General features: G+C 62.2%; 31 protein-coding genes, 1 tRNA gene and 4 pseudogenes. 23 read left to right on the top strand and 13 right to left on the bottom strand.

The features are described from left to right. The first annotated feature begins 542 nt into the window (after positions 1–542). Positions 543–2699 carry an ATP-binding protein gene (locus AX756_RS21760; RefSeq protein ID WP_197431109.1) on the top strand — a complete coding sequence of 719 codons (2157 nt, stop codon included), beginning with the start codon at positions 543–545 and terminating at the stop codon, positions 2697–2699. Between the two features lie 131 nt (positions 2700–2830). On the opposite strand, the gene AX756_RS21755 is transcribed toward AX756_RS21760, so the two are convergent. Continuing rightward, the gene (locus AX756_RS21755) at positions 2831–3031 is read right to left on the bottom strand and encodes a hypothetical protein (RefSeq protein WP_156461609.1); all 201 of its coding nucleotides are present in this window, start codon (positions 3029–3031) and stop codon (positions 2831–2833) included. Positions 3032–3317: 286 nt separating this feature from the next. Between AX756_RS21755 and AX756_RS21750 the strand changes: the two genes are divergently transcribed. Both AX756_RS21750 and murJ read left to right on the top strand, forming a co-directional pair. Beyond that, positions 3318–5096 carry an SLC13 family permease gene (locus AX756_RS21750; protein ID WP_068317075.1) on the top strand — a complete coding sequence of 593 codons (1779 nt, stop codon included), beginning with the start codon at positions 3318–3320 and terminating at the stop codon, positions 5094–5096. Beyond that, a complete protein-coding gene (murJ, locus tag AX756_RS21745) occupies positions 5093–6403 on the top strand; it encodes a murein biosynthesis integral membrane protein MurJ (protein WP_163886728.1) in 1311 nt (436 codons plus the stop codon). Before AX756_RS21750 ends, murJ begins: the two co-directional genes overlap by 4 nt. A gap of 119 nt (positions 6404–6522) precedes the next feature. Here murJ and AX756_RS21740 read toward each other — a convergent pair whose 3' ends face one another. Next, a complete protein-coding gene (locus AX756_RS21740; RefSeq protein WP_068317068.1) occupies positions 6523–7554 on the bottom strand; it encodes an L-idonate 5-dehydrogenase in 1032 nt (343 codons plus the stop codon). A 7-nt stretch (positions 7555–7561) separates the two neighbouring features. Further along, positions 7562–8509, bottom strand: a complete 948-nt coding sequence (locus AX756_RS21735; RefSeq protein ID WP_068317066.1) for a 2-hydroxyacid dehydrogenase — start codon at positions 8507–8509, stop codon at positions 7562–7564. 89 nt (positions 8510–8598) lie between these two features. Between AX756_RS21735 and AX756_RS21730 the strand changes: the two genes are divergently transcribed. The 7 genes and pseudogenes from AX756_RS21730 (at position 8599) to AX756_RS21705 (ending at position 13210) form a co-directional block, all read left to right on the top strand. Continuing rightward, positions 8599–9372 (top strand): SDR family oxidoreductase, encoded by a 774-nt coding sequence (locus tag AX756_RS21730; RefSeq protein ID WP_068317063.1) that lies wholly within the window; start codon positions 8599–8601, stop codon positions 9370–9372. Between the two features lie 27 nt (positions 9373–9399). Continuing rightward, positions 9400–9888 (top strand): annotated as a pseudogene (locus tag AX756_RS26685) (NAD(P)-binding domain-containing protein); the annotation flags it as partial. Between the two features lie 6 nt (positions 9889–9894). Beyond that, positions 9895–10299 carry an NAD-binding protein gene (locus tag AX756_RS26680; RefSeq protein ID WP_269432974.1) on the top strand — a complete coding sequence of 135 codons (405 nt, stop codon included), beginning with the start codon at positions 9895–9897 and terminating at the stop codon, positions 10297–10299. Beyond that, entirely contained in the window at positions 10296–10628 is a 333-nt protein-coding gene (locus AX756_RS21720; protein ID WP_068317058.1) for a hypothetical protein, read from the top strand. The genes AX756_RS26680 and AX756_RS21720 overlap by 4 nt, the downstream gene beginning before the upstream one ends. An 89-nt stretch (positions 10629–10717) precedes the next feature. Further along, positions 10718–11731 carry a LacI family DNA-binding transcriptional regulator gene (locus AX756_RS21715; protein WP_231701134.1) on the top strand — a complete coding sequence of 338 codons (1014 nt, stop codon included), beginning with the start codon at positions 10718–10720 and terminating at the stop codon, positions 11729–11731. Positions 11732–11831: 100 nt separating this feature from the next. After that, the gene (locus tag AX756_RS21710) at positions 11832–12293 is read left to right on the top strand and encodes a NanQ anomerase/TabA/YiaL family protein (RefSeq protein ID WP_068317055.1); all 462 of its coding nucleotides are present in this window, start codon (positions 11832–11834) and stop codon (positions 12291–12293) included. Between the two features lie 278 nt (positions 12294–12571). Further along, a complete protein-coding gene (locus tag AX756_RS21705) occupies positions 12572–13210 on the top strand; it encodes an SGNH/GDSL hydrolase family protein (protein ID WP_068317051.1) in 639 nt (212 codons plus the stop codon). 40 nt (positions 13211–13250) lie between these two features. On the opposite strand, the gene AX756_RS21700 is transcribed toward AX756_RS21705, so the two are convergent. Continuing rightward, a complete protein-coding gene (locus tag AX756_RS21700) occupies positions 13251–13916 on the bottom strand; it encodes a response regulator transcription factor (RefSeq protein WP_068317048.1) in 666 nt (221 codons plus the stop codon). Further along, on the bottom strand, positions 13909–16257 hold the full coding sequence (locus tag AX756_RS21695; protein ID WP_068317045.1) for a cache domain-containing protein: 2349 nt from the start codon (positions 16255–16257) through the stop codon (positions 13909–13911). The genes AX756_RS21700 and AX756_RS21695 overlap by 8 nt, the downstream gene beginning before the upstream one ends. A 627-nt stretch (positions 16258–16884) precedes the next feature. Between AX756_RS21695 and AX756_RS21690 the strand changes: the two genes are divergently transcribed. The 8 genes from AX756_RS21690 to AX756_RS21655 all read left to right on the top strand — a co-directional run bounded on the left by AX756_RS21690 (position 16885) and on the right by AX756_RS21655 (position 27171). Further along, positions 16885–17661 carry a pyrroline-5-carboxylate reductase gene (locus AX756_RS21690; protein WP_068317042.1) on the top strand — a complete coding sequence of 259 codons (777 nt, stop codon included), beginning with the start codon at positions 16885–16887 and terminating at the stop codon, positions 17659–17661. Positions 17662–17800: 139 nt separating this feature from the next. Further along, positions 17801–18634, top strand: coding sequence for a peptidylprolyl isomerase (locus AX756_RS25815; RefSeq protein ID WP_068317038.1), 834 nt, complete (start codon positions 17801–17803; stop codon positions 18632–18634). Beyond that, entirely contained in the window at positions 18631–19644 is a 1014-nt protein-coding gene (locus AX756_RS21680) for a HupE/UreJ family protein (RefSeq protein ID WP_068317036.1), read from the top strand. Before AX756_RS25815 ends, AX756_RS21680 begins: the two co-directional genes overlap by 4 nt. A gap of 166 nt (positions 19645–19810) precedes the next feature. Next, complete coding sequence (locus tag AX756_RS21675; protein ID WP_068317033.1) at positions 19811–21736, top strand: DUF3604 domain-containing protein; 1926 nt, start codon at positions 19811–19813, stop codon at positions 21734–21736. Between the two features lie 106 nt (positions 21737–21842). Continuing rightward, on the top strand, positions 21843–22964 hold the full coding sequence (locus AX756_RS21670; RefSeq protein ID WP_321186390.1) for an alcohol dehydrogenase family protein: 1122 nt from the start codon (positions 21843–21845) through the stop codon (positions 22962–22964). A 138-nt stretch (positions 22965–23102) separates the two neighbouring features. Further along, positions 23103–24449: a peptidoglycan-binding protein gene (locus AX756_RS21665; RefSeq protein ID WP_068317028.1), complete on the top strand. Its 1347-nt coding sequence runs from the start codon at positions 23103–23105 to the stop codon at positions 24447–24449. Positions 24450–24495: 46 nt separating this feature from the next. Then, positions 24496–25446 carry an asparaginase gene (locus AX756_RS21660; protein ID WP_068317025.1) on the top strand — a complete coding sequence of 317 codons (951 nt, stop codon included), beginning with the start codon at positions 24496–24498 and terminating at the stop codon, positions 25444–25446. Positions 25447–25743: 297 nt separating this feature from the next. Further along, on the top strand, positions 25744–27171 hold the full coding sequence (locus AX756_RS21655; protein ID WP_068317022.1) for an alanine/glycine:cation symporter family protein: 1428 nt from the start codon (positions 25744–25746) through the stop codon (positions 27169–27171). 78 nt (positions 27172–27249) lie between these two features. Here the strand turns inward: AX756_RS21655 and aguA are convergent, their stop codons facing one another. Then, entirely contained in the window at positions 27250–28341 is a 1092-nt protein-coding gene (aguA, locus tag AX756_RS21650) for an agmatine deiminase (RefSeq protein WP_068317020.1), read from the bottom strand. 369 nt (positions 28342–28710) lie between these two features. Here aguA and AX756_RS21645 point away from each other — a divergent pair. Both AX756_RS21645 and AX756_RS21640 read left to right on the top strand, forming a co-directional pair. Next, positions 28711–28800 (top strand) — tRNA-Ser (locus AX756_RS21645). Positions 28801–29453: 653 nt separating this feature from the next. After that, positions 29454–29777, top strand: a pseudogene (locus AX756_RS21640) (MerR family transcriptional regulator); the annotation flags it as partial. A gap of 260 nt (positions 29778–30037) precedes the next feature. Here the strand turns inward: AX756_RS21640 and AX756_RS26150 are convergent. Then, positions 30038–30127: pseudogene (locus tag AX756_RS26150) on the bottom strand (IS6 family transposase); the annotation flags it as partial. A 164-nt stretch (positions 30128–30291) separates the two neighbouring features. Between AX756_RS26150 and AX756_RS21635 the strand changes: the two are divergent. After that, positions 30292–32040 carry a caspase family protein gene (locus AX756_RS21635; RefSeq protein WP_068317013.1) on the top strand — a complete coding sequence of 583 codons (1749 nt, stop codon included), beginning with the start codon at positions 30292–30294 and terminating at the stop codon, positions 32038–32040. A gap of 10 nt (positions 32041–32050) precedes the next feature. Here AX756_RS21635 and AX756_RS21630 read toward each other — a convergent pair whose 3' ends face one another. The 6 genes from AX756_RS21630 to AX756_RS21605 form a co-directional block, all read right to left on the bottom strand. Then, on the bottom strand, positions 32051–33673 hold the full coding sequence (locus AX756_RS21630) for a peptidoglycan-binding domain-containing protein (protein WP_068317010.1): 1623 nt from the start codon (positions 33671–33673) through the stop codon (positions 32051–32053). Positions 33674–33729: 56 nt separating this feature from the next. Further along, positions 33730–35601, bottom strand: a complete 1872-nt coding sequence (locus AX756_RS21625) for a peptidoglycan-binding protein (RefSeq protein ID WP_163886726.1) — start codon at positions 35599–35601, stop codon at positions 33730–33732. A gap of 725 nt (positions 35602–36326) precedes the next feature. Beyond that, the gene (locus AX756_RS21620) at positions 36327–37997 is read right to left on the bottom strand and encodes a hypothetical protein (protein ID WP_068317005.1); all 1671 of its coding nucleotides are present in this window, start codon (positions 37995–37997) and stop codon (positions 36327–36329) included. Next, on the bottom strand, positions 37987–40146 hold the full coding sequence (locus AX756_RS21615) for a peptidoglycan-binding domain-containing protein (protein WP_068317002.1): 2160 nt from the start codon (positions 40144–40146) through the stop codon (positions 37987–37989). The genes AX756_RS21620 and AX756_RS21615 overlap by 11 nt, the downstream gene beginning before the upstream one ends. Then, the gene (locus tag AX756_RS21610) at positions 40133–41854 is read right to left on the bottom strand and encodes a M23 family metallopeptidase (protein WP_068317000.1); all 1722 of its coding nucleotides are present in this window, start codon (positions 41852–41854) and stop codon (positions 40133–40135) included. Before AX756_RS21610 ends, AX756_RS21615 begins: the two co-directional genes overlap by 14 nt. 224 nt (positions 41855–42078) lie before the next feature. Beyond that, positions 42079–45039, bottom strand: coding sequence for a peptidoglycan-binding domain-containing protein (locus AX756_RS21605; protein WP_068316997.1), 2961 nt, complete (start codon positions 45037–45039; stop codon positions 42079–42081). Positions 45040–45272: 233 nt separating this feature from the next. Between AX756_RS21605 and AX756_RS21600 the strand changes: the two genes are divergently transcribed. After that, positions 45273–45533 (top strand): transposase, encoded by a 261-nt coding sequence (locus AX756_RS21600; RefSeq protein ID WP_068316995.1) that lies wholly within the window; start codon positions 45273–45275, stop codon positions 45531–45533. Positions 45534–45588: 55 nt separating this feature from the next. Next, a pseudogene (locus tag AX756_RS26475) lies at positions 45589–45808 on the top strand (hypothetical protein); the annotation flags it as partial.

Genomic DNA, 45808 nt, shown 5'->3' with positions numbered 1-45808 from the left:
ACACCACATCAATCCGCCTCTGGCTCCGCCATTTGTCAACATGACCTAGCCTCTCGAAGCTACACCCCTGGACGTCGCCACTTGAGCAGGAGCCCCCGTTTTTTGCCAATTCAAAACCGCCAGAGAATTTCCACACAGATCGTGACGCAACCAATGGCTCCTGAGAAAACCGGGTCGACGAAAGTGTCAACTTGGGGCACGCTGATCGAAGCTACGCCAGTAGTGGAAAGCGCCGATATTTGAATTTCAGTCATGGCATGGAAAACTCGAAAGCGTTGCCTGGCAACATGTGGATCGAGAGATGGTTCCGGTTCCACACCCAGGTGCGCGATCAGCCAATTGCGGGTCGGTCGCCCATTCTGCGCTTCAGGAGACCGCCGCCGCATTGTTGAAACAGCCCCTTTGATTGCCCCCGAGTTAGAGGACTTTGAAAAAGACGTAGCATGAGCGTATCCGGACCGGGCCGAGTTGCGGCCATTTTCTCCTTGTTCACGTTGGTTTCCCTTGCGGTAGCGGTTCTACTGGCGTTCAGCTGTGAACGCATGACGGCCAGGAACGCGCCCCTCGTCGAGGCGGCAAAAGACGCAAAACTGCACGGGGCGTTGGCGCATCTGCGGATCCAGAAAGTTATCTCGGGCGACGAGACTGACGATGTGGAAACCGTTTGGTCCCATCTGCGAGAGGCGGATCGGAACATCTCGGCAATCCTCGAAAGGGTCGAAAATGACGAGGGATTCTATAGCCTACTAGACGAGCCAATAGAGCCTTCGCATGTCGTCGAGATGCGCCAGTCCCTTCACGATTTCGAGGCCATTGCCAGGGCGACGCTCGAAGACCACAGCCAACCGCTGCCTCGCTCCGAAAGCACTCAGCGTTTCGCCGCCGCGTTCGACGAGTTTCTCGCGAACGCGGAACGGGTTGAAACCGCACTTCAAAACCGCATGTCGACCGATCTGCAGCGCTATCGCTTCATGAGCGTCGTTCTTATCTGTTTCGTGCTGCTTTGGGGCCTGCTCGCCGGCATGGCAATCCTCCGCCTCGAACGGCAGAGGATCGCACATCTTTCGACGATTGCCTCCACCAACGAGACAATTTCCCAAAAGAACGTCGAGCTTGAGCGGGTGCTGATGAACCAGCCTGGGGCGTCCTACACCTACACGATGCCTTCCGGTCATGTTGTGCCGGGGCCGGAAGACAGGATCGTCTTCGTCAACAAGGAGGTGTGCGAGAAAATCTGGGGCATTCCCGCCGCTGACGTGGAAGCCGACAGCATGGCGATTGCGCGACTTGTGGACGACCCCACCGCGCTGGACGACATCGCGGCGATCATACGCGATGCGACGCAGCGCATATTGCCGTGGCACGCGGTCTGGCCAATCCGGACGCCGGACGGGCAACGAAAATGGCTTGACGGTCGCGGACATCCGGTTCGTCAGGAAGACGGGTCGACCGTCTGGTACAGCCTTGTCGTGGATGCGACAGAGCAGGTCGAGCGCGAACAGGAGCTCGAACGGGAACGCGAACTGAGCCGTCACGCACAAAAGCAGCAGAGCATCGGCCGGCTTACCGGCGGCGTTGCCCATGATTTCAACAACCTGCTCGCCGTCATCATGGGCAATCTCGAACTGCTGCGCGATGAGGAAACCGATCCTCAGAAGCTCCAGATGATCGATGCCGGCATCGGCGCAACGCGGCGCGGGGCCGACCTGACGCGAAACATGCTCGCTTTTGCCCGCAAGGCCCGACTGGAGCCACAACCGATAGCGTTGAACTCCCTCGTAGAAGATATCTGCAGCTGGGCCGGACGCACCCTGCCGAGTTCCATCGAGATCAAGGTATCGCTGGCTGAAGACCTCTGGATCCTGGAGGCCGATCCGTCCTCAAGCGAGGCGGCGCTGCTGAACCTGATCCTGAATGCGCGCGATGCCACGTCTGGTGCTGGCACGCTGACCATAGAGACTGCGAATGTCACGATCGAGGAGGCTTCTGCGGACCCCGGAAAAACCAAGCTCCCCGCGGGGCGCTATGTAATGCTTGCCGTGTCGGATACAGGTCATGGCATCCCCGCGGACAAGCACGACGAGGTCTTCGAGCCCTTCTATACGACAAAACAACCCGGGGCGGGCTCGGGTCTTGGCCTGTCGATGATTCAAGGCTTCATGCTGCAATCGGGCGGGCGGGTACAGGTCTATTCAGAACCAGGCGTCGGAACGACATTCAAGCTGTACTTCCCGGCAATGCATGTTCCGCTGGATGACATCCGGGAAGAGGAAATCATCAGCGAAAGCGCCTGTATCGGAAGCGCCCATATCTTGCTCGCAGAGGACGATGACGAGGTTCGCAAGGTTCTGTTCGCCATGATCGAGAAGAGCGGCTATCGCGTCACCGCCGCCAGTTCTGGCGATGAGGCACTGGACCTGTTTCGAGAAAATCCGGAATTCGACCTGGTGCTAACCGACATCGTAATGCCGGGATTGCTGCAAGGGACAGGTTTGAGCAGGGCTTTGCGGGAAATGAACCCCGATTTGCCCGTCGTGTTCATGTCGGGCTATGCCAACGAGGCGACCGTGCATGAAAATGGTCTTCGCGCAGAGGACATTCGGCTCATGAAGCCGGTACAGCGGACTTCCCTGCTGAATGCGTTGTCAAAGGCATTGAACAAGCACGGCACTCCGAACACTCCGAGACCGGCGGGATAACGGCAACCAGAGAGACCGAGCTGCACCCCAATCGTTGGCCACGATCTTTCGCGCTTCAAGGTACCCTCTGCTCCTGCTGATCCGTTGCCCGGAAAAGTGATGTGTACATCACCCTTTTGGGGGTGATGGTTTCACTTCTCAGCCAGCAAAGCTTGGCCCGGGGCGTTCCTCCGAGGGCCAAATCTGGGTGCTGCCGAATACAGGAAGCCGTTCCGCATCGGCTGGCAGGTGATCTCGGCGGCCCGGACCTGGTTGTTCCTGTCCACGCGCAGGCCGCGCAGCATGTAAGGGCAAGCCTTGATCTCGGGCGCATGCGGCTTCCGTTTCGACATCTCCGATCTCCTATCGTCGAAGAACGGCAGACCGAAGATCATATCCTGCATCAGTATCCGTATGTCGGGGATTAGCTCAGTTCAGCGATGACAGCATGGCATCACCGCGCCCGCGACGAATTCAGCAACAAGTTTTTTTCCGACCTGCGTTATGGCCCATTACCTTTGGCCTGGTGATGAATTAAAATTGCCGTGATAGCCCCGCGCATCGAGTATATTGGGTCGGTAGCGGCGTCGGGCGCCTTGTCGGCGGCGCATTACAGCTGGACAGCTCTTGGCGGTTTGAATGTTATTTGATCCTGGTGCGCTGGCACCTTTCCTGGCGCTCGGGCTTGTGCTCGTGGTGTTCGGGCTGTTCCTCCTGGAACGTTTCCCTGCTGACGTGATCGCTCTGTGCGCGGTTGCCGTTGCACTGCTGCTGGGGCTTGTCGCCGCCGAAGACCTGCTCAAGGCGCTTGGCAACCCGGCCCCGGCAACCATCGGCGCGATGTTCGTGATCAGCGCCGCCTTGGTACGCACGGGCGTGCTGGACAGTGTCGCCGACCGGCTGAGCGCAGGGCTGAAGACCCGGCCGCGGCTGACCATCGCGCTGTTCTTCGCTTTGGCGGCGGTGGCCTCGGCCTTTGTCAACAACACGCCCATCGTGATCATCCTGATCCCGGTGGTCTTCGGGCTGGCACGCCAGATGGGCACCAGCGCCTCACGATACCTTATGCCGCTCAGCTTCGTCGTCATCCTGGGCGGCACCTGTTCGATGATCGGGACCTCGACCAACCTGTTGGTGGACGGTATGGCCCGTGATCTCGGCCTTGAACCGTTCGGCCTATTCGAGATCGCACCGCTAGGCATCCCGCTGGCATTGGCGGGCGGGCTGTTCCTGGCGCTGTTCGGGCCGCGCCTGCTGCCCGATCGCGCGGCGCTGGCCGACAGCCCGGCGCTGGGGGCACAACGGTCCTGGACGGTCGAGCTGTTCGTGCCGCCGGGCTCGCCGCTGGTGGGCCTGCGCGCGCGGGAAGTGGCCGAGTTCCGCCGCAGCGCCACCCGCGTGATCGACCTGATCCGTGCCGATGTCTCCTTGCGCCGAACGCTCGACGCCGAACCGCTGGCCGCCGGGGACCGGGTGGTCCTGCGCACCAGCGACACCGAGGTGATGGGCTTTCGCGGCAGCGGCGGCGCCGGGCTGCACATTGCCGGGACCGAGCTGGCCAATAGCCGCCGCAACACCGTGGTCGAGGCACTGGTGCGCCAGGACTCGGGTCCTGTGGCCGAACTCGGCTGGCGTCGCCGCTTCGGCGTCTACCTGATTGCCATCCATCGCCGCGGCCACTCCGTCGACATCGAGGAAAGCCATACCGTGCTGCGGTCCGGCGATACCGTGCTGCTGGACGGCTCCGCCGAGGACGTTCAGCGTTTGATCGAGGCCGAACAACTGATCCTGCTGGCGCCCTCGACGGCGCAGGCCTATCGCCGCCAAAAGGCGCCCATCGCATTGGCGGTGCTGGCGCTGGTGGTGCTGGGTGCGGCAATCGACCTGGCGCCGATCCTGCCGCTGTCGATCATCGGTGCGGCGGCGCTGCTGGCCACACGCTGCGTCGAGCCGGACGAGGCGCTGGGCGGCATTGATGGCCGCCTGCTTCTGTTGATCGTATTGATGCTGGTGCTGGGCAGCGCGCTGGAAAAGACCGGCGCCATGGCGATGATCGTTCAGGCTCTGGGAGGGCCGCTGTCGGCCATGAGCCCGATCCTGGCGCTGGCCGTGATCTACGCCTGCACCTCGGTTCTGACCGAGTTGGTGACCAACAATGCCGTTGCAGTGATCATGACCCCCATCGCGGCGGGGGTGGCGCAGCACCTCGGCCTTGATCCGCGGGCCTTCATTGTGGCGGTGATGTTCGGGGCGTCTACCAGCTTTGCCACGCCGATCGGCTACCAGACCAACACCCTGGTCTATAACGCGGGCGGCTATCGGTTCCGGGATTTCCTGCGCATTGGTGTGCCGATGAACATCCTGATGGGGGTGCTGACCGTGGCCCTCGCTCCGCTGATCTGGCCCTTGACACCGTGAGCCCGCCCCGTTGGGTGCGGTCGCTGGGCCTGGTCTCGGGCCTGACCGTGGTTAGCCGGATTCTGGGCTTCGTGCGGGACGTTGTCATGGCGCAGACGCTGGGCACGGGGCCGGTGGCTGTCGGCTTCATGCTGGCGTTCCGGCTGTCGAACCAGCTTCGCGCCTTTCTCGCCGAGGGCGCCTTCACCATCGCGTTCCAGCCAATCGATGCCGCGATGGACGACGGGTCCGAGAAGGCGCGGCGGTTTCGCGCAGAGACACTCGGCTGGCTGTGGCTGGGCAACGCCGTGTTGCTGGTGGCCGCACTGGCCGCGCCGGGGCCGATCCTTTCCGTGCTCGCGCCAGGGTACGGGCCACAGGATCCGGTGCATTCCATTGCGCAGGACCTGCTGCGGATCACCTTCCCCTATCTCGCCTGCCTGTCGACCATGGCCTTTCTCGGCGCGAGACTGGCAACGAAGGGGCGCTTTGCCGCAATGGCGCTGGCACCGAGCCTGATGAACCTGTGCCTGATCGCGGGGCTGTTGCTGGCAGGAGGGAACGAGCACGCGGGTCACGTCGCGGCTGTGGCGGTGCTGGTGTCGGGTGTCGCACAGGTCGGGCTTGTCTGGTGGGCTTGCCGCCGGGCCGGGATCGCTTTCGTCCGGCCGCGCCTGGGCGCAAGCCCGGCAACGCGCCGTTTCTTTGCCGCGCTCTGGCCCGCCATTCTCAGCGCAGGCGCATTGCAACTGGCCGTGTTCATCGACACGATCTTTGCGTCTTTCCTGCCCTCGGGCACATTGGGGCACCTGTATTATGCCGACAGGCTCTACCAACTGCCCATGGGCATCCTGTCAGTCGCCCTGGGGACCGTTCTGCTGCCCGAAATCTCGGGGCGGATCGCGCGTGGCGACAGCCGCGGCCCGCGCCGCATCCTGTTCAAGTCGCTGCTGATCTGCGCCGCCATCGGCCTGCCCGCCGCGCTGGCCATGGCTCTTTTGGGCGACGAGGCCATTGCCCTGCTGTTCCAGCGCGGCAACTTCACCGCGGCCGACACAGAGGCGGCCGCGACGATCCTTGCAGGCTATGCCTGGGGCGTGGTCCCGGCACTTCTGGTACGACCGCTGGCGGTGGGGTTCCAGGCCCGCGGCGACACGGCGACCCCAATGCGCCTGCTTCTGGTTTCGCTGGTCGCCAACCTCGGCTGCAAGGCGGCCACCCTGACCACTCTGGGAGCCTTCGGCCTTGCGTTGGGAACGTCCGTCGGGCTGGCGGTCTATTGCCTGCTCCTGGCCATCTTCGCTGTGCGGAGGGGGCATTTCGATTAGAGCCCGCGGCGAGGCAGCTCGTCACGGCGACGCAGCTCCGGTTTGGTGTATCGCCGGTTCCTTTCCACACTCACCGCCTGAACTCCGGCGCCGCCAACAGGGCAACGCCGGAAGGGAGGTCAGCTAAAGGCAATCTGTGCCTTCATGGCGCAGGTCCTGTCCGAAGCGACCTTGAAGGCATCTTCGGCGTCGTCGAGAGGCACGACATGGGTGATCAGCGGCTTCACGTCGATCAGCCCCTTCTGCATCAGCTCCACCGCCGAAAAGAACTCCTCGTGGAAGCGGAACGAGCCACGCAAGTCCAGCTCCTTGGCGGTAATCGCCATCATTGGCAGTGTCATGTCTCCGCCAAGGCCAAGCTGCGCGATGATGCCGCCCGGACGCATGGCGGCAATCCCGGCATTGAGTGCCGGAGCGGCGCCGGAACACTCGTAAAGGACATCGAAATAGCCCTTGTCGGCGGTGTAGGGCGTCAAGCCCTCCGGATCATCGCCGGAGTTGATCGTCCGATCGACGCCATTCTGGCGCGCCATTCCGAGCGTGAAGTCCGAGAGGTCCGTGGCCACGATTTCGGCAGCCCCGGCGCGACGGGCGGAAAGAGCCGCCAGCAAGCCGATAGGGCCGCAGCCCGTGATCAGCACGCGCTTGCCCAGCATGTCACCGCAGCGGCGCGTTGCATGCAGAGTCACTGCCAGCGGTTCGGCCATTGCCGCCTCGCCCGCCGTCAACCCGTCGGCGGGGGCACACTGCCGGGCGTCCGCCACCAGGATCTCGCGGAAAGCGCCCTGGATGTGAGGAAAGGGCATCGCGGAGCCGTAAAACCGCATGTTGAGGCACTGGTTGCGCCGGCCTTCCTGGCAATATTTGCAGTTTCCGCAGGGACGGGATGGCGACACCGCCACCAGTTGCCCGACGCTGAGCCCGTCGACGCCCTCGCCCAGTGCCGTGATGTGGCCCGCCACTTCATGGCCGAGGATCATCGGCTCTTTCAGGCGGATCGCACCGAAACCGCCGTGGTTGTAGTAATGCAGGTCGGACCCGCAGACGCCGCCGGCGGCAAGCCGGATCGCGACTTCGCCGGGGCCGGGCTGTCCGGCCTCGCACTCTTCGACCCGGAGATCTTTGGCCGCGTGGATTACAATGGACTTCATTGGTGCCTCACAGGACAGGAGAGGGCAGGGGCTGGCCTGCGAAATGCGCCGAGAGGTTGTCGCGCACCAGCTTGCCCATCGCCTTGCGGGTCTCGAAGGTGCCCGAGGCGTGGTGGGGCTGCAGCAGCACGTTGTCGAGCTTGAGGAAGCGCTCGTTCAGCGCCGGCTCGCCTTCGAAAACATCCAGCGCGGCGGAGCCGAGCGTGCCGTTTTCCAGCGCGTCGAGAAGGGCTTCCTCGTCGATATTCTGGGCGCGGGAGACGTTGATGATCATCCCCTCCGGGCCGACTGCTTCAATCGCTTCGCGGTTGACGATGTGGCGGGTTTCGGCGGAGGCGGCCAGCGTCACGAACAGGAAATCGGAGCGTTCGGCCAGCGCCACGGGATCAGCGATGAACTCCCAGTCGGGGGCGTATTCCTTCGGCGCGACATCGGTATAAGCGATGTCCATGTCGAACCCGGCGAGCCGCTTGGCGACCTCGAAGCCGATCCGGCCCAGGCCGAGAACGCCCGCCCGCTTGCCGTGCACGCGGTTGCGCAGCGGGTAGAGCCCCTTGGCGGCCCAGCTTCCATCCTTGACCCAGGTTTCCGCGCCGATCATGCCGCGCGACTGGACCAGCATCATCGCCACGCCGAGATCCGCGACATCGCAGGTCAGCACGTCAGGCGTGTTGGTCACCCGGATACCGCGCTCGCGGCAGGCTTCCAGGTCGACAGCGTCATAGCCCACGCCATAGACCGAGATCACTTCCAGGTTGGGACAGGCGGAAATCATCGCGCGATCCGCCCCCAACTCCCCACGGGTGGCAATGCCGCGAATCGACGGTCCGACCTCGGCAAGGAACGCTTCCTTGTCCGGCGCATCGAAGTATCTGTGCACGGAAAAGGCTTCGTTCAGGGGGATTTCATCCCATTCGGGATAGGGGCCGACCTGCAGGATTTCGGGGGTTTCCATGTCTGCTTCTCCTCGCCTTGACATTCGATGGTATCGATACCATAAACAGGATGACACAGATTTGTCGAGACCAAATTCGGAGACACACCATGGCGACTGGAATGGAACTGTTCGATCTGAGCGGAAAGACGGCCCTCGTAACAGGCTCGTCCCAAGGGATCGGCTTCGCTCTCGCCAAGGGCCTGATGGAGGCCGGTGCCGCGGTCGTCCTGAACGGGCGCGATGCTGCAAAACTGGCGGGGGCCGCGCAAGAGCTTCGCGCAAATGGCGGAACCGTCTACGAGCTTGCCTTCGATGCGACGGACCATGCTGCCGTTGCGAAAGCGATCGACGCGTTCGAGGCAGAGACCGGGCCGATCGACATCCTGGTCAACAATGCCGGGATGCAGCACCGCACCGAGCTTGAGAACTTCCCGCCGGAAGCCTTTCAGCAACTGCTTCAGACCAATATTGCGACCGTCTTCAATGTCGGCCAGGCTGTCGCCCGCCACATGATTGCGCGTGGCGAGGGCAAGATCATCAACATCGCTTCGGTACAAACCTCCCTCGCCCGTCCGGGCATTGCCCCCTACACGGCGACCAAGGGTGCGGTCGGTAACCTGACCAAGGGCATGGCGACCGACTGGGCGAAGCACGGGCTGCAATGCAACGGGATCGCGCCTGGCTATTTCGACACGCCGCTCAATGCGGCCCTGGTGGCGGATGCCGATTTCACGGCCTGGCTGGAAAAGCGGACCCCGGCGGGTCGGTGGGGCAATGTCGATGAGCTGGTAGGCGCCTGTGTGTTCCTGTCGTCGCCCGCGTCGAGCTTCGTCAACGGCCATACGCTGTACGTGGATGGCGGCATCACCGCGTCGCTCTGAGCCAGAGCCTTCCAGGCAAGCAAAAGACAGGAGAGCACGATGACATTGAACGTTGCCTTGATCGGAGCCGGCGCCATGGGCGGTGCCATCGGCACCCGGCTTGTGGAAACCGGATGCAACCTGACAGTCTTTGACCTGGATCCGGAAAAGGTCGCGGTCCTGACGGAAAAGGGCGCCTCGGCCGCGAAATCGGCCGCGGAGGCCGCCGCCGCAAGCGACTATGTCATCACCAGCCTGAACGCGGCAAAGATCGTCGAGATCGCCGTTTTCGGCCCTCAAGGCGTGGCCGAAGGCGCGAAGCCGGGAACGTTGATCATCGACATGTCGTCGATCGATCCGGAAGCGACCAAGGCGCTGGCGGCGAAGGCGGCCGAAGCGGGTCTCCGGTGGGTCGACAGCCCGCTTTCCGGCGGTGCGCCGAAGGCTCTGATCGGCGAATTGACCCTGATGGCCGGCGGCACAGAGAAAGACGTTGCCGACGCTCATAAAGTCCTCAAGCACGTCGCCAGCAACTACACCCATATGGGGCCGTCCGGCGCCGGGCAGACGACCAAGTTGATCAACCAGGTCCTTTGCGGCCTCGGGTTCCTCGCCGTCGCCGAAGCGACGCAGCTTGCCGAGGATGCGGGCGTGGACGCGGCCAAGATACCGCAGGCATTGAAGGGCGGGCGGGCCGACAGCGCGCTGCTCCAGGAGTACATGCCCCGCTTTGCCACGCGCGATTACCGCCGGACCGGGCGGATCGACAACATGGTCAAGGATCTGAACGGCGCCCAGGACCTGGCCCGGCTGACCAACACCTCCATGCCCCTGACGGCGGTCTGTGCAGAGGTGCACCGCATGCTGACCGCCGCCGGTCTTGGCGGCGAAGACCAGGCCGCGCTGATGGAATACTTCAAGGGCCCCAAGCCGGACAAACTGTCATGATCACCCGATATGCCATGTTCGAAGGTCGCCTCAAGGACGGCAAGACACAGGCCTTCCGGGACGGCATCCGCGACCGCCTCGTGCCGATCCTGAAAACCTTCGACGGTGTCCTCGAGGTCAGCATCGCCTTCACGAACGAGCGCGACGATGGGGCACCGGACCTGCCCCTGATCCTCGCGGTGTCCTATCCGGATGTCGATACGATGCGGGCCGCCCTTGCCAGCCCTGCCCGAGAACAGGCGATCGAAGTGACCGGCGAGATCTTTGCCGAGTGCTTTGACGGCCACATTCACCACCATGTCACGGAGCGCACGGCCTATCCGGTGTGATCGCCCCGGCCCCCCGGCACTCAAACCCGGGAGCCCGGACATGCGAGTGCTCCCTTGCGGATGACACCGACAGGATCAAAAAGGCAAATATGAGCCGCAAGATCACAATGAAGGACGTTGCCAAGGCCGCCGGCGTCGCGCCGATGACGGTTTCGCGCGCCTTCAAGTCGGACGCCGTGGTCAACGCCGATACCCGCGCAAAGGTGATGAAGGCGGCCGAGGCGTTGGGCTATGTCTTCGACAGCGCGGCATCCAACCTGCGTTCCCGGAAGTCCGGCTTTGTCGCAGCGATCATCCCATCGCTGAACAACGCCAACTTCGCCGACACGATCGGTGCCATGTCCAGGGTTCTGGAACAGCATGGGCTCCAGATCCTGCTGGGCTACACCGGCTACAGCGTCGACGAGGAACAGCGCCTGATCGAGCAATTGTTGCGCCGCAGCCCCGAAGCGATCGTGCTGACAGGGGGCCACCACACCGACCGGGCGCGCGAACTGCTCGGGAACGCCACTGTTCCGATCATCGAAACCTGGGACCTTCCGGAGAAGCCGGTCCAGCATGTCGTTGGCTTTTCCAACACGACCGCCATGAAGGGATTGGTGGATCACCTTGTTTCGAGGGGCTACACGAAGATCGCTTTTCTCGGCGGGGATGCGGAGGGTGACCATCGGGGCCAGGCGCGCCTGGCCGGCTTCCTGGAGGCGCTCAGGCGCCACGGCCTGGACGCGTCACGCCTCATTTCCGCCGGCCCGGCCCCCGTCGCCATGCGGGAAGGCGCGCTCGCCATGCAGAGCCTGCTGGCCAGGTTCCCGGATACGGAGGCGGTGGTCTGCGTGTCCGACCTGTCCGCCTTCGGCGCCCTGACCGAATGTCAGCGCCGCGGGCTGCGGGTCCCGGAGGACATCGCCATCGCCGGGTTCGGTGCCTATGACATTTCGGCCTTCGCCCACCCGACAATCACGACGATCGAAGCGTTCTCGACCGCGATCGGCCGAAAGACCGGGCAATTGATCGTCAAACTGTTGCGGAGCGATGAACCGCCCGTTGGCCCTCAAAAGGAAGAAATCTTTCCGCAACTGGTTGTACGGCAATCGGCTCCGTAGCGGGTTGGCGCCAGAGCCTGTGTTGTGGATTCAACCAAGGCAACTGCAAGAACATACGGTTCAGCCGCCTGCTGGACCAAAGACCTGAATAGGAGTGAACATGATCTTTGGACGTCTGGACAACATGGCCGCAGAGGCCGAAACGCTGCCGGCAAACATCCTGGAGGCTCTCCGGTTCCTCGCCGACACGGACCTTGCCAGCGCCGCCACGGGGCGCATTGATATCGATGGCGAACGGATCTTCGCGCAGGTGCAGGACTACACGACGCAACCGGCCTCCGAGAAGCGGCCCGAAGCGCACGAGCGCTATATCGATGTCCAGTTTGTCGTGTCGGGGAAGGAAAAGATGGGGTTTGCGCCTATGGTCGGCAAGCCGCCCGTGGTCGAGGACCTGTTGGAAGAGAACGACGTTCTGTTCTTCGGCGACGTTCCCGATGAGTGCTATTTGACGTTCTCGGCAGGCAGCTATGCCGTTTTCTACCCGTGGGACATCCATCGCCCCGGCTGCTCGGCGGAAAACGATCAGGACGTCCGGAAGATCGTCGTCAAGGTTCGCCTGTAAACCGTCGCGTTCTCCAGGTGACTGACTGTCCTTCCCCGGACAAGCCAACCAGGGGGCGGAGCTGTTTCGCTCGACTGCGGAAACAACGCGGGGCGGAACGCCAACGGACCCATTAGTTCGAGATGTTTGGCAACTTCGCCGGGAAGCCAGGCAAGGCCTGCCAGTCTCGGCGAGACAGACCACGGCACACGAGCGCCCGCGCGCCCGTGCGAAGCAACTTGATTTCGGCCGGAGGAGGTTCCAACCTACGGCGAACCCTCGGAAAAAGGCTCCTGCCCATGCCCCAGACCCTCCTGTGTTTCGGTGACAGCAACACGCATGGCACCCTGCCGATCACGTCGTCGACGGTCCGCGCGCGTTACAACGCGTCAACCCGCTGGCCTGGTGTTGCCCTTGCCCATCTTGGGCCGGATTGGGACCTGGTCGAAGAAGGGCTCCCGGGACGGACCGCCCAGTTCGAGGATCCGGTGATGGGCGCGTTCATGGACGGCCGACCGGGCCTGCGGATTGCCTTGCAGAGCCATGGGCCGATTGATGTCATGACGTTGATGCTCGGCACCAATGACGTGAAAACCCGGTTTGGCGCGACGGCCAGAACGGTGACGGCCGGGATCGCAGGGCTGCTCGACATCGCGCTTGGCGACGAGATGCAGGCGCGCCATGGCGGCTTCAAGGTTCTGCTTATCTGCCCGCCGCCGGTGAAAGAGGTCGGGCCGATTGCCCGGGAGTTCTTCGGCGGCCGGGACGTGTCGCTCGGGCTGCCTGTGCTGTTTTCGGAACTGGCCGCGGCGCGCGGCGCGGGCTTCCTCGATGCCGGTCAGGTAATCGAAGTCAGCGAGCAGGACGGGGTTCATTACGAGGCCGATGCGCATGCCGAACTCGGCAAGGCCGTGGCCGAGGCGCTCGCAACCCTTTGACCTCTCAAGGTCTCGTCCGGAGCATATGGCGCGTCGCGGGCTATTCCTGCGACGGAAGACCCGAGGCGAGATTGCTCGACTCGCAATCGATCCGCAGCCGCGTGGCCAGCCCGACCAGTTCGGCGGTGGACCGGATTTCCAGTTTTTCCAGAATTCGCGCCCGGTGATGGTCGATCGTGCGCGGGCTGATTCCCAGATGGCGACCGATCTCCTTGCTGCTGATCTCCGCCGGGCAGGCGACGATGCGGGAGACGATCTCGGCCTCCCGCGCTGTCAGCCGATCGAAACGCTGTCGCAGCTCCGCGCATTTCTCCCGCATTTCGAGCCGTTCGCGCAGAAGCGCGAAAGCCGCTTCGATCCGTTCCACCAGCGCGGCCGAGCGGAAGGGCTTCTCGATGAAATCCATCGCGCCCCCTTTCATCGCCTGCACCGATTCCCGTACGCCACCATGCCCGGAAATAAAGACCATCGGCAGGAACTGCGCCGCTGAGCCCAGATGTTCCTGCAACTCCAGGCCCGACATCTCCGGCATGCGCAGGTCGATCACCAGGCACCCCGTCTGCGTGCCGTCATATTGTGCCAGGAATTCCGGCGCGGAGGCGAACACCTCCACCTCGAAGCCGCGCTTGCGCAATGCCCGGGGCAAGGAATTCCGCATCGCCGGGTCGTCATCGACCACGTAAACCTTCAACGGCGTATCAGACATTCGCATTCTCTCCTGCCGCGTCGCCCTCGGCCCCGTCATCGGCCGGCAGGGTGAAACAGAACCTTGCGCCGCTGGTGCAGCTATCGTCGTGCCAAACCTTGCCGCCATTGGCCTCCACCAGCGAGCGGCTGATCGACAGTCCAAGCCCCATTCCGGTCGGCTTCGTGGTCTCGAAATCGGAGAACAGTTTCACGTTCGGGTCCGGCCCCGGCCCCGTATCCTCGACACAAATCGTCACCATCCCGTTCGCGCGCGACGCGGTGACGACTATCCGATGCGGCCCGTCGCTTCCGTTCCCGGACATCGCCTCGATGGAATTGCGCAGCAGGTTCATGATCACCTGCGCGATCTGCAGCCGGTTGCAATAGACCATGGCATTCCCGCCCAGCCGGGTTTCGAGCTGGGCACCGATCTCGCCGGCCTCGGCCTGCAGCAGCCGCCACGACTGCTCCAGAAGAATGCCGAAATCGAACACGGTCCGGTCGCCTTCGTCGCGGATGATGAAGCTGCGCAGGGCGCGGATGATCTCGCCGGCCCGGATCGCCTGCTCCTCGATCTCTCCAAGCACCTGTTGCAGCTCGGGGTCCGACACGTCCATCTGGTCCTCGATCAGCAGCGCGCAATCGACATTCTGGGCAATGGCCGCAAGGGGCTGGTTCAGTTCATGCGCCAATCCGGCGGCGAGCTGGGACATGGTGCTGGCCCGCGCCAGGTGCGACAGGTCCCGCTGCAGCTGCTGGATCTGCGTGTCCTGGTCGCGCGCGCGGGTCAGGTCTTCGACCGAGACCACGATATGCAGCGGCGTTCCGGACTGGTCGCGCACGACGATCCCGTTGAACTGCAGCCAGATCGCCTGACCGTCCTTGCGCCGGCAACCGATCTCGTGATGAAGCGGCAGGTCGAAATTGCTCAGGTCCTGCGCCAGCGCGCTGCGGGCGGGATCGAACGGGTCGACCAGCTGCACAATTCGCATCTGCAGAAGTTCCTCGACCGAATACCCCGTCACTTCGCAGAACTGCTCGTTCACCCGCAGGAAACGCCCGCTTTCGGGCGCGATCTGCGCCATGCCGCGCGAGGCCATCTCGAAGGTCTGGCCATATTCCCGCTCGGCATGCCGCCGGGCCGCGATCTGTCCGACGAGCGCTTCGTTGGCCTTTTCCAGCTCGCCATAGGTGCTCGGCAAGGGATCCGACGGGTCCAGCTCGCCTTGCGCAACAAGCGCCGAGCGCACCGCGAAAGCGCGGACCGGGCGGTAGACGACATTGGCCAGAACCAGCCCCGCCGTACCGGTGGCCAATGCCAGAGCTGCAGCGATCCACAGGTTGATCCGCCGGTTGCGTTCGATCTCGGCTGTAAAATCGCTCTTGGGCGCATAAACCGCGATCGTCCAGGGCAGGATATCGCTGCCCACCGGCATCACTTGCGACACGAATGTCTCGTCACCGTAATAGAAATCGCTCGCAGTGGCCTGTACCGGCTGCGGCGCTCCCTCCCGGAAAAGCGGCCCAAAAGCATTGCGCGCTATCGGGTCGTCCAGTTCACCGATGGTCACGAAGCGGTGCGTGCCATCGGCATTGCCTGTTGTGATCAACTCCTGATCGGGGTGGGCAATGACATCGCCATTTTCGTTGATGATCAACGCCCGCCCCCGCACACCAACCTGCTGACGCGAGAGAAAATCCGAAATCGACGAAATCTCGATATCGACCCCCATCACCCCAAGCAGGGCGCGGTCCTCGTCAAATACCGGCGCGGCAAGCGTGATCCCCGGTCTCTGCGAGGTGAAGAAGATATAGGGGTCGGTCCAGACCGAGCGCATCTCTTCCTGTGTTTTCCGATACCAGGGGCGTGTGCGGGGGTCGTATCTGTCCGTCGGATCGAGGCGTTGCAGCTGGGTGCCGAATTCCATGTCGCGCCAGATCAGTCTGGTATTTCGTTCGCCCTCCGGGAATGTGACGAGCTTGGACCGGATCAGGCCCGTATTGTCGTCCCGCATCACGTAGAAGAATTCACCCTCTCGGGTGCCGTAGAAAATGCCCGCGAATTGCGGCACCAGAAGCAATTGCTGAAACAGCAGTTTTTCTAACTCGGCGGGATCGTCGCGCGCAACCACGTCGCTCTGCGCCAGTCGCGCGGCCAGGACCGCCGCTCCGCGGGCCGGGTTCAGAAAGCCACGCGCGTGCTCTGTCGTGTTCAAACCGACATCGAACAGGATCGCGCGCGCATGTCCGAGAAGCGCCTTCTCCGAGGACAGGTAGGAAGAAAACGTCACAAGCAGAACGGCGAGAAACTGGATACCGGCGAAGCCAAGCACCATGAGTGTGCCGAGCGAGCGCCTCACTCCTGCGCCCCTGTCCGAAACGCTTCGAAGCTGCGCGCACAGATCCCGTTGATCGGGGACCCGATTGGCCGACACAGCTTCCGTCTATTCACTACACCAAACTCCAAGCATGCGTGAAATGTTCCGGCGAACCTGAACGTTAACGCTTCACGGGTAACGATAGCGCGGGGAGGAAACAAGCTCATAGGCAGAATTGCCTACGCAATCCTGCGAATTTCGTTTGGCCGTCATCTGTGTGATGATCCCTACAGTGGCAAGAGGTTCCAACGGATTGTCATTCCGGCTCTTCCTCCAAAGGGGCCGCGGGTATCGAAGAGTTAATAGGTGTGAGTGGTGGTCCTATTCTGGACCTGTTTCTGAATGTCGGTGCTTCACTATTGTTCGAAGCATCGGCATTCGCCTTTTCAGGGGCCCAAATTGCGAATCGGCGACGTTTTCTCCCGGGACTGCGATCTGCCGATATCTCCCTTTTTCGCGATTGGCCGACATTCAGAATCAAAATAATTGCTTTCTGGACGTTTCCCCCGATGGCAATGCTGCGCCAGCCTCTGTCGAACAGATCTGGACAAACGCCCCACATAGATTCACCCTCGATCCAACCTGACACATTATGGGATTACACAGCGAATGCGGCTCGGTTTCATCGGTACTGGAGCGATCACGGAAGCCATCGTGACCGGGTTGTTGCGCACGGAAGCGGAGGTTGGAGAGATCCTGCTTTCTGAAAGGAACCGCACGGTTTCCGCACGGCTGGAGGCGGCCAGCGCGCGCGTGCGCGTCTGCGCCGACAACCAGCAGATTGCCGAGACGAGCGACCTGCTCTTCCTGGCCGTTCGCCCGCAGGATGCCCACGCGGTGCTTGAACCGCTGCGCCTGCGCGAGGGCCAGCATGTCTGCAGCCTCATCGCGACCATCCCGTCAGAGACGCTGCAAGGCTGGTTCCGCACCCCGGTCCGCATTTTCCGGGCGATCCCGCTCCCCGCGGTCGCCGAATTGCGCGGTGTCACGGCGCTCTTTCCGAACGATCCGGTGGGCGAGGCGCTTTTCGGGCCGCTCGGAACGGTTGTCGCGGCAAGATCGCTCGACGAGTTCGACGCCTATGCCACCGCCAGCGCATTGATGGGGACCTATTTCGGCATTCTCGAAACGGCGACGGACTGGATGTGCGAAACCGGCATCGAGCGCGACACGGCGCAAGCCTATCTCACCCCGGTCTTCCTGGGGCTGGCGAGAACAGCCGCGGAAGCCCCGGAAAGGAGCTTTTCGACCCTTCGCGATGAACATTCCACGCCGGGCGGGCTGAACGAGCAGGTCTTTTCAACCTTTGCCGCCAACGGCGGCACCGAGGCATTGACGAAAGCCCTGAACGCGGCCGGGGCACGGGTTCGCAACGCGCGAACCTAGATGAAACCTCGGGCACGAAACTCGTACGAGGCGCCCGTTATGAGGATGCCTTCCCCTCGGGCAATGGAATCAGAGGATTGTCGGCAGGCCAAATCTTGTTACGACTAGGGCTGGGGTTTTTCAGCAAGGACATAGGCCGATGCGCATTCTACGCGAGCCACTTTTTCATTTCTTCCTGCTGGGACTGCTGCTGTTCGGATGGTTCTTCTGGCTGAACCCCGCCGATCCGAACGACGCGGCCTCTGATCGCATTGTCATCGACGTGCAGGATATCGCGCGACTGACGGCGCAATTCGAGGCGACCTGGCGGCGGCCGCCGACGGAGGCGGAATTGCAGGGCCTCCTGGACTCGCTGGTGAGGGAGGAAGTCCTGGTGCGCGAGGCCCAGTTGCTTGGGTTGGATCAGGGTGACGGGGCGATCCGGAACCGCCTTGCCCAGAAGATGACTTTCCTGACGACCTCTGTGGCACAATCGATCGAGCCGGATGACGAGGTCTTGCGCGCCTACATGGACCAGAACCAGGAGCGTTTCGCCTTTCCACCGCGTGTTTCCTTCGAGCAAATCCTGCTGAAACCGGAGGAGGAAGCGGGCGATGTATTGGCCGCCCTGAACACCGGAGCAGATCCAACGCAACTGGGTGCGGCGACGCTGCTGCCGGCGGAGATCCCGCTGAGCATCGCGGCCTCGGTCGATGGCCTGCTGGGTCGTGGGACCTTTGAGCAGCTGGCCGAGCTACCGGAGGGCCGCTGGTCCGGCCCGGTTCAGTCCGGCTATGGCCTGCACGTGGTGCGGCTGACCGGGCGGGAACCCGGCGCCCTGCCCCCATTCGACGAGATCCGCGACCGGGTGCTGCAGGATTGGCGTAGCAAGCAATCCGAGGAACTGACCGCGGCGCAGTTGAAATCTCTCAAGTCCAAATACGAGATCGTGCTGCCGGAACCACTGGCCACCACCGAAGGCGCGTCGCAATGAGGGTCGTTCTGCACCTCGCCCTCGGGCTCTTCCTTTTGATGGCATCGCTGGGCACAGCCTCCGCTCATGCGTTGGAGCCGGGCTATCTCGACCTGCGGCAGCTGACGCCCGAAAGCTGGCAGGTGTTCTGGCGCAAGCCGGATGTCAACGGCGCGCCCATGGCCATCGACGCAACGCTTCCCGAAACCTGCACACCCGCGACGGGCGGCGAGGCCAAGTCCGACGGCTACGCCTGGATCACCGCCTGGGTCGCCAATTGCCCGGACGGGATCGGGGGCGGCGAGGTCCGCATCCCGGGGCTGCAACTGCAGCGCACGGACGTGCTGCTGCGCCTGCAACCGCTGGAGATGCCGGCCACGACCGCGCGGCTGACCCCGAACGCGCCCGCCTATACTGTGCCGGAAACCCTCTCGGGCGGCGCGGTGTTCCTGAGCTATCTCGGCCTCGGCTTCGAGCATATCCTCGAAGGATGGGACCACCTTCTGTTCGTTTTTGCCCTGCTGGTTCTGATCCGCGATCCTTGGCGGCTCGTGGGTGCGATTACCGCCTTCACCCTGGCGCATTCCATCACGCTGGCTCTTGCCGCGCTCGGCCATGTCAGCGTACCCGGCCCGCCGGTCGAGGCCTGTATCGCGCTGTCTATCGTCTTTCTTGCCGTCGAGATCCTCAAGCACGAGGACGGCGCGGCGCGGCTCTCAGAACGCGCGCCATGGATCGTCTCCTTCAGTTTCGGCCTGCTGCACGGGTTGGGCTTTGCCGGCGCGCTGATCGAGATCGGCCTTCCGACGGGGGATATCCCCATCGCACTTCTGGCCTTCAATGTCGGAGTCGAACTTGGCCAGCTCGCATTTGTCGGCGGGGTAATGGCGTGTTTCGTGCTGCTGCGCGCTGTATGGCCGGGCCTGGTGCGCGCTTTCCGCAAGGCGCATTCCACGGGCATATCCGTCCTGGGTTACTCGATCGGCGGCGTCGCGACCTTCTGGCTCGTCGAACGGGTTGCGGGTTTCTGAACAGACCCGCACCGTCCCCGGAAGATCCCAAGAGTCAGACAATTTGGTCTGCGCGGGTAATGTTGTTATAAAGGGAGAAATTTCCCTCAGATGATCTAATGTCGGTTTCACGGTTTAAAGGAAATTCAGGTTCAAAAGCACACAATCCGTCCGGGGAGGGACACCGATGAAGCTTCGAACGACAGTCGCCATTTGCACAACACTTGCCGCATTTCCCGCTTCCGCCCAGTTTATTCCAAGCGCGGAATCCGTCGAAGGCCTCTATCCCGGCAAGGCCTATTCGCCCTATGCCCAGCGGAGCTTCCCGTCCAATGTCTTTTGGGGCGATACCCATCTTCACACCGGCTACTCCATGGATGCCGGCCTGTTCGGCAATACAACCGGCCATGACACCGCCTATAAATTCGCACGCGGCGAGGAGGTAACCTCTGCCTCCGGCCTGCCTGTCCGGCTGGCTCGGCCGCTCGATTGGCTGGTGCTGGCAGACCATTCGGATGGCATGGGCTTGATCTTCGACATGCTCGACCAGAAACCCAACGTCATGGCATTCGAACAATCCCGAAACTGGGCCGAAGGACTGGCCGAAGGCGGTGAGGCGAGCACGCAAGCCGCGCTGGACCTGATCACGACCTTTTCGCAGGGCGCGATCGATCCGGATCTGATGGCGCAATACTCGCCCGGATCGCCAATCTACCGCTCGGTCTGGGAAACCGTGATCGAGAAGGCCGAAGAGTACAACACCCCGGGCGTCTTCACTGCCTTTATCGGCTTTGAGTGGACCTCGCTCTACAAAGGGAACAACCTGCACCGCAACGTCGTACTTCGCGATAACGCGGACAAGGCGCTGATGGTGGACCCGCTGGTGACGCAGCCGCCCGTGGGCTCGACGGACCCGCTCGATCTTTATTCCTGGCTGGAAGACTACGAGAGCAAGACCGGCGGTTACGCTTTCTCGCTGGCCCATAACGGTAACCTGTCGAACGGTCTGATGTTCCCGACCGAACAGCAATATACCGGCGCCCCGATTAACGAAAACTACGTCACGCTGCGCAACAAATGGGAGCCGCTCTATGAGTTCACCCAGATCAAGGGGGATGGCGAGACTCACCCGGTGCTCAGCCCCGAGGACGAATTTGCCGATTACGAGACCTGGGATGCGGGCAACCTGGACCTGAGCGAGGCCAAGACCGAAGCAATGCTCAAGGGCGAATATGCCCGCGAGGCTCTGAAACAGGGCCTTGCGCTGGAGAAGAAGCTCGGCGTGAACCCCTACAAGTTCGGCGCCGTCGGCTCGACCGACAGCCACACTTCGCTCGCCACCGCGGATTCGGACAATTACTTCGGCAAGGCCACCAATGCCGAACCGAACCTGACCCGGATGACCCACCCTTTCACCAAGACGGATAAAGGCGTGTTCGAAGGTTTCGAGCTGGTCGCGTCCGGCTATACCGGCGTCTGGGCCGAGGAGAACACGCGCAAGGCGCTCTGGGACGCGATGGTGCGCCGGGAGACCTATGCCACCACCGGGCCGCGCATGATGGTACGCTTCTTCGGCGGCTGGGATTTCAACGAGAATGACCTGCGCGGTCGCCAACCTGCCTTTGCCGGCTACCAGCGCGGCGTGCCCATGGGCGGCGACCTGCGCGCGGCGCCCGAGGGGGCCGAAGCGCCGACCTTCATGGTCTATGCGCTGCGAGATCCGATTGGCGCCAATCTCGACCGCATCCAGATCGTCAAGGGCTGGATCGACGAGGCCGGCGACCTGCACGAGAAGGTCTATAACGTGGCATGGTCCGCCGGGCGCGAGATGGATGACGCAGGCAAGCTGCCGCCGGTTGGCGACACGGTCGATCTGGAGGCGGCGAGCTATGCCAATACAATTGGTGCGCCGGAGCTGCTGACCATCTGGTCGGACCCGGAATTCGACGCCGCGCAGTCCGCTTTCTACTACGCCCGCGTCCTCGAGATCCCGACACCCCGCTGGGTCGTCTATGACCAGCTTCGGCTTGGTGTCGAGATCCCCGAAGCGGCCCAGAAAGTACATCAGGAACGGGCCTACACATCCGCCATCTGGTACGCGCCAGAGGAGTGACGCGACCGGCCAGCCCGGCGGCGCGACAGTCGCCGGGACGGTGTTCATCCGGAAAAGGGCAGGCTACCATTGGAGGGACCCTGCGCTTACCCGGAAGGAACAAGCCGTGGACAAACAGCAATCCCGCGCCGCAAACGCTACCATGATGGCCGTCGTGACCACCGGCAATGGTGGCTATGACAAGCTCGATTACCGCGCGGTGCCGGTTCCCGTCCCCGGACCGAACGAGGTGCTGATCCGGGTGTTGGCGGCAGGCGTCAACAACACGGAGATCAACACAAGGCTGGGCTGGTACTCGTCGAGCGTGACAACCGATACCAGCACGGCGGCGACAGTTCAGGAAGCAAGCGCCGAGCAGAAGGCCGATGGCGGCTGGAGCGCCGCGACCCCGTTCCCGCTGATCCAGGGGACCGATTGCTGCGGCAAGGTTGTGCAGGCCGGCGGCGACGCGGGCGCGGAGCTGATCGGCAAGCGGGTTCTGGTGCGGGCCTGTATGCGTCCGAACGGCTTCGACGATATGGAAAATGTCTGGATGGCCTCGGATTTCGACGGTGCTTTCGCCGAATTTGTGAAGGTTCCGGCAAGCGAGGTCTTTGCCGTGGACTGCGATTGGTCCGATGCGGAACTTGCGACCATTCCCTGCGCTTATGGCACATCCGAAAACATGCTGCAGCGCGCGGCTGTCGGGCCGGGCGATCTCGTGCTGGTGGCCGGGGCGTCCGGCGGTGTGGGCTCCGCGACGGTGCAACTCGCCAAGCGGCGCGGCGCGCGGGTGGCGGCGATCACCAGCGCGGCCAAGGCCCATCTGCTGCGCGATCTTGGTGCCGAGATCGTTCTGGACCGAAAGGACGACCTCGTCGGCACGCTGGGCGATAGCACGGTCGATGTTATCGTGGACAATGTGGGCGGCCCGAATTTCCCGCAGATGCTCAAATTGCTGAAACGCGGCGGTCGCTATGTCTCCTCGGGCGCGATTGCCGGCCCCATCGTCAGCCTCGACATGCGGGATATGTATCTCAAGGACATCACGCTCATCGGCTGCACAGCCTGGGACGCGCCCGTCTTTCCGAATCTGGTCGGCTATATCGAGCGCGGCGAAATCCGTCCGTTGCTGGCCGGTGTCTACCCGCTCGACCAGATCGCGGAGGCCCAGCGGGAATTCCTGAAGAAAACGCATCTGGGGAATTTCGTTCTGGTACCGCCAAATTGCAGCTTCACGGAAATATAATACGCTTGACGCATACAGCAATTGGTTGGCGACAACCGGACGGCTGGTATCGTATGACGGGTGTCGAATGAGAATGATTTGTTCAGTCAAGTGACCCGAAGAACCGCAGGCCGGCAATTCGGGAGGAAGGCAGAGGATATGGATCGGAACGCGAAACGTGGAATGATGCGGTCCGGGCTTCTGGCTTTGGCGTGCACGGTTCAGGCCAGTCTCGCCTGGGCCCAGACGACAACGCCGGAATCGCTTTTTCAGCAGGCCCGCACGCTGGTGGACGCCACGGCTGCCCCCTATGACACCTCAGAAGCCGCGCAATTGCGGCAGGCACGCGAGATCCTGGACCGGATCATTTCCGAATTCCCGGCCTCCGACCTGTCCGTTCGCGTGCTCATCCAGGACACGATCGACGGGCTGGACGTGGCCCGCCTCGATGCCGAGATCGCCACCTTGCCAACGGCAGACGCAGCCCCCGCCTTCCCCGTCATCCCGCCCCCGCAGACCGGCCAACCCGAACCGGCCGGTACGGCAAATGCGGCTTTCCCGGTCATCCCGATGGCGCCGGGCACAGCGGCGCAAACCGAAGGGGCGGCGGAAAGCCCGACCACGGGGGCCTTCCCGGTAATTCCGATGGTACAGGACACTGCCCCCGCCACTTCGGCAACGGCTTCTGGCGGACAGGCCACGAGCGCTTTCCCCGTCATCGCGCCGCCTTCCGCCCCTGCCACGGCAGACCCGGAGACGATGGTTTCGGAAAGCCTGCGCAGTGTCGGGAACTGCTATGTCAGCACCCAAGGTGCCGACGGCGGCGAACGGGTCATTGTCGAGGTCGATATCGACGGCCAGGGACAGGTTGCGGCCATGCCCCGGCTGCTGGAACCGGTGGCGCCCTCCGCCAGCGCGCGGCAGCTTTTCATCACCCTCGTCACGGCGCTGGATAGCTGTTCGCCCTATGCCGCCGGAGCTGCCGGTAGCTACAGGATCGCTGCCACCGCCGATGGCGTCGAGCGGGTGGACACGTCCGGCGCCCCGATAACGGCCGCGCCCACAACCTCCGAAGCCGCAATCATCGCTCCGGCCTATTGGGTGGCCGCCAGCAAGGACACGCAGGATGCGCTCGAACTCTCCCGCCGGGAGAAGGCCGAGTTGCAGGCCCGGCTCACCGCGATGGGCTATAATCCACGCGGCATTGACGGCGTTCCGGGCAATGGCACCCGCGAAGCGCTGTCCCAATGGCAGGCAGCGGCCGGCATTCCCGCAACCGGTTATCTCGACCAGCCGCAGATGACCGCCTTCCTGCAGCAATCCAACCCCGCCTACGAGGCCTGGTTGCTGGATGACGCGAACAAGGCCAAGGTCGAGGCCGCAGCAACGGAACGGGCCGCCACCAAGAAATCCTCCGGCCGCGCCAAAACACCGCCGGGCTATTTCTGGTACAAGGGGCGGCTATGCAAGAAAGTGTTCGGAAACGCGGTGATTTCCTGCAAGTAGCCGCGGGAAACGAGCCAGAACGCGTATCGGTAACCACGGAGGCAGGATGTCGATCTTGTTGATCCACACCGGCGGGACGATCGGGATGGACCGTACCGAGGACGGTTTCGCCCCCCGTATCGGCGTGGTCGAAGGCGAGGTGCAAAGGCTGCTCGATGACGGGCGCGTGACAACGCCGGTCAAGGTCTGTCGACTGGACCCGCTGATCGATTCCGCGCAGGCGACGCCGCGCGACTGGACCCGCGTCGCGCGCACGATCTTCGAGGCACGCGATGATTTCGACAGCTTCGTGGTGACCCACGGCACCGACACGCTGGCCTATACCGCCGGCGCTCTGTGCCTCTCGCTGCCGGGGCTTCGCAAGGCCGTCATCGTGACGGGCTCCATGTTGCCGCTGACCGTGGAGGGCAATGACGGGCAGAAAAACCTCTTCGACGCGCTCAGCGTGGTCCGCGATGCCGCGCCGGGCGTACAGGTTCAGTTCGCCGGCCACCTGCTGCACGGCGCGCGGATCCGCAAATCCCACTCCCATGCATTCGACGCCTTCAGGGACGTGCCGAGCGCGGAGCCGCCGGTTGTTGCGGCCAGGACGCCCGGCCTGATCGAGCTGCGTGAGCAGAATGTCGGGATGCTCTCGGTCACGCCCGGCCCCTCTGCCGACCTGGTGGGTTTTGCGGCGGAAAACTGCGACGGGCTGGTGCTGCGCTGCTTCGGTTCCGGAACGGCCCCCGATACACCGGAGCTGCGCGCGGCCCTTGCACGCGCCTATCAAAAGCAGGTGCCGGTCGTCGCGGTCAGCCAATGCCCCGAAGGCGGCATGCGTCTGGGCACCTATGCCGCCGGCAAGGTCATGCGAGACACCGGCGTTGTCGACGGCCGGGACATGAGCCCGGAAATGGCCTTCGCCAAGATGCAGTTCAGCCTGACGAAATTCACGGATTTCGAAGCGCGCCGCGCCTATCTCGCCGCCAGCCAGTGCGGAGAAATGACCACCTGAAGCACGGCAATATCACTCCGGCATGCGCTTCTGGCTTTTCCGGTCCCCGGCCGATCTGCGTCCCATTGTCCCCGAACCTGCAGCAGAGTTTGGCGATTGACTTGTGAAATGAACTACTTACCCTGAAGCCATGCGGCGGGCCGCAAAACACGAGGTTTTTCTTTCTACCTGACGCAAGTATTCCAGCGATCCGCATGGGGCAAATCCTGCCAAGAAAAGGGAAATCCGCCCTCTGCCGCAGCTGGCCTGTACAATCCAGTGTGGATTGCACCGAAAGCATAAAGAGGGACAACAGAAATGGGTTTTCTAGAGTTTATCTTCGGAAAGATCGGCGACCTGACATGGGGGTGGTCACTGATCCCCATCCTGGTCGTATTCGGTCTGTTCATCACGATCACCACTGGCTTTGTCCAGTTTCGGTTCTTCAAGCGCATGTTCCGCGTGCTGTCGAACTCCAACCAGTCGGCCGACCCGAACAAGATCTCGGCCCGCGAGGCCCTGTTGGTCTCGGTTGGCGGACGCGTGGGCGGTGGCAATATCGCGGGCGTCGCGGTTGCCATCACCCTTGGCGGCCCGGGAGCGGTGTTCTGGATGTGGGCGGTTGCCCTGATCGGCATGGCCACGAGCCTCGTGGAATGCTCGCTCGCACAACTCTTCAAGCGCAAGACGGGCGAGAACGAATATCGCGGTGGCCCGGCCCGCTCGATCCTGCATGGACTGGGTGAGGAATACCGCTGGCTGGCCATCGTCTACGCGATCTGCCTGATCGCCGCCTTCGGCCTCGGTTTCAACGCCTTCCAGGGCAACACCGTTGCCGGCGCGATCAAGGACAGCATGGGGATCGACCGGCTCTATTCCGGTGCCGCGCTCGCCGCCGTCTCCGGCATCATCATCTTCGGGGGCATCCACCGGATCGCCAAGACCGCAGATGTGGTCGTTCCGATCATGGCCGTCGGCTATCTCGGCATGGCGCTGATCGTCATCCTGCTGAACATCACCTCGGTACCGGGTGTGATATATGACATCGTGGCCAATGCCTTCGGCTTTGAAGAAGCCGTCGGCGGCGGCATGGGAGCGGCCATTGCGCAGGGCATGCGCCGGGGTCTGTTTTCGAACGAGGCCGGCCTCGGTTCGGCACCGAACGTCGCCGCAACCGCAGAGGTCAGACACCCGATCAGCCAAGGTATCACCCAGAGCTTCTCGGTTTTCATCGACACGATCATCATCTGCTCCTGTACCGCGTTCGTCATCCTTCTGGGCGATGTCTACGTGCCGGGCGCCGAAGGCATTGATGGCGTGGCGCTGACCCAGCAATCCATGGTCTCGCATCTGGGCGGATGGGTGCAATATTTCCTGACCGGGGCGATCCTGCTCTTCTCCTTCTCGTCGATCATCTACAACTACTACTTGGGCGAGAACGCGATGACCGTCCTGTCGGAGAAGCCCGTGGCGATCCTGATCCTTCGAATCGCGATCATCGGCATCGTGTTCATCGGCGCGACAGCACCCGCCGCGACGGCCGTCTTCTTCTTCTCCGATCCGATGATGGGGATTCTGGCGCTGGTCAACCTGCTGGCGATCATGATGCTCTTCCCGGTTGCCATGCGCCTACTGCGCGACTTCCAGGCACAGCTCAAAGCGGGGATCGAACGCCCGGTACTCAACCCGGACGATTACGCCGATCTCGACATCGACCACGAAGCCTGGAAGATGCCGACAAACTGACCTGCTCCAAAGGTCCATGCAAAGAAGACCGGGCGTTGTCGTCCGGTCTTTTCATTGTGGCTCAGGTCATTTCGGGGCTCAAACCGCCGGCACCTGCTGCGTGATGCAGTGGATATTGCCGCCACCGAGCAGGATCTCACGCGCCGCGACACCGACGATCTCGTGTTCCGGGAACGCCGCCTGCAGCACCTGGCGGGCCGGATCGTCCCATTTCGGGTCCAACAGCGGCATGATGATGCGGCCGTTGGTGATCAGGAAATTGGCATAGGAACCGGCCAGTCGCTGGCCGGCCTCCCGCTCCATCCCGTCCGACATGTCGATGCCTGCGGCTTCCCGCTCGGTGAGGTAGAGCGGGCCCGGTATGTGTATCTTGTGGATCTTGAGGGTGCGGTCCTTCGCGTCTGTCGCGTTGGACAGGAACGCGAAGGCCCGTTGCGAGATCTCGTATTGCGGGTCCCGTGTGTCTTCGGTCCAGGAGAGGATCACCTCGCCGGGTTTCACGACATGCATCAGGTTGTCGATATGGCCGTTGGTTTCGTCATTGAACAGACCCTCGGGCAGCCATAGCACCTTCTCGACCCCGAGATTGTCCTTCAGAACCTGTTCGATCTCGTCCTGGCTCATGTTGGCGTTGCGCGACGGATGCAGCAGACATTCCTCGTTGGTGAAGAGCGTGCCGTCGCCATCGGTGTGAATCGCACCACCTTCGAGGATGATCCCCGCTTTGTAGCTGTCATCGCGCAGAATCTCGCAGATCTTGCCAGCGACCTGATCGTCCTTGTCCCAGGGGAAATAGAGCCCGTCCACAAGACCACCCCAGGCGTTGAAGTCCCACTGGATGCCACGACGCTCGCCCTGTCCATTCGTCACATAGGTCGGGCCGATATCGCGCATCCAGCTGTCATTGGTCGACATTTCGACCACGCGGATATTCTCCGGAAGCCGGCCGCGCGCATTCTCGTACTGAGCCGCGGAGACCGCCATGGTGACCGGCGTCACTTCGGCGATTGCCCTGGCGACCTCGACAAAGCACCCTTGCGCGGGCTTGGCGCCATCGCGCCAATTGTCGCTGCGCTCGGGCCAGGCCATCCAGATCTCGGCATGAGGTTCGTGTTCGCCCGGCATGTCGAAGCCATCTGCGGCTGGCTTGGTTTTGCAAACTTTTGCCATTCTTCTTGTCCTGTCTAGAAAGGGATTCAGAGAGGCGTGGGGGCCACGGTGACCACGGCCCGGCCCCTTGTCAAATCATCGGGTGAGTTATGCCGCAACATCTATCGCGCCCATGCGGTTCCCGGTCCTTGAAAGAAATGGTTCCCCAAGGCTAGCGGCGGTTGAAACACCAACGGCGACAATGGGCTTCACTTCTTCCTCGAAACTGGACATTCCGCCGAAACGCACTGTGCTCGTCTTGCGCCGAAACGGCGCACAACTCGCGCGATTTTCGCAGAACTCCACGAAAAACAACGGATAACAGCGATCACGTCCACGACGACCAAAAAGCCCTTGTTTCTCTGAGCCTGCCTCGATAGACGGGTCGACGGAGATGTGGCCGAGTGGTCGAAGGCGCTCCCCTGCTAAGGGAGTAGGCGGGAAACCGTCTCGAGGGTTCGAATCCCTTCGTCTCCGCCACTTTTCAATGACTTAGGTGAAATACACACGACCTGACGCGACAGCGTGTGTGCCTTGAGTGTGTAGAATAGACATCGCTTTCCGAGTCGGTCCGACGCGCCCTTGCCCGGAATGCCCTGCTTGCCCGTTCCCCTTCAACAGCAGGGAGGGATGCCCGACCCGCATCGGAAAAGTGTAGTATTACTACACTTCGCCCCGGCAGTAGGGAGGGAGTTTTGTTCGTTCCCCTTCGACAGGAGGCAAATGCGCATTCGAATGCGTATTTCGGCGCTATCGGTCTTGTCATCATCGTCGGCGTCGTCAAGCCCTTCTCCAAAGGCCAACCTGACTTCTTGCGGGTGGAGAACGTCGACTGGGTTATCCCCCCAATGCGCGCACATGCCGGTGACCGTGTCCACCTTGTCCTTTTACGGTCTTGTCGGGTCTATCGTAACCGCTACGGTCGGTGCGGTGATCCTTTTGGCAGTCATTGGATTTTTCAAGAAGTCGACCTGAATGTATGCGTGCGCTGCGATCGGTAGCGACTTTTGCCCCATCGAGTGTTGATTTCCGCTGAGAAGTGACCCGGTAGCCCCTCAAATTTCCACTGAGAATTGACCCATGTGAACACGTTGCCCTGACGGTTTCGGTCGGGGAGATATGGAGTGATCGACATGGGATTTTTGAGTGTTATCCGACGCTGGGCATTGCGTGACAAAATGCCAATCCGCGAGATTTCGCGGCGCACGGGCCTGTCTCGCAACACCATCAGAAAGTATCTGCGTGAGGGCGCGGTGGAGCCGAAGTTCAAGACGCCATCGCGGCCGAGCAAGCTTGATCCCTATACGGATCGTCTTTCGGCCTGGCTGCTTGCGCAGACACGCCAGCCGCGCAAGGAACGCCGAACTGTGAAGCAGATGCATGCTGATCTGGTGAAGCTTGGCTATGATGGCTCCTACGGGCGCGTGGCGTCTTTTGCCCGCGCATGGCGCGCGGACTGGCACCGGGCTGCTTGCGCCAGGATGCCCAGGCAGAAACCGCTCTCATTGATATCTTTGGATCGCCTTGGGAAAGAACTTTAGGCGGGGCCGCAAGTCTGGCACTGGAAACCGAACCTTGAGTTCGAACCCCCATCTCTCCGCAACCCACCTACCCTATTGATATTAAATTTAAAAATACCTTTTCCCGGTCGATTCTCCCGCTCCTTGCGCCTCCACCGCCTTTGCAGAGACTCCCTTGAGACGGTTCAGAAGGAAAACGAAAGCGGGAAGCGGATGTACATCATCACCGCCAAGCGGATGACCCCCTCGCTCGTCTTGAAATACTTGAACGGGATGCGTTTCGTCATCCGCGGACGCTACGCAGCCCCTTGCCCCATCGCAAGCCAGGTTCCTTTGACACCGCCAGGAAAAGTCCAACCTCAATTAGCTTTGTTTTTTTAAGAGCTGACAGAATTTACCCGGCCGCCCCGACATGGTACAAAATCTATTATCCGGGGTGGAAAATCGAGACATGCTGCGCGGCGTCCTTGCGATTACCATTTTTCTAGTAGCCACGTCATTGGCGTCTGCCGAAGGCCGCTATGCGCTCCTGATTGGAAATGCGGATTACGCAACGGTCGAGGATCTGAAAAACACGAAGAACGATGCGCGCGATCTTGGCCTCGTTTTTTCGAAGTTGGGCTATGACGTCACCGTCCTATACGATCTCTCCCGCGCCGAAATGGTGCAGACATTGGGCGAGTTTAGGCGGCGCACCCACGGCGCCGATCACGCCATAATCTATTATGCCGGACATGGAGTCGAGATTGACCGGGAAAACTTCCTGATCCCGGTCGACGCTGTTCTCAAGACCGACCTCGACATAAAATACGAGACCGTGCCTCTTGAGTTGCTGTCCGATTCCACGGCCGGCGCGTCCGATCTGAGCCTGGTTATCTTGGATGCCTGCCGCAACAACCCCTTCATCGCCGCGATGACACGATCCTGGTCCACCCGTTCCCTCGGGCGCGGCCTGGCAGAGGTCGAACCCACGGCGCATTCGCTGGTGGCCTTCGCGGCGCGGGAGGGGACAGTTGCGCAGGATGGTGTCGGGCGGAATGGCCCTTATGCCAAGGCGTTGATGGAGGTGCTGGCCTTGCCGGGCGTCGAGATCAACTTCGTCTTCCGCATGGTCCATGACCGGGTTCTGGAAGCGACCATGCACCGGCAACAGCCGCATATCTACGGGGCGCTCTCTTCCCGGCTGATATACATACATCCCCCCGAGACGGCTGCGCAGGAACCGGAGGAGGCTTTGGAGTTGGCGCTGTGGCGGGAAGTGTCCAGTGGCGGAACCGAGGCGGAGTACCGGGCCTATCTGGAAGCTTTTCCGAACGGCGCCTTTGCCGATGTGGCCAGGATCCGGCTCAAGGCCCTGTCGGGCAGTGGGGAGTCCGGGCAAGATCTGTTGGAAGCGTCGCTTCCCGAGGTGCAGGATGGAGTGTCGAGCGGAGCGGCGGGGAGTTTGGATGCGCCCGCCCAATCGGACATTATGCCGGCACGAACCTCCGGGAACTCCGCCGCAGGGGCGGGCTTCCAGCAAGAGCCCGACGCCACTGCATCAAAGGACACGGACCGGAGCGGACAGAGCGGCACCACCCCGCACCTTTTGCCGGATCCAACCGCTCTGGCATCGGCCAGGCGACCCGGCTTGGAGAGCGTCGAGACCTGTTTTAGAGGAGCGTCCGCGCAGGCGGGCGGAAGCAAGATCCTTGTCGAGGTCGCCATCGATCTTGACGGAGACGTCGCGGATTTGCCGACACTCCTTGAGCCGTCCGACCCGAGCCCGTCCGATCGTGCCCTGTTCGTGAAGCTGGCTTCCGCGCTGGACAAATGCGCTCCTTACGCCGTGCCAAGAGCCGGTAGGTATCGCCTCTCCACCTCGGGTGGGGCCGTTCATTTGCTGGACGGGCTGGCCGACGGATCAGGGGGTTCCGCGACCAAACGGGTGGGTCTGAAACTGGTCGCGGCCTGTTTCGAACCGCCCTCTGGATATGCCGGAGGCAAGGACGTCGTTGTTGAAGTGGAGATCGATGCCGCGGGAAATGTTGCTGACCTGCCGAGGCTTCTTGCGCCGCGAGAACCGACCTCCTCGGATCGTGCGCTTTTCGTGAAACTCGCCTCCGCCCTGGACAAATGCGCCCCCTATCGCGCGAGTGGCCCCGGCCTGTACCGGCTGCACACGGGGGGCGGTGCCATACGCCTTCTAGAGAGCCGTTAGGCCCATCCGACTACTTGCAAGAGTAGACGGAGTTGCCCCAGACCTTCCGGCACATGCGTCCCTTGTACCAGAAATAGCCCGGTGGCAGCTTTCTGCTCGACTTCTTCTTGGACGATGCTTTCTTGGCAGCCGAAGCGCGTTCCAGCGCCTCGAGGTTCTTTTCGTCGAGCTTCCACTCCGTGAAACCGACCTCCGAATGCCTCAAAAGTGCTGCGTGCTGTGCCTCGTCCAGGTAGCCTGTGCCGGGCATGCCCAATGTCTCCTGCCAGTTCGCTAGGGCGGTGCGCGTGCCCTCGCCCGCTGATCCATCGACTCCATTGGGATCATAACCCAGGGCGGTCAGTCGCGCCTGGATCTCCGCGACATCCTTGCGGGTCAGTTCCAGTGCGGCCTGTGTCTCGCGGCTGGCGGGAGCCCATTCGACCCCTGCCAGTCCCGGATCTCCCATTGCGGATAGGCTGGCCGGGTCCGTCGAGGTTCCCAACATCGCCGCCAGGGATGGCGCCGGGCCCGAGCCACTCGCGTCATCCTCGAAAGTCTCGATCAGAAGTATCTCGCTCGCGGATGCGGTCAGCCAATGCATGCCGGCGGCGCTTCCGCCGTAGGGAGCGCAGGCGTCAAGCGCCGAGGAGACCTGAACAAACACGGTGCGTTGTGCCGAGGTGGGGGTGAGAGGGTCGATCAGTTTCGGCATCGTCGAGACATTTCCCTCCCGGTCGATCCTGACCTCGACGACGATAATCCCGGCTGATGCTGCCTCGCTCTTGCCGACATAGCACTTTCCGATTCTGGGAAGCCCCTCGATCACATCCGGTTGAGGCGCCGTCTGTGCAGGCTTCGAAGCGACAGTTTCTCCGGAAGCTCCGGATTGCGGCGTGTTCGCTGCAGAGACGGACAGATCATCCTCTGTGGCAGCGGGCGCGTTCAGGCGCGAAAAGCTGCTTTGCACCTTGGCAAGGCTGGCTTTCAGCGCGGCAATGTCGAAGCCTTCGATATTGTCCTCGACAACGATCCTTACAGCCAGATCCGAGGATGGGTGGTTCTTGACGATCCGCTCCAGCAGCCGGTTGGCCTGAAGGAGCTTCTCGACTTCGGAGAAATCGAACGGCGCATTCGTTGCATTCGCGAGCTTGCGCGCCTGCGCCAACAAGGCCTCGGGCGTGGTTCCGGGTGCTTCGGCCTCGACCGGCTCTTCGATTTTCCTGGCCTCGATTTCCGGCGGTTGCGTTTGCGGAGCCTCCGGAGGGGCGTCCGATACCGGGCTGGGTTTCGGCTCGGAGAGGCGGGCAATATCCGCATCCAGCTGCGCAACATCCAACCCGTCGATCGTCTCCTGAACGAGGATTTGAACTGCGATGTCGGATGCCGGGAAATCGGCCACGATCCTGTCCAGGATGTCTCGTGTGCCCTTCAGCGCGCCGAGTTCGGATGTCTCGTAGGGCGCTTCTGTCGTCCCGAACAGGACCTTCGCCGCAGCGAAGAGCGACTCCGGCGTCACGCCGTTCGACTGGGCGAAGACCGGCATCGGGGCCGACAGCAGGAGCGAAAAGCACAGCAGCACAAGCCGTCCCCGGCCGAAAAACGCCCGTGGCCACGCCTGTACTGCGAAGACTTCAGCCAGGGGTTTCGGCATTGCGCCCTCCTTGTGGGGTTGCAAGCGACGCCTGCGGGTTCCGGTTTCGAGCCGCCTCATTTGCACACCAGATTTCCGGACTTCGTCCTGATGCAACTCTTCGAGTTCGAGCTCCTCTTGGGAGCGGATTTCTTGGGCGCTGGTTTACGCTGAGGCGCGGATTTCTTTGGTGCCGTCTTCCGTTGCGTAGTGGTTCTCTTCGTGGTCGTCTTCCGTTGGGGCGCGGACTTCTTGGGAGCGGTCTTGCGCTGTGTCGTGGTTCTCTTCGGTGCGGTGTACCTTTGGGTCGTTGTCTTCTTCGGCGCGGCCTTTCGCTGGGTCGTCGTCTTTGGCGCTGTCTTCCTCTGAGTCGTGGTCGTCTTGGGCGCGGTCTTCCGCTGCGTGGGAACGGCCTTCGGCGAATAGGTCTTCTTGGGCGCGGCCTGTTGTCCGGGAACACCGCTTCGCTGGGCGCTGGTTTGCGACTGCGGGATGCCATTGCGTGGAGCTGCCGATGTCCGGGTGGTCGGAATGGGCTGTCGCGCCTCGGAGGCAGATCGCTTGACCACCGGGATTTGCTGTCTCGCGGCGGTTGCCGGGCGGTTCATCGTTGTGGAAAGGCGGACCGCCTCGGCGGCGGAACGTTTCACCACCGGGATCTGCTTGGTCATCCCGGGTGCGCTCACCCGTGCTGTCGGGATCGTGTCCCGGACCATCGGCACGGTTCCCCGCAAAACGGTCGTCGGCCGCAACAGAAACCGGGCCGGTGGTGAGGGCCACTGCGAGACGATCCCGTATGTGATCCATGTGGTGTAATTGGCGATGGAATGCTCTCGCAACAGCGCCAGTTGGGGGCGATCGAGATAGCCGCTCACCGGCAGGCCAAGATCAAGTTGCCAGGAGGAAACGGCGCCGCGTGTGCCGTCACCATAGAGGCCGTCGATGCCGCGCACGTTGTAGCCCATGGAGGTCAGGCGCGCCTGGACCTCGAAGATCTCGCTTCGGGTGAGGCCGAGCGCATTGTAGGTCTCGACAGTCGCTGGGCCCCAGTAATCGGCGGTCTCCGCCACCGCTTCCACAACACTCTCCGCCGACGACAGGACATTGGCAGTGTTGGTGATCTCCTCGGCATTCTCCAGCTGCAAGGCTCGGAATTCGAGCGGGCGAATGCCGGAGGTGGAGGCTGAAACCCGATGCAGGCCGGCCGCATCGGGCCCGTAGGGCGCACAGCCATCCAATGCGGTGATCGCGCTCAAGACAAGGTTGCGTTCGGTCTCCGTAGGCTTGGACGGATCGATCAGTTCCGGCATTCTCGCGACATTGCCGCCCGGATCGATCTGCACTTCGATCACGACCCCTTCTTGCGGATCCAGCCCGGCCTTGGGAACGAAACAGCGTTCCGCCTGTTTCAAGCCATTTAGCTCTTCGCCGGAAGTGCCCGCAGGCAACGGCGTGTCCTTCAGTGGAAACTCGACCGCCGCAATGCCCCTTGCCAAGCCGCTCGCCGCGCCATCGGGGGCAGAGGGAGCCACGTTTTCGGCCGTCTGAACTGCTCTTTCCGCGGAGCCGTTCGACAGGCGATCGCGGGCAAGGCTTGCGACATCCGAGCGAAGTTTTGCTACATCAAGATTGCCGATCTTGTCCTGCATGAGGATCCGCAATGCGATATCGGAGGAGGGGAAATCCGTAACAATGCGATCTAGGCTGATACGGGCTTCATCCAGGTAGGTGGCCTCCTGTGCGTCATAAGGAGCGTCGGTCGCCGCCACGAGTGCGGACGCCCTTGCAAGAAGGCTCTCGGGGGTTTCGACAGAGCCCTGCCCAAGGGCGGGGCCATGTGCCCAAATGGCGATTGCCGAAACCAGGCACAGGCAACAATAACTGATGGAGGGAAACAGGCGTTCGACAATTGCCGTTTCTGCGTCTTTCGTTTCTGATCTCATAATCATTTCTTCCCCCTGTCGAAAATCGGCCTCCGGCCTTGCCCCGCAATCTGCTCTGCTTCGCCGAAAAACGGCCTCCGCGACTGTCGGCCTCCGCTGGCCAGGCCATTGAAAAGGAAGCGCGCCCAAGGATCTCGGCGACGCAGCGAGGATGGAACATCCGGCCACGGCAGGTTCCTTGAAATGGCGGCACATCGGATTCGGGACGGATTGGAGCGCGAGTCGATTTTTGCACGGAAATGGCCGTTGCCGCTCCGAGACAGGCTCGCTAATCGAAATTCCACCCAGGCTGACATTACTCGCATCGTGAAATCTAAAAACGTCGAATCATAATGTGCATATCCTAGGGGAAGGACGAACACGGGAAATGACGCATGGCGTTAAGTCGCAGCGAAGACTCGCGCCCGGAATGGTCCAATTTCCTTATCTGATAATCGTCCAATTCGTCGAAATGGACTTCCTTGGAGTTGGCCATTAGGATTCACCCAATTAATTCAATGGCCTAAATATTTTTTCTCATGATGTTGTCCAAGACGTGATGACGTTCGTGTGAATCGCGCTACCGCCGAAAATGTCCTTTTGGGGCATTCGGAAGGAAGCTTGGTTCACCGCAAGCGATCGACATGTTGAGGGCTTTCGGCAGGTCGCTGGTGCCGATTCGGACGGCGAGGCCGAATGCATGGGCACAGGGTTTCGGCCGAGACACCGCTGGCCCCGGTCGATCATCCGCTCTACCCGGCGCTGCAATCCAGGACCAACCCGCCGCCATCGTAGCTCAACAGCTTGCCGCGCACCGTCACCCAGCTCCGTTCCGGAAGGCGCTGGGCCGCGCTTTCGCCTATGCGGCAGGTTACGCGGGTTGGGGAAATGGACTGATCCAGCGACAGCCCCTGCCGGATGGTGGCCCATAGTAGGTTGTGCGGTTTGCGCGCGAGGAAATCTTCGACAGGGTTGTCCACGCTGACGCGCCAGGAGACCTGAAAGACACCGCGCTCGAATGTCGGGTTCTGCCAGGGCATGCGGAAGCTCCGTCCTTTTGTCAGCGCGACGAGGGTCGGAACCTTGTACGCATCCATGGCATTCGACAGGTTCGGGATCATCCGGTCATTCCGGATCGTCTCGCGCAAATTCGTATAATAGGTTCGGCGGGCGTTATCGACGATGTAGCGGCGGAACTCCCGGGCCGCTTCCTCGCGCAGGGCGAAATCGCGGTTACGTTCCTGCTCGACATGATCGCCGGCGAACGCGGCCGGGCGCGAGGGTACGCCCTTCTTCACGACAAGGTTCAACGGTTTTGGGGCATCCCTGCTGTCCTCTGCCAACTCGACCCGAACCTCGCGCTCCGCACCGGCTACGCCGCAGATCCGCTCGACATAGGGCAGCAAGTCCACGACGATCTTCTCGAACACTGCCGGTTCGCCGACGGCGACCTTTGGCGGGTGCTTCACCAGAATCCTGATCGTGGCAACTTCCTCGGCGGATCCGGGGATGCCGCTCCGCGCGTCTTCACAGACCATCTGTGCGTCCATCGGCTTGGTCGGAAACTGCCATACGATCATACCGTGCTTGACGGACAGACCGCTATGGGCACGCAAGTCGACATGACCCAGTGTTCCATTTGCCTGCATGTGAACAATGGTGCCCGGCGGCTGGATCGGGCCACCGTTACAGTCCTTGCCGATCCAGTAGAAGAACTCCGCGGAGTCGATCTCGGCGAATCCGTTCCCGATACGGCAGTTGTTCCGCGTGCCTCGCTTTCCCAGGAGCCGGTCCGAAACCTTTTGCTTTTCGTCGATCCGAAGCCCGAAGCTTCCCCCGGCATGCAGGATCCAGTCTTCCTTCTCGCTGCCCCTGGCCGCGTTTTGGGGCGCGCGGCCATCGCTGTGAACACGCGCAAAGGGCGCGCCCTGTTTCGACAGCAGCACGTAATCCGCCTCATAGGACAGGCAGGCCACCGGCAATGTGCAATCCGCCGTCCCGCCCTCCGCCAGTTCGACGCAGAGCCGCCGCCCGTCCATCCGGACCTTGTGAGCAGAGCGGCGGCCATCTGTCCCGTAGCGGTTCGAGCGCGGATGGTTTGCTTCGAGATCGCCAAGCACCTCGGAATAGACCGGAACGCCATCGATCAGCCGTTCGATCGACGCCCCGGTCAGCTTGGCGATGTCCCGTCTCTTTGCGGGCTTTCCCAGGGTCTTGCAGAAGGCATCCATCGGATCGGGGCGGTTTTGCGGAGTAACGTGTGCCCCTTGCGCGGCAAGCTCGGCCGCACCCGAGACCGGCTGTGCCTTGACGGCGGGTCCGCCGGCGGACTCGTTCCCGCCCTGCGCAAACGCGAGGTTTGGCAGCATGCAAAGGCTCACGACGGCCAGAGCGCGGCCAAGAACAGACAGATCACGAAGCATGACACCCTCCCCAGAGCTCATTTCGTCGCCAAAGCGCCTCCGCGCTTTTCTGATCCAGCCCGACGACCGGATCGATGCAATGCTCATGCTGGAATTCCCGCAGGGCCCTTCTGGTCCGGGCGCCGATCACCCCGTCGACCGGGCCGGGATTGTATCCGGAACTGCCAAGCCTTCCCTGGAGGGCTTTCGGGTCGTCCTCGTAGAAGTCGAGCAGATCGGTGATTTCCGGTCCGGGTCGCGACCACTCCCCGGGTTCCAGCACGCTCCAGGCAATCGCCCGGCTGTCAGGTTTGCCGTTAGTCATTCTGGTTTCGACGGAGACAATTCCGACAGGTTCGCAGGCCCGGCATCCGTTCAGAATGGTTAAGCTGTGATAGAGAACGGGCGCGCCACGCTCCAACCGGAAATACACGATCCGTCCGCGGCCGAAATCGATCAGGGCCTTCGGGTAGGATCGCTTGATCCTGCGGGCCTCCGCGTTCCAAGGCTGCGCAAGGCCGCGATCAACCCCGTCGAAGTCGAAGTCAACGGGGCGGCCTTCGAGAAACAGGTATTGCTGTGAGTTGGAATTGGCCCAATTCGGGTGAAAGGCATCCAGGACCTGATAGCGCCCGAGATCGCGGACGCCCTCGATGATGACATCGTGCTCCATGATCTGCCCAAGCCGCGCGTAGCGGCGCGCGACATCCTCGGGAAATCCTTGGGAGGCGAGGCACTCGGCGGTGAAGGGCGCGCGTGTGCCGTCCCTTGCGCAGGGCAGGAAGCGCTCGAAATCCCATCCGGTCATCCCGGAGTTGACAAGGTAGTCGCCCGGAGGGCCAATTTCGCGGGCCAATTCGCTTCCTGCCAGCTCCACACCGGTCAGGTGGGCGCTGAAATCGCCTGTTACGCTTTCGAGGATGTAGGAGTCCGCGCCATGATCCTCGCATCGACGCACCCGGTCACATGCATTGCCCGCGGCCCTGTCTCGCCGAAGGCACAGCACGTCGCCGACGACCTCCACCTCTCCGGATACCTCGGGCAAGTTCTCCTGGGAGAAGACGATCAGGCCGCGCGCGCTCTTTGGTCCCTTTCGGGTCAGGTAGTATCTGCCCTCGACCCGCCCGGCGAGTTCGATGTTCATCCGCCCGCCCAGCAGGGTCGAGGCGATCTCATCGCCGGAGAGTGTCGCACCCGGGGCCCGACAGTAGCGCGACTTGAACGCGGCGCTCGCAGTGCGGGTTTCCGCCCGAGTGAGTTCTTGTCGCGCCCAGTCCGGCGCCCTGGCGATGAAATCGTCATCGCCACCAAACCGGTCGAGCCCACGGAGGGCGTCGAAATCCTTCTCCGTCCAGCCCTCGAGCCCGGAGGCGTTGCGCAGCCGGCGCCAGACCTCGCTTCGCGGCTCGCAGCCCGAAGCGAGTTCGATCCCATCTTCGACGCCTTGCGCCCGGATCTTGCCATCCAGAAGGAACCTGTAGGTTCCCTCGCCCGCGTAGCTCAGTTGATGGACCGCTGTGCCCGGCGCGATGCCTTCCCAGGAGCTTTTAACCGTTCCCGGACAGGGTACTGTGTAGATCCGCGTTTCTAGGTTCACGAGATACTCGCCGGCGCCCGCGGTAAACGAACTTGCATCGCCGCCGGGCTGCCTGGACGTGGAAAAACGCTGCCGCGCCATGACGATACCGGTTGTCCGGCACCCCTCTCCGCTGCAACTGTTCTGCTCGACATAGGGACAGGCGGGGTCCGGTCCGGTCAACCGCGCCTGCGCGCAGTTGTCGGCAAAGCGCGCCCGCATCAGTTCGTCGCCGAGAGGTTGAACCTTATCGTCCACCGCTTGCGTCATGCTGCCTGCGGAGGGGCCGGCCTGAGAAAGTTCAAAAGCGATACTGACAGGGTCGAGCGGCCCGAGCACCTCTCCGGACAGCAGCTTCTGGCCGGGAATGGATTCCGGGTGGTCGCGTGCGATCCGCTCTAGGATCGCCTGAATGCTGCGCAGCAGATCGAGGCGCGCTTCGCCCGTCCGGGCCTCGACGGCCTGGTACATCTCCAGCGCTTCGATGAAGAGCAGGTTCGCCTGTTCGCTGGCCCGCAGCGATCCGGGAAGCAGACAAGCCCCCGCCAAGACCATGGCCGCAAGCAGCCCTTTGGGGCGCTTACTCCAGAACAATCTGCGTCTCTCCCTTTTCGGTGCCGGGTCTCACGGCGAGGCTCACCGATTTCCAGTCCGCGTATTCCTGGCGCGGCAGATCGAAACCCTCTGTCGCGCAGTACAGGATCTTCCGGCGTAGCTCGTCCGTCGCATTGATCGCGCTTCCGGAGAGGAACGAACTCGGGATCGGTTGTCCATCCACAGCGAACAGGACCTGCATGGAAACGGCGCTGGTGACATCTTCGGACCCTTTCAGGCATTCCTGTAGCGCTGTTGTCAGGGTGCGCCGCCAGGTACTGGTGCGCGGATGCAAGGGGGCGACCTCCCAGGGGGCTGCCAGTTCGAGAGCGTCCGAGAACAGGAACACTGTCTTCCAGCCACCGACCAGGGTCACGCCGATCTGGTCGGCGTCTCGAAGCATCTCGTTGCCGACAATAAAACGCACCGGTGCCTTGAGCCGCGACAGGCGCCCATTCTCGAAAGTCATGCCGGAAGGGACACGCTCGGAGTGGAGCGCCGAGCAGCCATCGCATTTCTTGCTCGCGGTGATCAGGAACTCGGTGGTAAATACGTCGTTCTTGCCGATCGGGTTGATCTTTGCCTTTGGAACGAACGAGGCGATGAAACTGTCGATGCTCACATGCAGGCCATCCGGCGCCCAATGCGCGGAGAGTTTCATGCGCATATCAAGCCCCTGGTCCTCCTTGCCGCGGAAGGCGAAGTTGCGGGGCTGCGCGTAATAGGCGAGCTTGCTGACGAACTCGGCGCCGCCAGACGCGATCATGGCCCGTTCCACGGCGCGCGCCTTCAGCCAGCCTTCGGGATCCGTCCACCCTGACAGGAAGACACTGTCGGTGCTCCAGTCACCATAGGCCAGCATCCGGTTCCACTCGGGATGCACCACCCCGCCGCGACCGGTGAAGTTTCGTACCTCGAAATGCAGGTGGCAGCCCGTTGCGTGGCGGCTTTCGCCGGTCTGCCCGATGACGGTGCCGAGCGCGATAGCGCCGCCTTCGACGAAGGGGGTGTCCGACAGGTTGGAGAAGAAAGTCCAGGTATCTACGCCCTCAACCTTGCCGTGATCGATCAGGACGGCATTTCCGACCAGTTCGTAATCCGCGTCCCCCGCTTTCACCGTGCGCGTGACTGTTCCCGGGTAGGGGGCGACGACATCGAGACCGCAATCGCCAACGATATCGACACCCGGATGGGTGCGTTGGCCGATCGACGGGAACTCGCCATGACCGAAACCGACGCCTGCGAACCCGTTTGGAACCACCGTGCGGTGCCATTGCTCAAGGTCCAGGTTGGTGGCCGTGTCCTTGCTGGGGCGTGGGCCTGCGGGGGCATTCTTCTCCCATGGGACCGTCTGGTCGAAATGACCCTTAGTCGAACTGGATGGGTTTGCCGCGGTCTGCTTTCGCGGGGTGGCCATCGGCTCGTTGGACGTGTCCTTGTCGGAGGCACTTGCCGTTGACTCCAGCTCTTTCCGTATCGCGGCAATATCGATCGCACCGAGGGCTTCGTCGGCGGCGATGCGCTTGCCGGGAATGGAGGTCGGATAGTCTTCGCCGATCCGTTGCAACTGCTCCAGAACAGCGCGCAGGACGTCTCGGCGCGCATCCCCCTCAAGATCCGACGCGGCCGCGTGCAGCCGGACCGTTTCTGCAAAGAGCAGGTTCGCTTCAGCGCCCTCGTCCTGGGCAAATGCAGGCGAGAAATGCATCAAGCTGATTGCCAGAAGAAATGCCAGTGGCGACAGCCGACAATCGCACCTTTTTCTTTTAACCAACAGAAAAGCCGTTTTGATAATCGAGATCTTAGCCATGACAATACCGCCGTTACCATTTGCAGCTTGCAGTAAGGATAAGGGGGTACAAACCCGGCATTTGACGCGCGTCAGTTGGTCGCGAATGATTATTTCGAAACGAGCAATCGGTCGCAGCCCGGCTATTCAAACCACTTTGACCATTCCCTTGCCTGGAAACTGTCATCGGGACACCGGATGTATCTCTGCCCATTCGGGCTTTGACGGACGCCGTCAACTTCAACGAAGTCGAACACGGATTGCGTTTCGATGAACTCCGTATTGGACACGACGTCGAGCTTCCACTTGACGTCGAACGGAACCAACCCGTCCGCGCATTCCCCCGACCACTGCGTAATTCCGTCACGAATGTCGGTACGGCGGGTTTCACATTGGAAGTTGTAGCTGAAGGTCGTCGACCTCCCTCGGACGATTCGCATGGAAATGTCCGCGCTGCTAGTCAGGTCGTCACTTTCGCAGGAGTAGTTCGAGTTGACATAAAGGCCGGTGCGAAGTGGCGTGTTTGCGGTAATTCCATCCGGCATCGGCATCCCCGCGCATTCGCCGCCGCCTTGTTTGGCGGTGGCGAGCGCCTTGCGTGTGTCGAGATCCGGTTGCCCGGTCGGGGCCAGGCAGCGGCTGCGCTGAAAACGCATCAATGCCTCGCGAGTCTGCGGACCGGGATAGCCATCCGCCGGCCCGGCATCGAAGCCCAGTGCGCTCAGGCGCGACTGAAGTGCCTTGGCGTCGTTCGAAAACACCGCCGGATCGGCCGGCGGTAGCGGGGCGATGCTACAAGGTCGGAAATAGGACGTGGCATCCCGGTCAAGGTGATCGATCCGCAGACTCGCGTCCGTTTCCCTACGGAAACGGAACGCTGTCCGCCAGTTGGTTCCCTCACCATTGCAGGTCGCCTGGGTCTGATGCTCGCCAGCCTCGCGCGGAATCGGGCTGTCGAACTGGCAAGTGCTCTCGTAGAAGAGCACTTTCGCCGCTTCGACCACCAATGGCGCCATCTGGCAGTTGATCTCCGAGGGCTGCTGCATCAGCTCGTATTTCCCAAGCAGACCGGGACGGCCACCCGTGTCGGGGCATCCTTCCTCTGAAAAGGCAGGTTGCGGACCCACGGCCGACCGCAACGCCGCCAGCGTTGCCTCGTCGCGCCGTCCGCTGCGTGTAAGGCACCATTCGGACTGGAAGCGTTTCAATGCTTCGATCGTCTGGTCGCCGAGCACGCCGTCCATCGGTCCGGCATCGTATCCCATCCGGTTCAACCGGAACTGCAGCGCCTCGGGATAGCGCTCGAACTGAGCGTGTTCCCAGCCGCTGCCGCCGCCATTCTCGGCATCAGGGTCAAACTGGAGCTTGGCGCCCGGGGCCGCGATCCCGATATTCCGCCTGCCGAAGAGCCGGCCCCTTTTGTCGAAGTCCAGGTAGCTCAATCCGATGCCGCGGGTCGGGCAGCCCATGCATTCGCTGACCATTTCCTCCAGGATGAAGCGCTGGAAACCGGAGGGCAGATTCCGGTGACCAGCGATATGGCTGAACTGGACCAGGGTCTGGGGATAGGCGCGCAACAGACGTTGGCTCGCTCGGTCCGTGAATGCGGCGCGAGGGGGCCGCGCCGGAGGATAGATGAGCGCGGGATCTCCATTCAGGAGCAGATCCGTTCGAGGATGATTGGTCATGTTGCGTGCCCGCGCCAGATCGACCCGGCCCAGTTCTTCGAACGAGTCCACCCAAAGCGCCCTCAAACCGGTCAGCGCGTTCGCAATCAGGAACGCGACACCGCCTTCCGAGACACCCTTCTGCCTGAAACAAGTCTCCGCATCGGGCCCGGCGCAGCTGGAAATGTTCTGGACGTTGTGCGGGCCGCTGACGATCTCGACGCCCCATCGCCCCGGTTTCTCGGTCGGCGCCGCGGCCCCATGGCTGCCGTTGCTCTGCGTCAGCGTCGGCGTCGGCGTCGGCGTCGCAGGCGTGACGAAACGCCTTGCATTGTCCAGAACGAACGTCAGCTCATCGAGGTCTCCGGCCTCGTTGTTCTTGAGCCACCATGTTTGCAGTTCGTATTTTTGCGCCAAAGTATCGCGCAGAACCTCTTCCAGTTCCGGCCAGATCGGATAGCCGATTCGGCCGCTGGACTCGAACAACCTGCCCGTCAACATGCCCGTCCGGAATGTCCGAAGGATCGACTCGGCATCGGCAGCAATGTCGTCCAGCGCCCGGCGTGTTGTGGCGTCGTAGCCGGTATCAGCTTGCTGCAGGGCGCTGATCTCCACAAGGGCCAGGAAATCTTTCGCCCAGATCCGACTCGCGCCCGTGGCGGGCTTCCCGGCCACACCAATTTCCAGCTGCGCAAGATCGACCAGTGGCGCAATCCATGAGCGCACCAACTCTGCCGTCTGCCGCTTTCCGGCAGCCTCGTGGGCTTCCGCCAGGAGCTCCGTCACGACAGCTGTCACGAGGCCGAAACCAAAATCCGCGGCGATCTTCGACGTGATATCTTCCGTCTGGACCTGGCTGAGAAGAAGCTGGCGCCAGGTTTCACCACTGGCCGCAAACCCGGGGTCATCGGAAAGCGCGGCAAATGCGTCCACGCGCATGAGCGGATCGGCGATCTTGGCGGGATCCGAGAACAGCACGCCATGCGTGGAGGCGCCCGCCCTGTTACCCGGTCCGGCAAAGACCGCCGCTGCGATGACTCCCTCAAGGCTCTCCCCGATGTCTTCCTTGCACGACGCCGACAGATTACGGCAAGCACGTTCGGCGGTTGCGGCGATGGACCGTCTCGTTGCATCCGGCATCTCCCGGGAACGCAGGTCGCTTACAGCGCGAATGGCCGCAAGATCTATCCCGCCGAGCGCGCCGCCTTCACGGATCAGGCGCGCAGGCGTCGACTCCGGAAATTCCTTTTCGATCCGTTTCAGGATTGCACCAATGTCGCGCAGCATTTCGAAGTGGGTCGCGCCGCCGAGTTCGGCAGTAACGGCAAATTTCTGATGTGCTTCGACGAAGAGTGAGTTCGGATCGTCGCTACTGCCCTGCGAAAGGCCGGCCGCCGGAAGAATCAGAAATACCAGAAGAGACCTGATCAATTTCATCGACGTACCTGAGCATAAACTCCATTCAATGCCGAAAGCCTACAACAGCGATATCCGCATCGCCCATGCGGCCAATTCACGAATGTCCGTCGTTAGAGTTTTTCGGACTTCTGGGGCCGCGTTGTAACAGAGGCTCTGGTTCGGTTTCTGTTTGAGCATAGGAGACGGTCTGGACCTGTCGCGGAATTGTGCAGCTCCTTTGAGCACGCATCGTGTCACAAAGGAGAACAGACATGGCATCACGACCGAGCCCGGAGTTCCGCGCTGAAGCGGTTCGGGTAGCATTGACGAGCGGGCTTTCACGCAAGCAGGTTGCCGCTGACTTCGGTGTTGGCTTTTCAACGCTGAGCCGGTGGATACAACAGGAACGCAAGTACCCCGAGAAGCCGACGGCGCAATCCGACCTTGAGCGTGAGATCGCTGATTTGCGCAGAAAGAACCGGCCGCCCCAGGGGGGAGAGGGATTTACTAAACTGAGGAGGATCAGGAATTGATCCGGGGGATCAATTCCCCGACGAAGGCCACCGTGTTCTTCGTGGAACGAAGCAAATGAAGCGCGCTTTCGTCGAAGAGCACCGAGATCAGGTTCCCGTGAACCGGTTGTGCGAGATCATGGATCTAAGTCCACCGGGCTATCAGGCATGGCGCAGTCGACCGATGAGCCGGAGCCAGCGCAAAGACATGGTGATACTGGCACACATCCGCGAGCAGTTTGCTTTGTTGCTAGGTCATGTTGACAAATGGCGGAGCCAGAGGCGGATTGATGTGA

It is taken from the genome of Aliiruegeria sabulilitoris (assembly GCF_001558155.1).
Classification (GTDB): domain Bacteria; phylum Pseudomonadota; class Alphaproteobacteria; order Rhodobacterales; family Rhodobacteraceae; genus Tropicimonas; species Tropicimonas sabulilitoris.
This window is presented reverse-complemented; position numbering and strand designations above follow the sequence as displayed.

Coding starts and splice junctions, on each gene's coding strand:
- AX756_RS21600 (WP_068316995.1), top strand. CDS start 45,273: ATGGCATCACGACCGAGCCCGGAGTTCCGCGCTGAAGCGGTTCGGGTA.
- AX756_RS21730 (WP_068317063.1), top strand. CDS start 8,599: ATGGCGACTGGAATGGAACTGTTCGATCTGAGCGGAAAGACGGCCCTC.
- AX756_RS21680 (WP_068317036.1), top strand. CDS start 18,631: ATGAGGGTCGTTCTGCACCTCGCCCTCGGGCTCTTCCTTTTGATGGCA.
- AX756_RS21635 (WP_068317013.1), top strand. CDS start 30,292: ATGCTGCGCGGCGTCCTTGCGATTACCATTTTTCTAGTAGCCACGTCA.
- AX756_RS21610 (WP_068317000.1), bottom strand. CDS start 41,854: ATGCATTTCTCGCCTGCATTTGCCCAGGACGAGGGCGCTGAAGCGAAC.
- AX756_RS25815 (WP_068317038.1), top strand. CDS start 17,801: ATGCGCATTCTACGCGAGCCACTTTTTCATTTCTTCCTGCTGGGACTG.
- AX756_RS21735 (WP_068317066.1), bottom strand. CDS start 8,509: ATGGAAACCCCCGAAATCCTGCAGGTCGGCCCCTATCCCGAATGGGAT.
- AX756_RS21755 (WP_156461609.1), bottom strand. CDS start 3,031: ATGTCGAAACGGAAGCCGCATGCGCCCGAGATCAAGGCTTGCCCTTAC.
- AX756_RS21740 (WP_068317068.1), bottom strand. CDS start 7,554: ATGAAGTCCATTGTAATCCACGCGGCCAAAGATCTCCGGGTCGAAGAG.
- AX756_RS21720 (WP_068317058.1), top strand. CDS start 10,296: ATGATCACCCGATATGCCATGTTCGAAGGTCGCCTCAAGGACGGCAAG.
- AX756_RS21625 (WP_163886726.1), bottom strand. CDS start 35,601: ATGATTATGAGATCAGAAACGAAAGACGCAGAAACGGCAATTGTCGAA.
- AX756_RS21660 (WP_068317025.1), top strand. CDS start 24,496: ATGTCGATCTTGTTGATCCACACCGGCGGGACGATCGGGATGGACCGT.
- AX756_RS21665 (WP_068317028.1), top strand. CDS start 23,103: ATGGATCGGAACGCGAAACGTGGAATGATGCGGTCCGGGCTTCTGGCT.
- AX756_RS21710 (WP_068317055.1), top strand. CDS start 11,832: ATGATCTTTGGACGTCTGGACAACATGGCCGCAGAGGCCGAAACGCTG.
- AX756_RS21750 (WP_068317075.1), top strand. CDS start 3,318: ATGTTATTTGATCCTGGTGCGCTGGCACCTTTCCTGGCGCTCGGGCTT.
- AX756_RS21715 (WP_231701134.1), top strand. CDS start 10,718: ATGAGCCGCAAGATCACAATGAAGGACGTTGCCAAGGCCGCCGGCGTC.
- AX756_RS21630 (WP_068317010.1), bottom strand. CDS start 33,673: ATGCCGAAACCCCTGGCTGAAGTCTTCGCAGTACAGGCGTGGCCACGG.
- AX756_RS21620 (WP_068317005.1), bottom strand. CDS start 37,997: ATGCTTCGTGATCTGTCTGTTCTTGGCCGCGCTCTGGCCGTCGTGAGC.
- aguA (WP_068317020.1), bottom strand. CDS start 28,341: ATGGCAAAAGTTTGCAAAACCAAGCCAGCCGCAGATGGCTTCGACATG.
- AX756_RS21760 (WP_197431109.1), top strand. CDS start 543: ATGACGGCCAGGAACGCGCCCCTCGTCGAGGCGGCAAAAGACGCAAAA.
- AX756_RS21605 (WP_068316997.1), bottom strand. CDS start 45,039: ATGAAATTGATCAGGTCTCTTCTGGTATTTCTGATTCTTCCGGCGGCC.
- AX756_RS26680 (WP_269432974.1), top strand. CDS start 9,895: ATGGGGCCGTCCGGCGCCGGGCAGACGACCAAGTTGATCAACCAGGTC.
- AX756_RS21705 (WP_068317051.1), top strand. CDS start 12,572: ATGCCCCAGACCCTCCTGTGTTTCGGTGACAGCAACACGCATGGCACC.
- AX756_RS21675 (WP_068317033.1), top strand. CDS start 19,811: ATGAAGCTTCGAACGACAGTCGCCATTTGCACAACACTTGCCGCATTT.
- AX756_RS21700 (WP_068317048.1), bottom strand. CDS start 13,916: ATGTCTGATACGCCGTTGAAGGTTTACGTGGTCGATGACGACCCGGCG.
- AX756_RS21690 (WP_068317042.1), top strand. CDS start 16,885: ATGCGGCTCGGTTTCATCGGTACTGGAGCGATCACGGAAGCCATCGTG.
- AX756_RS21655 (WP_068317022.1), top strand. CDS start 25,744: ATGGGTTTTCTAGAGTTTATCTTCGGAAAGATCGGCGACCTGACATGG.